Annotated in this window: 50 protein-coding genes and 1 tRNA gene (1 of these 51 running past the window's edge); 36 read left to right on the top strand and 15 right to left on the bottom strand. The window is 41.2% G+C overall.

Annotation, left to right across the window (positions count from 1 at the left end; all coding sequences use genetic code 11):
• The 7 genes from LLF92_03810 to LLF92_03840 form a co-directional block, all read left to right on the top strand.
• Positions 1-2,537, top strand: a 2,537-nt coding sequence (locus tag LLF92_03810; GenBank protein MCE5340238.1) for a beta-galactosidase trimerization domain-containing protein, incomplete at its 5' end; no start/stop codon positions are given.
• 142 nt (positions 2,538-2,679) lie between these two features.
• The gene (locus LLF92_03815) at positions 2,680-3,462 is read left to right on the top strand and encodes a glycoside hydrolase family 16 protein (protein MCE5340239.1); all 783 of its coding nucleotides are present in this window, start codon (positions 2,680-2,682) and stop codon (positions 3,460-3,462) included.
• A 76-nt stretch (positions 3,463-3,538) separates the two neighbouring features.
• Positions 3,539-4,537, top strand: a complete 999-nt coding sequence (locus tag LLF92_03820; GenBank protein MCE5340240.1) for a hypothetical protein — start codon at positions 3,539-3,541, stop codon at positions 4,535-4,537.
• A 10-nt stretch (positions 4,538-4,547) separates the two neighbouring features.
• Entirely contained in the window at positions 4,548-5,909 is a 1,362-nt protein-coding gene (locus LLF92_03825; protein ID MCE5340241.1) for a hypothetical protein, read from the top strand.
• Between the two features lie 354 nt (positions 5,910-6,263).
• A complete protein-coding gene (locus LLF92_03830) occupies positions 6,264-7,739 on the top strand; it encodes a PEP-CTERM sorting domain-containing protein (protein ID MCE5340242.1) in 1,476 nt (491 codons plus the stop codon).
• A gap of 118 nt (positions 7,740-7,857) precedes the next feature.
• A complete protein-coding gene (locus LLF92_03835; GenBank protein ID MCE5340243.1) occupies positions 7,858-9,513 on the top strand; it encodes a hypothetical protein in 1,656 nt (551 codons plus the stop codon).
• A 189-nt stretch (positions 9,514-9,702) separates the two neighbouring features.
• Positions 9,703-11,034, top strand: a complete 1,332-nt coding sequence (locus tag LLF92_03840) for a hypothetical protein (protein ID MCE5340244.1) — start codon at positions 9,703-9,705, stop codon at positions 11,032-11,034.
• A 41-nt stretch (positions 11,035-11,075) separates the two neighbouring features.
• On the opposite strand, the gene LLF92_03845 is transcribed toward LLF92_03840, so the two are convergent.
• Positions 11,076-12,143, bottom strand: a complete 1,068-nt coding sequence (locus tag LLF92_03845; protein MCE5340245.1) for a substrate-binding domain-containing protein — start codon at positions 12,141-12,143, stop codon at positions 11,076-11,078.
• Positions 12,144-12,678: 535 nt separating this feature from the next.
• Between LLF92_03845 and LLF92_03850 the strand changes: the two genes are divergently transcribed.
• The 7 genes from LLF92_03850 to dacB all read left to right on the top strand — a co-directional run bounded on the left by LLF92_03850 (position 12,679) and on the right by dacB (position 25,187).
• Positions 12,679-13,485: a type II secretion system GspH family protein gene (locus LLF92_03850; protein MCE5340246.1), complete on the top strand. Its 807-nt coding sequence runs from the start codon at positions 12,679-12,681 to the stop codon at positions 13,483-13,485.
• 238 nt (positions 13,486-13,723) lie between these two features.
• Positions 13,724-16,984 (top strand): hypothetical protein, encoded by a 3,261-nt coding sequence (locus LLF92_03855; GenBank protein ID MCE5340247.1) that lies wholly within the window; start codon positions 13,724-13,726, stop codon positions 16,982-16,984.
• A gap of 158 nt (positions 16,985-17,142) precedes the next feature.
• The gene (locus LLF92_03860) at positions 17,143-19,146 is read left to right on the top strand and encodes a hypothetical protein (protein MCE5340248.1); all 2,004 of its coding nucleotides are present in this window, start codon (positions 17,143-17,145) and stop codon (positions 19,144-19,146) included.
• The gene (locus tag LLF92_03865; GenBank protein ID MCE5340249.1) at positions 19,139-20,608 is read left to right on the top strand and encodes a phosphodiester glycosidase family protein; all 1,470 of its coding nucleotides are present in this window, start codon (positions 19,139-19,141) and stop codon (positions 20,606-20,608) included. Before LLF92_03860 ends, LLF92_03865 begins: the two co-directional genes overlap by 8 nt.
• 202 nt (positions 20,609-20,810) lie before the next feature.
• Positions 20,811-22,739, top strand: a complete 1,929-nt coding sequence (locus LLF92_03870) for a phosphodiester glycosidase family protein (GenBank protein MCE5340250.1) — start codon at positions 20,811-20,813, stop codon at positions 22,737-22,739.
• A gap of 80 nt (positions 22,740-22,819) precedes the next feature.
• Positions 22,820-23,728 (top strand): DUF4434 domain-containing protein, encoded by a 909-nt coding sequence (locus LLF92_03875; protein MCE5340251.1) that lies wholly within the window; start codon positions 22,820-22,822, stop codon positions 23,726-23,728.
• 58 nt (positions 23,729-23,786) lie between these two features.
• Entirely contained in the window at positions 23,787-25,187 is a 1,401-nt protein-coding gene (gene dacB, locus LLF92_03880; protein MCE5340252.1) for a D-alanyl-D-alanine carboxypeptidase/D-alanyl-D-alanine-endopeptidase, read from the top strand.
• 26 nt (positions 25,188-25,213) lie between these two features.
• Here dacB and LLF92_03885 read toward each other — a convergent pair whose 3' ends face one another.
• On the bottom strand, positions 25,214-26,059 hold the full coding sequence (locus tag LLF92_03885; GenBank protein MCE5340253.1) for an AraC family transcriptional regulator: 846 nt from the start codon (positions 26,057-26,059) through the stop codon (positions 25,214-25,216).
• A gap of 121 nt (positions 26,060-26,180) precedes the next feature.
• Between LLF92_03885 and LLF92_03890 the strand changes: the two genes are divergently transcribed.
• The 5 genes from LLF92_03890 to LLF92_03910 all read left to right on the top strand — a co-directional run bounded on the left by LLF92_03890 (position 26,181) and on the right by LLF92_03910 (position 31,291).
• The gene (locus tag LLF92_03890; protein ID MCE5340254.1) at positions 26,181-27,017 is read left to right on the top strand and encodes a sugar phosphate isomerase/epimerase; all 837 of its coding nucleotides are present in this window, start codon (positions 26,181-26,183) and stop codon (positions 27,015-27,017) included.
• A gap of 70 nt (positions 27,018-27,087) precedes the next feature.
• A complete protein-coding gene (locus tag LLF92_03895; protein ID MCE5340255.1) occupies positions 27,088-28,434 on the top strand; it encodes a DegT/DnrJ/EryC1/StrS family aminotransferase in 1,347 nt (448 codons plus the stop codon).
• Between the two features lie 39 nt (positions 28,435-28,473).
• Entirely contained in the window at positions 28,474-29,370 is an 897-nt protein-coding gene (locus LLF92_03900; GenBank protein MCE5340256.1) for an amidohydrolase family protein, read from the top strand.
• Between the two features lie 19 nt (positions 29,371-29,389).
• Positions 29,390-30,226 (top strand): sugar phosphate isomerase/epimerase, encoded by an 837-nt coding sequence (locus LLF92_03905; GenBank protein MCE5340257.1) that lies wholly within the window; start codon positions 29,390-29,392, stop codon positions 30,224-30,226.
• A gap of 18 nt (positions 30,227-30,244) precedes the next feature.
• Entirely contained in the window at positions 30,245-31,291 is a 1,047-nt protein-coding gene (locus tag LLF92_03910; GenBank protein MCE5340258.1) for a Gfo/Idh/MocA family oxidoreductase, read from the top strand.
• A 91-nt stretch (positions 31,292-31,382) separates the two neighbouring features.
• On the opposite strand, the gene LLF92_03915 is transcribed toward LLF92_03910, so the two are convergent.
• The 3 genes from LLF92_03915 to LLF92_03925 form a co-directional block, all read right to left on the bottom strand.
• Complete coding sequence (locus LLF92_03915) at positions 31,383-32,366, bottom strand: 2-oxo acid dehydrogenase subunit E2 (protein ID MCE5340259.1); 984 nt, start codon at positions 32,364-32,366, stop codon at positions 31,383-31,385.
• Between the two features lie 30 nt (positions 32,367-32,396).
• The gene (locus tag LLF92_03920) at positions 32,397-33,239 is read right to left on the bottom strand and encodes a class I SAM-dependent methyltransferase (protein ID MCE5340260.1); all 843 of its coding nucleotides are present in this window, start codon (positions 33,237-33,239) and stop codon (positions 32,397-32,399) included.
• Positions 33,240-33,602: 363 nt separating this feature from the next.
• Entirely contained in the window at positions 33,603-34,379 is a 777-nt protein-coding gene (locus LLF92_03925) for an XRE family transcriptional regulator (protein ID MCE5340261.1), read from the bottom strand.
• Between the two features lie 297 nt (positions 34,380-34,676).
• Here LLF92_03925 and LLF92_03930 point away from each other — a divergent pair.
• Positions 34,677-34,750: transfer RNA gene (locus LLF92_03930), tRNA-Val, on the top strand.
• 106 nt (positions 34,751-34,856) lie between these two features.
• On the opposite strand, the gene LLF92_03935 is transcribed toward LLF92_03930, so the two are convergent.
• Genes LLF92_03935 through LLF92_03950 form a run of 4 tightly spaced genes read right to left on the bottom strand, consistent with a single transcriptional unit; the run spans position 34,857 to position 38,393 of the window.
• On the bottom strand, positions 34,857-35,093 hold the full coding sequence (locus tag LLF92_03935) for a hypothetical protein (GenBank protein MCE5340262.1): 237 nt from the start codon (positions 35,091-35,093) through the stop codon (positions 34,857-34,859).
• A gap of 22 nt (positions 35,094-35,115) precedes the next feature.
• Positions 35,116-36,375: a DNA (cytosine-5-)-methyltransferase gene (dcm, locus tag LLF92_03940; GenBank protein ID MCE5340263.1), complete on the bottom strand. Its 1,260-nt coding sequence runs from the start codon at positions 36,373-36,375 to the stop codon at positions 35,116-35,118.
• A gap of 3 nt (positions 36,376-36,378) precedes the next feature.
• A complete protein-coding gene (locus LLF92_03945; GenBank protein MCE5340264.1) occupies positions 36,379-37,203 on the bottom strand; it encodes a hypothetical protein in 825 nt (274 codons plus the stop codon).
• Positions 37,200-38,393, bottom strand: coding sequence for a hypothetical protein (locus tag LLF92_03950; GenBank protein MCE5340265.1), 1,194 nt, complete (start codon positions 38,391-38,393; stop codon positions 37,200-37,202). Before LLF92_03950 ends, LLF92_03945 begins: the two co-directional genes overlap by 4 nt.
• Before the next feature lie 922 nt (positions 38,394-39,315).
• Here LLF92_03950 and pheA point away from each other — a divergent pair.
• The 8 genes from pheA to LLF92_03990 are packed head-to-tail and all read left to right on the top strand — an operon-like array spanning position 39,316 to position 44,573.
• Positions 39,316-40,386, top strand: coding sequence for a prephenate dehydratase (gene pheA, locus LLF92_03955; protein ID MCE5340266.1), 1,071 nt, complete (start codon positions 39,316-39,318; stop codon positions 40,384-40,386).
• Between the two features lie 12 nt (positions 40,387-40,398).
• On the top strand, positions 40,399-41,169 hold the full coding sequence (gene tpiA / locus LLF92_03960) for a triose-phosphate isomerase (protein ID MCE5340267.1): 771 nt from the start codon (positions 40,399-40,401) through the stop codon (positions 41,167-41,169).
• 56 nt (positions 41,170-41,225) lie between these two features.
• A complete protein-coding gene (gene secG / locus LLF92_03965; GenBank protein MCE5340268.1) occupies positions 41,226-41,642 on the top strand; it encodes a preprotein translocase subunit SecG in 417 nt (138 codons plus the stop codon).
• Between the two features lie 9 nt (positions 41,643-41,651).
• Positions 41,652-42,536, top strand: a complete 885-nt coding sequence (locus tag LLF92_03970) for a YicC family protein (protein MCE5340269.1) — start codon at positions 41,652-41,654, stop codon at positions 42,534-42,536.
• Positions 42,529-43,131 carry a guanylate kinase gene (gene gmk / locus LLF92_03975; GenBank protein MCE5340270.1) on the top strand — a complete coding sequence of 201 codons (603 nt, stop codon included), beginning with the start codon at positions 42,529-42,531 and terminating at the stop codon, positions 43,129-43,131. The genes LLF92_03970 and gmk overlap by 8 nt, the downstream gene beginning before the upstream one ends.
• Positions 43,124-43,351, top strand: a complete 228-nt coding sequence (locus LLF92_03980) for a DNA-directed RNA polymerase subunit omega (protein ID MCE5340271.1) — start codon at positions 43,124-43,126, stop codon at positions 43,349-43,351. Before gmk ends, LLF92_03980 begins: the two co-directional genes overlap by 8 nt.
• A 7-nt stretch (positions 43,352-43,358) precedes the next feature.
• Positions 43,359-43,919 (top strand): phosphopantothenoylcysteine decarboxylase, encoded by a 561-nt coding sequence (locus tag LLF92_03985; protein ID MCE5340272.1) that lies wholly within the window; start codon positions 43,359-43,361, stop codon positions 43,917-43,919.
• The gene (locus LLF92_03990) at positions 43,920-44,573 is read left to right on the top strand and encodes a phosphopantothenoylcysteine decarboxylase (protein MCE5340273.1); all 654 of its coding nucleotides are present in this window, start codon (positions 43,920-43,922) and stop codon (positions 44,571-44,573) included. It begins immediately after the preceding gene.
• A gap of 60 nt (positions 44,574-44,633) precedes the next feature.
• Here LLF92_03990 and LLF92_03995 read toward each other — a convergent pair whose 3' ends face one another.
• The 6 genes from LLF92_03995 to LLF92_04020 form a co-directional block, all read right to left on the bottom strand.
• Positions 44,634-45,725, bottom strand: a complete 1,092-nt coding sequence (locus LLF92_03995) for a hypothetical protein (GenBank protein ID MCE5340274.1) — start codon at positions 45,723-45,725, stop codon at positions 44,634-44,636.
• A gap of 196 nt (positions 45,726-45,921) precedes the next feature.
• Positions 45,922-46,377 carry a DUF3795 domain-containing protein gene (locus tag LLF92_04000; protein MCE5340275.1) on the bottom strand — a complete coding sequence of 152 codons (456 nt, stop codon included), beginning with the start codon at positions 46,375-46,377 and terminating at the stop codon, positions 45,922-45,924.
• A gap of 23 nt (positions 46,378-46,400) precedes the next feature.
• Entirely contained in the window at positions 46,401-46,925 is a 525-nt protein-coding gene (pyrE, locus tag LLF92_04005; GenBank protein MCE5340276.1) for an orotate phosphoribosyltransferase, read from the bottom strand.
• Between the two features lie 4 nt (positions 46,926-46,929).
• A complete protein-coding gene (purB, locus tag LLF92_04010; GenBank protein MCE5340277.1) occupies positions 46,930-48,363 on the bottom strand; it encodes an adenylosuccinate lyase in 1,434 nt (477 codons plus the stop codon).
• Between the two features lie 129 nt (positions 48,364-48,492).
• The gene (locus tag LLF92_04015; protein MCE5340278.1) at positions 48,493-50,121 is read right to left on the bottom strand and encodes a putative DNA binding domain-containing protein; all 1,629 of its coding nucleotides are present in this window, start codon (positions 50,119-50,121) and stop codon (positions 48,493-48,495) included.
• Positions 50,122-51,087 (bottom strand): aldo/keto reductase, encoded by a 966-nt coding sequence (locus tag LLF92_04020; protein ID MCE5340279.1) that lies wholly within the window; start codon positions 51,085-51,087, stop codon positions 50,122-50,124.
• Positions 51,088-51,165: 78 nt separating this feature from the next.
• Between LLF92_04020 and LLF92_04025 the strand changes: the two genes are divergently transcribed.
• The 8 genes from LLF92_04025 to folE all read left to right on the top strand — a co-directional run.
• Complete coding sequence (locus LLF92_04025; protein ID MCE5340280.1) at positions 51,166-51,906, top strand: DUF1638 domain-containing protein; 741 nt, start codon at positions 51,166-51,168, stop codon at positions 51,904-51,906.
• A gap of 89 nt (positions 51,907-51,995) precedes the next feature.
• Positions 51,996-53,057 (top strand): peptide chain release factor 2, encoded by a 1,062-nt coding sequence (gene prfB, locus LLF92_04030; protein MCE5340281.1) that lies wholly within the window; start codon positions 51,996-51,998, stop codon positions 53,055-53,057.
• Positions 53,058-53,143: 86 nt separating this feature from the next.
• Positions 53,144-53,683 carry a DUF502 domain-containing protein gene (locus tag LLF92_04035; GenBank protein MCE5340282.1) on the top strand — a complete coding sequence of 180 codons (540 nt, stop codon included), beginning with the start codon at positions 53,144-53,146 and terminating at the stop codon, positions 53,681-53,683.
• A 214-nt stretch (positions 53,684-53,897) separates the two neighbouring features.
• On the top strand, positions 53,898-54,662 hold the full coding sequence (locus LLF92_04040; GenBank protein MCE5340283.1) for a TIGR04255 family protein: 765 nt from the start codon (positions 53,898-53,900) through the stop codon (positions 54,660-54,662).
• On the top strand, positions 54,662-55,138 hold the full coding sequence (locus tag LLF92_04045; GenBank protein ID MCE5340284.1) for a hypothetical protein: 477 nt from the start codon (positions 54,662-54,664) through the stop codon (positions 55,136-55,138). The genes LLF92_04040 and LLF92_04045 overlap by 1 nt, the downstream gene beginning before the upstream one ends.
• Positions 55,139-55,141: 3 nt before the next feature.
• Entirely contained in the window at positions 55,142-55,528 is a 387-nt protein-coding gene (locus LLF92_04050; protein ID MCE5340285.1) for a hypothetical protein, read from the top strand.
• Between the two features lie 221 nt (positions 55,529-55,749).
• Positions 55,750-57,270, top strand: coding sequence for a leucyl aminopeptidase (locus LLF92_04055; GenBank protein MCE5340286.1), 1,521 nt, complete (start codon positions 55,750-55,752; stop codon positions 57,268-57,270).
• 14 nt (positions 57,271-57,284) lie between these two features.
• Positions 57,285-57,671, top strand: partial view of a GTP cyclohydrolase I FolE gene (gene folE, locus LLF92_04060; GenBank protein ID MCE5340287.1) — the 5' portion only. It continues 186 nt past the right edge of the window; only the first 387 of its 573 coding nucleotides appear in the window; it begins with the start codon at positions 57,285-57,287; its stop codon lies off the right edge, out of view.

Genomic DNA, 57,671 nt, shown 5'->3' on the forward strand with positions numbered 1-57,671 from the left:
TCGATAACTGCAGCGAAAGTTATACAGGCGATTTAAACAATGACTGTACAGTTAATTTTGACGATTTGGCTATTTTCTCTGGTGAGTGGCTGACGTCTGATTTAATTACCCCAATAATTTCCGATTTAAATGGCGATAAAATAGTTAATCTGAAAGACTTCGTACTATTTGCCGAACAATGGCTGCAAATTAGTGAGCCATATATTTTCTTTCCTGTAAGCGATATTGTCTGGCGTGTAGATGACCCTCTTTATAAAGAGCTTTTATCTATAAATCCTGTGGGCATGGCACAGGAAGGCGCGTTCACGTGGGCGCATCTTATGGTGTATGACAACTGCCGTAAAATAGCTAATCAGTTCGGTCTGAAATATGTCTATGAAGATTCCCAGAAAATGAATGCAGAAAATAATCTTATGTACATAGCTAATCAGTATGTCTTTGAGTCTTCGGCGTATAATCTCGCTTATTATGATGATTTATATGGATTACAAAATGTTGTAACCATCGGCGACCTTACTGCTGTTATACCAGATCATGATTATGGCGGTAAAACAAGTCTATTTCCTGACCCTGTAATTAATCAGGCTGTTATGGACAAAGCCGAACATCTGGTTCAAACATCTCCGCAGTGGATATGGGCATTATATACCGGCGATGAAACACATGAAATAACAGATAAGGGTGGAGTAACGACTTTTGCCAGTTCGACAAAGCCGGCTTATATGACTATTGCAGATGCCGAGGTTAAAACACAATATGGCAATGGCGTGTATGGTATTCCTTTGTCGTTAACCGATACCAATCCCTATCGCTGGATAGCTTATCGCAGATGGTTGAATGAAAAGCTTATCAATCGAATGGGTGACGTATATAATATGGTCAAAGCCGAAGAACCTGATATTAAGCTTATTTCCTACGACCCTATAGCGGGGCATCATCCTTATGATTTTAGTACGTGGTATGGTAAATGCGATATTCTGACACATCAACTTTACCCTATACAGGATAAGCATTCTGTGAAATTCGGATTTACCACGAAACTTATAAAAGATATTTCAGGAATCGAAGAAGTATGGCCATGCTTCCATGTTGAAAACTACGCTACGTCTTTTACGCCTGAAGAGGTGCTGGAACTGGTTAGTCAGGCTTTCCGCAATGGCGCAACAGGATTTCACATTTATCCCGCGGATACAATAGGCCTGCGCAGCGGTATAAACTACCTCGCCCATGAATACTACGGTGCGCCGGAACGATGGCAGCTTTTGATGAAGCTGGTTGATGAAGCAAGCAAGATGAATAAACTGCAATTTCCAGAACCAGATTTTGCGGTTATGTATTCCGGCGACACATACGCAAGTCAGGGTTATTATATTAACTCAAGCGGTGTACATTCCGGTGAGGTTGAATACGCATATACATTGCTTGGCCCGAATGCAAAGAGCTGGTTTAAGTTTATCGATGACAATCAGATTGAGAGGCAGTCTGCAAACATCGCTGATTTTAACGCAATTTATATTCCATTCGCCAAGTATGAAAGAGAATCTACGATACAGAAGCTCCAGCAGTATGTGTCTAATGGCGGAACTTTAATTTCAACTGACCCTGAAATATTCAGCTATAATGCATGGGGTAATTCGATGGCCAGTTATCGTTCCACTATTTTCGGTGTAACATTAAACGGAACACAATCCGTTTCGACGATCAATTATCAAGGCCTTTCAATGCCGGTATATGGCACCGCGTATAATATCAACACAAGCGGTTGTACAGTCCTGGCCACTTTTAACAATGGCAAGCCGGCTATTGTTTCGCATCCGTACGGCTCTGGCAAAGCAATATTCTTTGCGGCCAATCCCTTTGCCTCAAGTTCCGTAATAAGCAGCGAAAGCTGGATTAGTTTTTTCAAGAGCTTCCAAACATATTTAGACCTGCGAACCGACCAGGATATCTGGCGATTCAGATTTCCATATTCTTTGGTTAAGCCGGTGGCAAAACCTAATGGCCAGTGTCTTACGAACAACTACATTTTCTGGCAGGGATTTGCGCCGATTAACATATTAAATCTGAATACGGGCGGTACCTATAAATACAGTCTGGCTCCAGATACGTATGCGGATATTAGCGGAGCCGACATAGAAATTCCGTTTAGTTCCGGCAAACTTACCAATAGACGGTCAGCCACGGGTTCGGCCAATAGTCTGGCCCTTGGTAAAAGCCTTTACTCGGACTGGATAGTGCGATATTCAGCTTCATCGCTGTCTGCATTTACAATCACATTTGATTTGAAGCAATCCTATCCGATAGGTAAAGTAAAACTGTTCACTGCGGGACAGTTACCTAAATTAGACCTTTACGGCTCTAATAATGGCACGGACTGGCAGAAACTGAATGAGACCGGAGGCCCGGTTGCAAATTCATCTGACGTCCTTGATACAACTTTAGACGGCAATGGTCAGTCCTGCAGATATTTGAGAGTTGATTTCTCGGTGAGGGATAATTTGCTCGGCATATCTGAAGTTGAGATATGGACAAACTGAAAGTGAGGCATTGCTATGCGGGCAGTCGTCAAAGGTTTCTTGACATTACCCTGTACTTCCAATGATATATCTGTGATTATGTCGATGTCTGATGCCTAACGCAGAAATTAATATTTATACTTTTCGTTGAATTGGAGTGAAAATGAAATTATCGACATTGTCTGGCATTGCAATTAGCATCGCATCATTATTTCTGTTAACGTCGTGCAGCAACTCACAAATTCGCAGCAGTTCAGATGCGCAAACCATTACTGTCAATGGGAAAATATATAATCTGGAATGGAATGACGAATTTAACGGTACTAAACTTGATACTTCAAAATGGGGCTATCGACTTGGAAATCGCAGAACCGGTTTCTGGGTTGAAGACGCAGTTCGACTTGATGGCAAGGGTAATTTAAACCTGGTTACTTATGAAAAAGATGGACAACATTACTCTGGTGCCATCGAAACCTTTAAAACCTATATGACGCGTTATGGATATTTTGAAATTAGGTGCAAGTTAAACAATAAGGAAGGACACTGGCCTTCATTCTGGATTCAAACACCAACCTTCCGCAAATTCCAGAACGATCCAGGTAAAGGCGGTGCAGAAATCGACATCATGGAATATTGGGTGCAATCGCCGGAAAAAATCCATAATTCGGTACACTGGAATGGTTTGGATGACGAACTAAATACGCGTACAAAAGCTTCGGACATACCAAATCTAAACAAAGGATTCCACACCATCGGCCTTGAATGGACGCCAAATGAATATATTTTCTATGTTGACGGTAAAGAAATTTTTAGAGTTGAAGAAGGAATTTCACACATAGAAGAATTTATGATACTAAGCGATGAATGGCCTGGCGAGATAACAAAAACAAAGTTGCCCGACAAATTTATCGTAGATTATGTCAGGGTCTATAAAGCAGAAAAATAAAGTATCTGTTCATCTGCAAGCATTCAACGCGTATGTTGAAAAGCTAAAATGCGGGTTAAATTGGAATTTTATAAATATGAATAATTTTAGAAAAGTTGTTTTTTTGCTTATGGTTTCGAGTGTTGTTTTCCCCAGTTTTGCCTTGGGCGCCTTGAAAAAAAAGAGTGTGAATTCCTATAATTTTATAAACATTGGTCATCTTGATTACGGTTCCAATGACAATCAAATCGGGCTTCTTCTGGAGCCCGGTGTTCCTCCCACAGGCCCAGAATCATTCTGGATTGACGATAATGGCCGGATTTATGTCTGTGATACCGCAAATAAAAAGATCAAATTTTTTTCTGCCAAAGGCGAATTTATAGACCAGGTGTCCGTTAATTTTAAGTGCAATGATGTGGCTGTTGATGACCAAAACAATATCTTTGTTATGGACCGTGCCAGAAAGCTAATCCACTGTTTTTCTATGAAACAATTGCTTTCTGTCATAGCTGTTGATAAATCCCTGATATCTAACACTAACCTTCTGAATATCTCCGACGGCAAGCTTGAAATAATCACCAATGACCAGGAAAGATATCTTATGTGCGAGCCCGAGGGGTTCAGCCTTCTCGATGCCGAAAAAAATAATGGCAATTCGAAGGATAAAGTGATTTTAAGAAAACCTATAGTAAGAAAAAATAATTCAAGGTTAAGTCTTAAAAGAACTAATGACCGAAAGTTAGAAATAACCTTTTTGGATGACGATTCCAATTCTCATAAAGCCCTTCGTAAAAAAACTCCCGGCAAAACTGTCCTTCCGGCAAGCGATGTGGTTTCTTCGACCCTTTTAGGCAGCGACCAGACAGGTAACTGCTATATTCAGGTAGAACAGATTGCAGGTTCTGGTTTTGGCATAAATCTTTGTGTATATATTCTCGATTCCGAAGGGAAAACTAATTGCGTAATAGACAAAATACCTAATAACTATTGGACTTATACCGCCAAGCTCCTTCAAGTTAATGGAAAAGGTGACATTTATCAACTTTTGCCGACCGAGCAGGGCATAGAGATCAATTGCTGGAAGCGAAGCAAGTAGGATGTACGATATGATTATACTGCCAAATAAGACCATTTGCCGTTTATTATTTATTGCTATTGTAATGTTGGGGCTTTCTGCCGGTGATGTGCCGGCCTGGAGCGGCGATGCTTTCACATATATAACACGAGAACAGATAGTCAGTAAAGCACAGGAAATGATTAATTACACCTGGAGTCCATTGCGCGGCATTCGGAACAGGCGTTCTACGGACAATAATTATTGGTATAATTTTTATTCGTATCAGACATATACTGGTATAGCTTATTCATGGAACGCTCCCCAGGAAAATCTGGAGGAGTTTGCAAATCTTATTGAAAACGGAACGGAGTTTCAGGTTGGTGACAACTTATATGTTAATACGCAGTTAAGCCTTAGATCAGGTCCGGGTGTCTCTTTTGATATTCTTGCGAGTGTATCTGCGACTAATACCGTTGAGGTACTCGCCAATGCTGACAATGGAATATGGGTTGATGGTTATCATTGGTGGAATGTGAAATATAATGGCCAAAGCTACTGGTGTGCCGGCGGTTCTGCAAGTACTGATTACCTCTTGAGATATACCGGCTATGGGAACGACTGCTCTGGTTTTGTAAGCATTTGCTGGAAGCTTCCCTCGCGTTACGTTACATGGACATTTGAAGATGATGCTATTGCTGCCGGCGGTTGCGTTGATAGTCTTGGTGATGTTGGCTCATGTGCTTCGGCTAATTTGAAAATCGGCGATGCCTGTAATGATGCTGCCGAACACATTATTCTTTATAAGGAGACTCTGTCTGACGGCAGGATGATGTCAATGGAACAAACACCCACTGTCGCCAGAGAAAGGGTTTGGTACTGGAGTTCGCTTTCGGATTATCGTCCTGTTAGAAGAAGGTTGATAACAGAGCCTACTTTGCCTATGGTTGAAACTCGGGACTGCACTAACCTTACCGCGACTTCGATAACACTAAATGCTGTGATTACTGATTCAGGCAGTTCTACTATCACCAACCGACTTTTTACATGGGCTGCTAATGAGAACGGTACTGACAATGTTGTGACAGATGTACAGGTAAATGGTACAAGCTTTAGTTGCAATATTGCGGGGTTTCAGCCAGATACTGATTACTACTTTAAGGCATGGGTGCGAAACGCTTCCGGCTGGATTAGTACGCCGCCGATTAATTTTAAAACTAAGTGTATGGGCGATTTAAATTCAGATAATAAAGTCAATTTTATTGATTACACCCTGTTAACTATCGATTGGAACAATACTTGCTCTTGTCCTGTTTGGTGTAATGGCGGTGATTTTAATCAGGATGGGCATATTAACATAAACGATTTTCATCTACTAATTCAAAATTGGCTTTCTGGAACAGATAATTTTTAATTAAAACGTATCTGTTCGGTCGTACCTACGGCTAATATCTTCTTGGCTCGGCAATCCTGTAAAACCGTTATTTTAAACCATTTAAGCCTGGTTTTTAAAAATTAAGCCTGGTTTTTAAAAAAAAGACCCAAAATTATCTTATATGAGAGTTGTATGAAAAATTATCCAAACTACGTAATTTTTAAATTTTAGCTTGACAAGACATGGCATAGCATGTACTATAGTGGATGTTTACTGTATTACATATAGCCCTAAATAGAATTCTAAGGGAGGTTAAATGGATTTGGGTTTAGTTCGTTTGGTTGTATCGTTCAATAAAATATTTTATTTTATTTAATTTGGAGGAATTGGAAAATGAAGAAGTCAAATTTTTTACTCGCGGTTTTAATCATTTCTTGCATGGCATCCATGTCTTTTGGTGTGTCGGCCTTTTTTAGAGATGACCTTTCAGAAGCTACTGATGACTATCACTGGTCGGACACAACAGCCTGGTACCTTATTAACGATGTTGGATCTCCTGCCCTTGGTCGCGTACCGCTTATAACTGATACTGTTTTCCTGTATTTTCAAAGAGAAACAGTTGTCAACAGTGATGCTTTCTGTAACTCCTTATTCGTTGGATACTGGAATGAAGGTGCAAAGCTGACCCTGGCGCCGGGCGATTACACTTTAAAAGTGAACAGCCAATTGTTAGGCGGCCGCAGCGGAACTGGCAACGTAATCACTCAAAATGGCGGCACCTTTAGAGCTGATGTCGGTGTTCGCCTTGGTTATGATACCGCAGAGACAGTTTACAATATGAACGCTGGTACACTTACCACTGCCGGTGCTGGTGTTGTGACAAGAGGTATTGTAGTTGGAACCGGTGGTGATAGCTTGAAAGATGGCTCATCCACAACATTCAATCAGACCGGCGGCACAGTAACAACCGGCGAGCTTGCTGTTGGTAAAGCCGGCACGACTGGTATTTACAATCTCACAGGCGGAACGATTAATGGGATTTATTGGAGCACTAACTTTAAGATTGGTGCAATTGGTTCTGCTAAAGCGTCAATAAAATCCGAATTTAATTTGGGCAATGCCGTCAGTACTGGAACAATTACCGGTTCTGCAGATGCAAGTCTGTATATCGATTGCCGCAACTCGTCCCTGAATGGTTGGGGTGTTATACAGGCAGGCAGCAAGACGAGCACCGCAAGCAGGCTGTTCAATGATGGCACGATTAAGGCTGATGGTTTTGGCATTGACCGTACTTTAGATGTTTCAAACTACAACAGAGTTGTTTCAAATTCCGGCGTTTCCGGAGCTGTCAATACAGGCACAAATGGATACTATGCCGTTAATCATGGCAAACTTCTTTTACCCAGCGTTACAGTGGCTGCCGGCAACGGCGCTTACAATTGGGGTGAAGATGCCGCACGCAGCGTAACCAGTCTTGTAAACAGTGTACGCGTAACTTTCACAAATGCTTCAGAAGGTTCTTTGGATATAGCGTTGTTGGCGAATGACCGCACAGATGTTGTCGCTTATGATGGCAAAACTTTCATAGGCATTTGGAGTTTTGCACAAATGACATTTGATAATGCGAATATTGCTTTCAGATATGATGAAGCATTGGCAGCCGGACTTGGAATTGATGAAGAATCACTCAATATTTTCAAACTTGAAGGTACTAACTGGGTTGCTCTTGCGAGTACAGTTGATTCAATTAACAATCGTATAACCGCAAATGTTGACGAGTTTTCAGTTTTTGCAGTAGGTGTTCCAGAGCCTGCAACCGTTATTCTTTTGGGACTTGGTCTTTCACTTCTTGGAAGAAAGCGTAAATAATAATTTAATAGATTGTAATTTTGGGAGGACATTATGTCCTCCCAAAAATTTTGCTCTCAAAATCGTAATTTGGTAGTTCCTGTTTCAAAGAATAGGTTTTAATATAGGAGATTCAGTAATGAAAAACATGTTTTTTCAAAAAAATGTAATAATTGCAATAATGGCGATTATGGCAGTTACAACTGTGGTTTCCCTCGCAGGGGATACTATGTTCTTTGAGGATTGGCGATCAGAGGGAGACGACTGGTATTGGGACTGCACAACAGCATGGTATGATATATATACTACTCCGTGGTTTAGAATTCCTATTCCAGGTAACGACGATAATATTTATATAGATGATAACAGGACATGTATTTTTCGAACAAACGATGACTTAGGCAATCCAGTTGCAAGCCCTCTCGTGAGGATTACATATCTTGGCGACTATGAGAGTGGCGGTCATTTATCACTCCAGGCAGGCGAATATACCTATACCTCAACGCTTGGAATTTATGAAACGGAAATGGAGACCAGCATTACTCAATACGGCGGTGGGGTCATCGGTAGAATTTCCGTTGGTATGAAGCATGACAGATCCTCTCCGAATCATCATGACGCAAACAGTACCTATAACCTTTATGCTGGTCAAGTTACCGCAAATCCAATCGTTATAGCTGCTTCTTCTCCAGGTACAGGCCTGAAATGCAAAGGCACTTTCAATATTTATGACGGCTATGTAAAAACCAAAGAGCTGTCCCTGGCGAAGGCTGATTGTAACGCAGTTGTTAATATGACAGGCGGAACTCTTGAGATTTATGATGTTACCGGCGGAACTCTTCAGGTTGACATAAAAGTTGGATGGGCTGGCGCTAAAGAGGCGACGTTCAATTTTGGAAATGAAGAATCAACAGGACTTATAACTTCTCTTGCCGGCCAGAACGCCAATATATGGCTATTGAAAGATATTGGTATATTCAATGGCTGGGGACAAGTTACACTTGCAAATCGAATCTTTAACGATGGTATCATACAAGCAAATGGTTATGGCACCGAAAGAGATTTGGATATGTCCGCTATGGCTCTTGTGAGAAATGTTAATGACAATCTTGTCGGCAAGACTAATGGATGGTATGCGATGAACAAAGGCAGGCTTATTCTTCCTCCCGTTGCGGTCGCAGTAGGGACAAATAGTTACAACTGGGGCGAAGATGCCGCAGATACTGATATTGATTTGATTAACAGTGCAAGACTAACACTAAACGCTGCAGCGGCAGGGACTCTGTCAGGAAGTTTGCTTGACAATGACCGTTCTGACATCCCAGGCGCACTTAGAGCAACTGGTGTATGGGATTTTGCAGGACCTGCTCTAACAGGTAGTGTCGGCATTGTAATCAGATATGACGAATTTTTGGCAGCAGATCTTGGCATAACAGAAGCAAACCTGAAGCTCTACCACTATGAAAATAATCAGTGGGTTAACGTTACAGGCTCTGTTGATACCGCTAAAAAACAAATTTCCGGTACAGCCGGTTCATTGGGATTATTCAGTGTTGGTATCCCGATTGATACGCCAATTAACTGTAGTGAAGTTCACAAAATCGGACAGGGTTATCCCGGCGATTTGGACGAGAACTGTGTAGTTAATCTCGACGATCTGGCTATTTTCACTGATCAGTGGTTGATGTCAGATCCGTTTGATCCGATAGCTTCTGATTTGAACAGTGATAAGACGGTTAATATGAAGGATCTCGGTATAATTGCTAATGATTGGCTTAAGGACAACAATCCATAATGGGTGCAATAAGTGATGTGACAAAGTTCAGGGGGCTGTTTGATACAGTCCCCTGACTTTTTTTGAAATCTTAGTAATAATTTAGAGAATAAAGTTTTTGGCAAAGGTGATAATTTTATAAAGGCTGTACGATTGAATTGTTGCATAACATTACACTATTAAAGCAACTTCTTTGAAACGAGATATATAATGAAATTTGACTGGATAAAAGAGGCTAAATTCGCATCTTGGTGGATGACATGGGAAGACCTTGAATGGCCTGACTATGCGATTGAAAAAAAATGGGAAAAGCGCGCAAAGATATTTGCCGAAAATGGCGTTAATGCCGTTGTTATATTCGGATTCCATTTCAGGTGGGATTACCTGCCCATATTGGACCGTGTTATTGAAATACTTGCGAGAATTACAGAAATTTGCCATAACGCAGGCCTTAGAGTAGTTGACCATCACTCCGCGACATTCGTACACCGAGTACGTAACGTAAATGACCGTTGGGAGATTAGAAAGAGAAACAGGCATCATGTTCCATTCTACCCGGATAATTGGCAGGATCTAAACTTTAACGGCTCAAAGCTTTCTGATTGGCAGCAGATATCAGCAAGAGATAATCAACCTGTATATTATGAAGGTTATAATAACGCATGTTTCTGCCCTAACAACCCTGATTACCAAAAGGCATATTTGGAGTTTATCGCAAGGCATCTTGAAAAGATTAAATATGACGCTTTAATGTCAGATGATTTGCAGTTTATGCCGGATATTTATACGTGCAGTTGTGCGCATTGCAGGGAAAAGTTTTATAGTGCTACAAAAATGGAATTGCCGGATCAATCAGAAAAAGATTTTTGGGAAAATCATAAAAACACATACTTTCAACAATGGATTCAACTTCGCTACCAATGGACGGCGGAACATTACAAAAGGCTTCGTGCCTTCTTGCCGGAAAATATTGCGTTGTGGGGATGCGCTTCAAATTGTATAGGGGCAAATTTATCAAGTATGGGGTTTTCACCACCACACTATGCGTTTTACTGGGATGCTATTTTTCATGAAATAAATCACAGCTATCATCCCGTTAAGGATAAAGATATGATCAGGGCCGGCATTTCGGCGTTTGCATCAATTGCCAGGCAGCATAATAAACCATTGATTGCAGTGTTCTATGTTAAAAGGCTGGAGGATATTAAACTATGGACAGGTCTTATAGAACAAAACAATGCGAGGCCTTGGCTGTCCAGGCAAGTCCGAACAGAAGATGCTATCCCGGAAGAAGAGCTTCTTCTTAATGGGCTTTATTTGAATAACGGCGGTTCTCCTTGTAAGATAGCCCCTCTTGTATCGCTTAGATTTTCACAGAAATATCGCGACAGTTTACCTATGCCTTTAGCGGAGCGATATGTCGATGGTTATATGAAAAAATGCAACTCTCTTATTAAGAAGAACTATACTGTAGATGTGATTTTTGATGGATACAAGAAACGTACAAAGACGGAAGAAGAGCTGCGCTCTATAAATTCTTAGTTTACCCCTTGCGTTTCTGTTGTTATTGTTTTGAAAACGTTTTATTTTGTAACTATTTTCAGTTGCAGCAGTATCTGAACCGGAGACGGCATTTTGTCTGCGGTAATTTTTTTAAATAGTATTTCCATCGCCTTAACAGTTCTTTCCATTGATGGGAGTATAATTTTCCCATAAAAGAATGGTGTATCGTCAAGCGAGCTGTCATTTTGTGATAATGTAATAACGGAAAAGTCTTTAGGCAAGTTTAGCTTTTTCAGGCTTATAAGTGTCTCGCAGAAGCTTTCCGCAACGGACTCTGACAGGATTATTGCAGCTGTTGGTGGTTGCTTTTGATGCATTAATGTTTCGCAACTTTGATATCCGTACACTTTGCAGTAGTTTTCGCCGTGCATATACCAGAATTCTGTATTAGTTGCGGTTTCGTACCATAGTGTTTTTGGATTAGTCCCTTTTTCATGGCAAAATTTATTGTAGACATCTCTAAGTTCATCCAATAATCCGGTGAATGTTTGCTTGAAACCTACTAATGCTATGTGCTTATGTCCCTGTGAAGATAGCAGCATAAGAGCTTCTTTTAAAGCTCTCGGCATGTCATAGTCCACCCAGTCGACACCTCCAGTTTCAAATATGCGGTTGGTTGAAACAAAAGGTATGCCTATTTCACGTAATACTGCAATTATTGGTTTTCGCAGTATTGAGTTTGTGAAAATTAATCCGTCCACGGGTAATTGAGCGTAGAAATTTGGTGATGCATCGGCCAATTCAAGGGATGTGCCAATCGTTAATATTCCAAATTTTTGGTTGGCAGCTTCGCTCTCGATTTTTTGGAGCTCCATATCTTCCCCGCGACGGTGCATGAGGCCTACTTCGCCAATGACCCCATATCTGGGACGGTTATGCATGGTGTTAGATATAAAAGCGCCTTTTGTGCCTTGAACTGTAACTCGGCCTTTTTGCGACAAGACTTTTACTGCTCTGGATACCGTAGCGGGTGCAACATTATAATGCTTTCCAAGGGCATGAACGCCAGGAAGTTGTCTTTGCCACTTTTTGGCCTCTATGTCTGATTCAATCAGCTCTGCCAAATCTATGTATTTTCTATTTATCATTGATGTTCCATTAATTTTTGAGAAAATTGTTGTAACTACTGTAAGAATAACATGTTGTGACAAAAAACATAGACTTGCTTCCTTTTAAGAAAACGGCGTTTATATTCTTGTGGCAACAACCGAGAAAGAGCCGATCAGGCCAGGTATGGGCGAAATCCCACAATTTCCTGGTATTGTATTTTTTTTCGATAACGTCTTTATTAAACAAGTACTTACAAAAAATATTTTGCAAACTAAAATTCTTAATTGCATAGCCATCTGTTATTATTCAAGCTATGATTGGACGACAGCAACACCAGTTAGCTAAAATATTCAAAATATCATAAAACAACTTGACATCTGCTATAATACATGCTATACTAAACCAGTCAATAGAAAACAGTTCTTTGTCAAGGAATATACACGTAACATGACTGTTTGCGTTATGATACTGTTGCACATCGCGAACGTCAATCTTTTTGCTTCTTTGGGCTTTATTTTTTGAAAGTAGTTTAAATTATTATATTATTTTGCATTTTATGCAAGGAGCTTGGGAATGATAAATGAAAAACGTTTTAGATTGCCTGGTTTTACACTGGTTGAGCTTCTAGTTGTTATATCTATAATAGCTATGCTCCTGGCGGTTCTAATGCCTGCACTCGGTAAAGCTAAGGCTAGTGCTGTAAGAGTTGTTTGTGCATCAAATATGAAGCAGACGGGGCTTTGTATGTCTATGTATATCAGTGATAATGAATATTTCCCAACTGATTATATGCCGCCAAGAGCGACTGATGCAGGTGATTTGACCCAGGACTACTGGCAGCAGAAGCTTATTAAATACGCTAAAAATGGGAAAGTTTTGAGCGATCCGTATTTTGAGAAGATGGTAAGCTCTGGTAAGACATCTGTAGAAAACATAACCATGGAAAAGCTTTATGGCGCGACGAATGAAAAAGTAAACTGGTATTACTGGTTTTGCTCAGGTTACGCACAGTCATTTGGTTATAACCATCGTGCGTTCGGTTGCGGTGGTTATGCATCCAGTGGTTTTAGGTGTTATTCGAGAACCGGTATGGGTGCTGCGGATATAAAGAAGCCAGTGTTGAAAGTTAAACAGTCTTCGGTACGTAATCCTGCCGGGTTATTTCTTGCTCTTACCAATGTTAGTTCATTTGCTAATTCGCCCTACGTTGGTGATTATAAAGAGCGATACCATCCGAAGGATTTTCGCCATTCCGGCGGTGTAGTTATTCTATATGCAGATGGGCATAGTGGTTGGAAAAAGATTGATTCAAAAGAATTCGAACTTGACAGCAACGGTAATCCAGATTCTTGTTGGGGCGATATAAATCAAATACGATAATACGATGTTTATTTCCAATTAAGTTTGCAACGGCACAAGCGGTAGGGCTATTAAGTGGTGCATTTTTGTGATATGAAATAATCTTACCATACTGTATAATTTCCCAAGAAGTCGGATTGCGCCATTATATGATTGTGGTGATAAAATGTACAGCGCAATCCATAAACTGGTTACTCAAATCTATAGATGGTCAGTTTAAACTGTTTAGTAAATCGCAATAAACATGGAAGGAGTGTTTATGAAAGTTATCTTTAGCTTTGTTTTTTGTTTAGCAGTGGTCTCGGTTTCATTTGCTTCTGTGCGGGTATTGCCAAGAACTTCTCTCAAGCCGGTTATCGATGGCAATCTGAATGATACAATGTGGCTTGATGCCGGGAAACTTCAGCTTTGTAATATCAATTCCAATCACTTAGTAAATAATACAGAGGCGGCTATCGCATTTGATAATGAGAATCTTTATATTTCATTCAAATGTTATGAAAGCCGGATGGATATGATGAAAAAGGCCTGGGATCACGTTGAGGAGCGTGATAATAGTATATGGGCTGATGATTGTGTTGAGATTTTTATTGATCCTTTGGCGAGCAATACGAGGCATTTCTTTCATATTATTATAAATTCATCTTCGGTTATATATGATGCACGGGCCGGCAACATAAGCTGGAATGGCGATATTAATGTGGCGACCAAATACTACAAAGATTATTGGATTGTTGAGTTTTCTATTCCTTTGATAAATTTCGGATATGCGCCTCAAGGCGGAGAGGTATGGACAATAAATCTTTGCAGAGATGAAAAGCCATCAGGCGAGTTTAGTGCTTTAAAGCCTGTTGCTTCTTATACTGACTATACAAAGTTTGAGGAATTTGAGTTTGGGACAGCTTCAAAAGCGGTTGATTTTTCTGTGCAAAGCATAGCGGAGAATGGCAAAAGCAACCTTAAGCTGAAAATTAAAAACAATCAGGCTGAAGACTGCAATATTGGTGTTTTACTAAATATCTTCTGTAAAGGCGATAATGTCTTCAGTGAGAAAAAGCCGCTGGCTATCAAGGCCAATTCAGAGCAAACTTTTGTGATACCCTACAAAAGCGTTGCGGATTTTCAGACTCTCGAATTAAAAGCGTTTGACGGCAATAATGTGATTTACTCTAATCAGTTCAATTTTTATCCGCCTGTGGAAGTTTTAACTACCACCGGCAAAAGTGACAGGGTCTGGAATGTACAGAACCCGCTCTATGAGGAACTGCTTACGGATGAGCCTCCAAAACTTGCCAAACAAGGCGCGATTTACTGGTATGTCGAGCGTGATTACGTTGGTATGCGGAAATTTGCGATGCAGTACGGCTTTAGATATTCTTATGAGGAATCGTATAAGATGCTTGCCGCCAATAATCTTCATCCAGTAACAACCTTAGGCTCACTTGAAAGCAAGGTGTATAATTCAGCGGAATATGACCGCAAATATGGTGTTAAGGAGATATTTACTCCCGACTGGCGTGATGCTCCTGTTCCTAAAGTCGGAGATTCGGCGTTTCTGCTGGATCCGGTTTGTAAAAAAGTTTTTATTGATGATATTAAAAACGCTTTGGGTAAGTATCCTGATGTTATATGGGCGGTGCTTGCCGGTGATGAGATATTTCCGCGTGTTTCCGTTGAGGGTATAAATGTTTTTGAAAAGAAGAAAGATGAATATCCATATATTGTTGAAGTAGACAAGCTGGTTAAGGAACAGTTTGGCAACGGCATTTATGGGATTCCGACTTCAATGAATGATAAGAATCCTTTGCGCTGGCTGGCATACAGGAAATGGCTCAACAGAGAGTTGGCTGATTTTCTTGCAGAGATTCATACAACAGTTAAAAAGGATTGGCCTGATGTGTTGGTGATTTCTTATGATCCACTTGCTATGGGATCTCCGTTTGATTTCAGCAGGTGGAGCAATTCGTGCGATATAATAACGCATCAGCTTTATCCGAGAAGAACTTCAGACAGAGCATCGTTTGGCTATATTACAAAACTGGTTCGAGATATTTCCGGTAAAGAGGAGATCTGGCCTTGTATGCATGTGGAGGAATATTCAGCTTCTTTCACTCCGCAGGAAGCATTGGAATTGATAAGTCAGGCTTTCCGTAACGGGGCGACCGGCATTCACTATTACCTTAAAGATACAGTTGGTTCGCGAAAGAAGAGCAAATACCTCTGGACTGAATATTATGGTGCACCGGACAGATGGCAACTGGAAATGGCAGCGGTAGAACAAGCCGCCAAACTCAAGAAGCTTAAATTTCCCGAGCCTGATTTTGCGATTTTGTTTTCCTGTGACAGCTATAATGCGTTACCTGTGAACAGTGATACTGAAAATTTAGAATGTGCATATACTCTCTTGGGTCCCAGAGCGGGCAGTTGGTTCAGGTTTATAAATGATTATCAGATAGAGAGAGATGAGATAGACCTGAGTAAATTTAAGGTGATTTATGTGCCTTATGCCCAGTATGAGGGACAGTCAGTGATATTGAAACTTCAAAATTATGTAGCTGGCGGCGGTGTTCTGGTTGCGGGCGATCCGAAAATTTTTGATTTCGACACCAAAGGTAAAGACGCTTCGGTTGCAAGAAATAAACTTTTTGGCGTTAAAGACTTTAATGATTGCAGAGTGAAAAGTATCAATTATGGACAGAATGTTTTACCTGTTGCAGGCAAGGCTTATGATATCGAGGTGGTTCCGAGAGCGAACGTACTGGCAGTTTTCGATAATCAAAAGCCTGCTCTTGTATCAAATAAATTCGGTAAGGGTAAAACGTATTACTTTGCGACCAATCCATTTACTTATCAATCTTTGAAAAGCAGTGAATGGATTAGCTTTTTCAGAGATTTCCAAAAAACATTGGATTTAAAACTTGATAATGATATTTGGCGGTTCAAATTGCCGGAGGGTTTAATCAAGCCTTTGCCTCAACAAGCAGGTAAGTGTCTGACGAATAATTATATTGCCTGGCGGCAATTTAACATTTTAAAGGATTCTTGTCTTAATACCGATGGGAGCTATTGGTATAGTGTTGCTCCTGATGAAGTTGGCGAGCAAAAACAAAGCGAAAAGATTAGCTTTGCTGATGGTGATCTTACTGACAGGCATCAAGCGTCTGCAGCAGGAAATGTAGATAAAGGGCAATCAAATCTTAACGATTGGATAATTAAATATTCGAAAGTCAAGATTGAGCCGTTTGACATTACTTTTGATTTCAACCAGCAGTTTGAAATCTCAAAATTGGTGATTTATTATTCCGGCCAGTTGCCGCGTGTTGTGGTTGCTGCATCTAATGACGGCCAGAATTGGCAAAGCTGTGATAAGGTTATCGATAAAACAGTATTTACTGAAGATGTTTTTGATGTTGAAATCGATGGAATTTCCAGCAAAGCAAGATATCTTAAGGTAAGTTTTGGTTCAAGAGAGATTGGTAATAGTTTAACTCTTGCTGAGATCGAAGTGTGGGCAAGGTAACAAAGTTGAATTGTAATTAGAGTCTATGATTGTGTAAAAGGAGTGGTTTTTGTGTTAAAAAAAGAGCGATTATGGTCTTACCCGCAAAAAATAGAAGCTGATTGAAATTTGTATTTGGCGGATAAGAGTTTTTTCTATGGTATAACGAAAGGTATTGCATGAATATGCATTTGGTTGATTGGATTATTGTTGGATTTTTTGTTTCGGCGCTCTTTAGCGTAGCGGTATTTACCAAGCAATATACCAAAAGTGTTGCGGATTTTCTCGCGGCCAATAGATGTGCCGGCCGTTATCTGCTAAGTATTTCCCAGGGCGTATCAAGTGTTGGCGCGATATCATTTGTTGCGCTGTTTACGATGTATTATAAGGCCGGTTTTACTCCTAACTGGTGGATGATGATGACCTGGCCTGTAAGTCTTTTTGTTATGTTATCCGGCTGGATTGCTTATCGATATCGTGAAACTCGTGCAATGACTATGGCACAGTTGTTTGAGATGCGATACAGCAGACGATTTCGTATTTTTTGCGGCATTTTAGCATGGTTATCCGGCATAATAAATATGGGTGTTTTTCCGGCGGTAACAGCCCGTTTTTTTTTATATTTTTGTGGCTTGCCCAATACAATAAGTATTTTTGGGCTGGGCATATCAACCTTTGTTTTAATTATGATTCTGGAGTTGTTGACGGCTCTTCTTTTTACGTTCCTCGGAGGAATGGTTGTTGTTGTGATAACTGACTTTTTGCAGGGTATTTTCTGCAATATTGCTTTTCTTGTGATACTTGTTGTACTGTACTTCAGCTTTGACTGGTCACAGATTATAACCACTGTTAAAACCGCACCGGCAGATGCTTCTATGTTGAACCCATTCCATACAAAGAATGCAGAAGGATTTAATCTCGCTTATTTTATGATGAACCTCTTTACAGTAATCTATGGAATAAGGGCATGGCAGGGCGCACAGGGGTATAATGCTGCCGCCAAGAATGCGCATGAAGCGAAAATGGCTGGTATTATTAGTACATGGCGAGGTCTGGTTCAAACAACACTGATTATGATGCTGCCGATTTGTGCTTTCACATTTATGCACCACAGTGACTTTGCTGTCAAAGCTGCGGCAGTTCAGGAAGCTGTCAATAAAATACCCTCTAAGGAAATACAGGACCAGATGCTTGTACCTTTGGCTTTGGTGGAGATTTTGCCTGTTGGGATTATGGGGCTGTTTGTTTCCATAATGCTTGCTGCCGCGATAGCCACAGACGATACATACCTGCATTCCTGGGGATCTATATTTGTTCAGGATGTCATATTGCCGTTTCGTAAGAAAGCATTGTCCCCCCGACAGCATATACGTTTATTGAGGCTTTCAATTGTAGGTGTTACGGTTTTTATATTTTTTTTCAGCCTGCTTTTCAGACAAAATGACTACATTCTTATGTATTTTACTTTGACTGGAGCAATATATATCGGCGGAGCCGGTGCGGTTATTGTGGGAGGGCTTTATTGGAAAAGAGGCTCAACTAATGGCGCATGGCTTGCAATGATAATTGGTGGTGGAATAGCATTGTCTGGCTTAGTGCTGCAGGCTGTTTGGCCTTCGTTGACGCCGCAACTTTTAAAATGGTTCCCGGATAGCCATTTCATAAGCGATAATATTGAGAAATTTCCTTATAATGGTATGCAGATTAACTTTTTAGCAATAATTTGTGCTGTTACCGGATATGTTAGCGGTTCTTTGTGGGATTGGCTGGTATTGAAAAAGCCTGAATTCAATTTGGAACGTATGCTGAATCGCGGTAAATACGCAATACAAGGCGAGCATAAAGGTGGTGTAACTCTGCCGGTAACAGGCTGGCGTACCTTGTTGCCTGACAGGGAATTTACCAGAAAAGACAGGTTCATTCATGCTTGTTTTGTAACGTGGATACTTAGCTGGTTCGTATTTTTTGTTGTAGTTACATCGTACCATCTCATTAAAGGTACAACGGATGGCTGGTGGGTTAATTTCTGGTTGTTCTATGTGGTTTTTATTGCGGTGTTAGGCGTAATTACCGTAGTTTGGTTTCTTATTGGCGGTATTGGCGATTTGCGATATATGCTTAAGTCATTGCGTACAGTCATAGCCAATAGTAAAGATGATGGAAGGGTCATTAAAGATGAATAGAAAGCCAGTTTTAAAACACATTATTGTTTTTGTTCTTTTGAGTTATATGGCAGGCCGGACGTACGCTGCGGATGAGATATGTCATCCTTTTAAAGGAGTAACATACATTCATCAGACGAGGTCATTACCGCGTTTGCTTTCTATGCATATCCTCATTATAAATTTACAGGAACAGGGAATCAGCTTTTATGTGACACCTCCTAAAGGTTCAGTCGCCCGTGAAACAAATGCCCAGACTACCAGCAGTTTTTTAAGAAGCTGCAATGCGCAAATGGCTGTCAATGGAGATTTCTTTGATCATGACCCGGCAGTAGAGCAATATGTAACCGCAAGTGTGATTGGCTTTGCCGCTTCGAAGGGCAATATATATTCCGGATTTAGTCACGATGGATGGTCGGTAGAGGCGATGAATATTTCGAAGGATAATGATGTAAATCTTATTGTGCCTCTTTATAGCGGCAGTATTTATGCCTATTCACCTGCGAATGTTTCAATTTACAATGCTATTGGCGGCGTACCGATAATGCTTCGCAATGGCCGGAAAGTAGAGACTAATGATACGATAGCTACTGCATTGCATCCAAGAACTGCAATAGGTGTTACCAATGACAATAAATTAATTTTAATTGTTGTTGATGGAAGGCAAAGTTTTAGTCTTGGTATGACTACTCCTGAAGTAGCTGATGTCTTATTGGAGTTTGGCGTTGTTGATGCGATAAATTTGGATGGCGGCGGCTCATCTACTATGGTTCTGGCAGACCCTAATGTTAGAATTGTTAATAGCCCGTCAGATACGGAAGGAGAACGCAAAGTCGCAAATCATCTTGCGGTATTTGCGAATGTTCTGCCTTCAAAGCCGTCAGTCTTTCTTTATAGTAATTTTGATAACAGCGAGGAAGACGCCTTTAGTTATTTGCCTGCATACGGTGGAAGTACCCAGGGGGTCCTTAGTACTTCTACGGCAGACCCTGTAAATATAGGTGGTGATGGGTGGTGTGAAAAGATTGTCATTAAGGATGACCCGTCTGTTTCTACTGTATCTGAATATCCTGAAGGTGGATGGTTTGTCAGATTTGTTTCCGGTTCTTCGGCAAGTCCGTCTCAAAATGTTGCCAGAACTACGACGGGATATGTTGGTTTCTGGGCAAAGACCATTAATGCCGGCATGAAAGTATCATTGGCAATTGACAACGCAGGACAGACCGAGAGAGGTCTCCGTAAGGATTTGGTGAGTGATGGTAATTGGCGATATTACGAGTGGAATCTTAGCGATAATAATGAGTGGCAAGGATGGTCTAATGGTAATGGCCAAATTGTGTCTGGTGAATTTACCATTGACTCAATTCAGATTTTTGGTAATAATTCTGACGGCACAATATACATTGACAATGTTATGCATAATCCTAATGGCAGAATTGGGGATGAGCTTAAAATTCCGGTTTCTGTTGCTCCGCAGAGATAAAAATATTATCTGCCGTAAATATTGCAGCCGCATCTGCAACTTTGAATGCTGAAATAGTCGGCACGGGTAATGATGGAAAGCAGAATTTGCGTAATTACAACAATTTGGTTTGTTATAGGTGGTATAGACGATTTGCGTTATATGTTTAAGTCATTGCGTACAGCCATAGCCAATAATAAAGATGATGGAAGAGTCATTAAAGATGAATAGAAAGCCAATTTTAAAACACATTATTGTTTTTATTCTTTTGAGTTATATGGCAGGCCGGACGTACGCTGCGGATGAGATAGGGCATCCTTTTGAAGGGGTAACGTATATTCATCGAACCAGAACCGTACCGCGTTTGCTTTCTATGCATATCCTCATTATAGATTTGCAGGAACAGGGAATCAGTTTTCGTGCAACACCATCTAACGGTCCTTCTTTGCCGGGAGAGACGAATTGTCAGACGACCAGCGGTTTTTTGGAAAGTTGCAATGCGCAAATGGCAATTAATGCCAACTTTTTTTATTATGCCCCCGCTGACCAATGGGCGACCACTGATGTTCTTGGATACGCCGCTTCAAATGGTACGGTTTATTCCATATTCAGTACCGGTTGGGAGCAGGCAATAAATATTTCCCAGGATAACATAGCCAGCTTTATAGAACCTCTTTATCCTGGTGGTACTGGTAGTGGCTTATTTCATAAGCCCACAAATGTTTCAATATATAATGCTGTTGGGGGAATGCCGACAATACTTCGCAATTCTCAAATATTTCAAAGCAGCGATTCAATTGCTACTGCACTGCATCCGAGAACAGCGATTGGTATTACCAATGAGGGTAAATTAGTTCTATTTGTTGTAGATGGCAGACAGAGCGGTCTTAGCCTTGGTATGACGACTATGGAGGTAGGGGAAGTATTGCTGGGGTTTGGTGTTGTCGATGCTGTAAATCTCGATGGCGGCGGTTCATCTACGATGGTTCTGGCTGACCCGGAGGTTAGGATTGTTAATAGTCCGTCAGATGGTACAGAACGCATAGTAGGCAACCATCTTGCGGTATTTGCAGACATTGCGCCTTCAAAGCCATCTGTTTTTGTTTACAATGATTTCGAAAATGGCGAAGAAAATACTTTTAGTTATTCCCCCACGCATAGCGGAAGTACGCAAGGTATCCTTGGTACTTCTACTGCTGATTCTGTTGATATTGGCAGTAATCAATGGTGTGAAAGGATAGTTATTTATGATGATCCATCTGTTTCTACAGTTTCTGAATATCCGCAGGGAGGGTGGTTTGTCAGGTTTGTTTCGGGTTCTTCAGCAAGTCCGGAACAGAATACTGCCAGAGTTGCGACTGGATACGTTGGTTTCTGGGCAAAAACTACTAATACGGGAATGAAGATATCTCTTGCGATTGATAACGCCGGCCAAACTGAAAGAGGGAATCTTCTTGACTTGGTTAATGACGGGAACTGGCGGTATTATGAGTGGAATCTTGACGATAACAGCCAATGGCAAGGATGGTCTAATGGTGATGGGCAGATTTCACCAGGTGAATTTACTATCGATTCAATCCAAATTTTTGGCAGTAACTCTAATGGCACAATATACATTGACAATGTTATGTATAATCCTAATGGCAAAATTGGGGATGAGATTCAAATTCCGGTTTCTGTCGCTCCGCCAGAGATAAGAACATTGCCCGCCGCCAATATTACAGCCGCATCTGCGACGTTGAATGCTGAAATAATCGGTACGGGCGGGGGTTCGGTGCAGAGCAGGGTATTCACATGGGGACTGACCGAGCAATGTAATAATACCGGCATTACAAATGTTACAGTTAGCGATAATCATTTTTTTTATACTTTGTCAAATTTGCAACCAGCTACAGATTACTTTTTTGAAGGCTGGTTTAAAGTTGGTGGTAGTTGGAGACGTGGTGGGGTTTTGCAATTCAGAACTAATTTTTTGGGAGATATAAATAATGATGGAAAGCAGAATTTGTGTGATTATGCAATTTTAAGTCAAAACTGGTTGGATATATGCACGACTCCGCTGTGGTGTAATGGCAGCGACCTGAACTGCGATGGACAGGTAAATATTAAGGATTTATATGAATTAGTGAATGTATGGTTGTTAGAGCAGTAGGCTTTTAAACCCTTAAGGGATTAGCTGAACACGTGAAATTATGAAAATAAACAAGTTTTAAAGATTAGGAGCTGAAATAAATGCAAATTACAGGTACATTTCTTGACGAGATAAGTCATGATATCCCATCTGCAAATTGGGGGCCGGAGCAGTGGGAAAAAGATTTTGATGCAATGAAACATATCGGTATTGACACTGTAATAGTAATTCGAGCCGGCTACAGGAATAAGGCAACCTTTAATTCCAAAGTAATTGCTAAAGAAACAAATGGCATTTTGCCTGTTCCGTTTGATTTGATTGATATATTTTTGGATCAGGCAGAACGCTGTGGCATGGATCTTTTCTTTGGTACTTATGACAGCGGTAATTACTGGATGAATGGTAATTATCAAAAGGAAATTGATATTAATAAAGCTTTTGCCGATGAAGTAATCGCAAAGTATGGCCATAGAAAAGCGTTAAAGGGCTGGTATCTTTGCCATGAAATTGATGCATATAATGAATCGGCGATTAATGTCTACAAGCAGTTGGCATACCATCTCAAACAATTAAAGAAGATGCCTACGCTAATTTCGCCTTATATTCACGGCAGTAAGCAGTTTTCAGATGATGCGGTTACGCTTGATGAACATGTTTGCGAGTGGGAGAACGTATTTCAAATGCTGGATGGTTTGATAGATATAGTGGCTTTTCAGGATGGCAATGTTGATTTTAATGAGTTGCCGAGTTACATAGCAGAAAATCTTAGGCTTGCACAAAAATATACTCTCGCCTGCTGGAGTAATATAGAGACTTTCAGCAGAGATATGCCGATAAAGTTCCCGCCCATAGGTTGGCCTGAACTTCTTTCAAAAATGTCAGCCGCTAACATACCTGGAATTGAAAAGCTCATTACTTTCGAGTTTTCGCACTTTATGAGTCCCAATTCTATTTATCGTTCTGCCGGCAATCTGTACGATAGATATGTTAATTGGCTTATGCACGGTTGAGATGCATTAGGCTTGGATAGACAGACAATTTATTTGTGTTTTTAAAGGATAAATTCAAATGAATAAAGACGCAGCAAAACTACTAACAGTTTTCCTTTTTTGTCTTGCGGTATCTTTTTGCAAAGCCGATGAATTGGCTCAAATCATCAGCCGGCAAAAACAAGAGAAAGTAACAATCACAATTCTGGTCATAGATGCCGAAAGTGGGAAAATCCTGTATAGTAAAGATGCCGACAAACTTATGACTCCGGCCTCTAATATGAAAATTATCACTTCATCAGCAGCAATACATTATCTTGGATTAGATTACAAATTCAAAACCAAAGTCGGTATTTCGGATGCGAACCTTATTGTCATAGGAGGAGGCGACCCGCTTTTGGGGGAGATGAAAGTTGATGGCGCAAATTCACATTGTCCCATGGAAATGTTCAGCCAAATAGCAGATATACTAAAACATAAAAAAATTAACAATATCAAAGATATCATCGTAGATGTTTCTTTTTTTGACCAGGTTATTATGCATCCTGCATGGCCGAAAGATGATTTCAACGAAACATATTCCCCGGAAATAAACGCTCTGAATTTTTGCGAAAACTGTATCGGAATCTTTATAAGGCGTAACGACAACAATATTTCTCTTTCGGTTGAACCGGAAAATTCTCTCACTACTTTGATAAATCAGGTACAAATCATTGAAACAGGAGATAATGATGTAAAAGCTGTCAGAACAGAAATTCCCAATAAATTGATAATTGAGGGGAAAATCTGCAAGCCTGCTGATTTTATTATGACCACCATTCAAAATCCTGCGGCTCTCTTTGCAGATGTACTTAAAAATCATCTCTCAAAAGAAGGCATTTCCGTCAACGGCAAAATTATCATCAAAGAAACGCCTGACAAAATCCCAAATGTAAAAATGGTAAAGGTTTTTAAAACGCCATTTAAATCAGCTTTACACAGATGCAACAAGTACAGTATTAATCTTACGGCGGAATGCTTTGTCAAGACTATATCAGCGGAGAATGCTGTCGACAGAAGCGGGGGCAACTGGCCGCACGGACTTATGCTTGTGTCTGAATATCTGCGATCCATAAACATTGACAAAACACAATACATACTCGAAGACGGAAGCGGACTTAGCAGAAAAAATAAACTTTCCGCCGCCGCACTTGTTGCTGTATTACGAACAATGTATAAAAGCCGGAACAGAAACGCTTTTTTCGATTCTCTGTCCACAAGCGGTGTTGACGGAACAATCGCCAAACGCTTTGTACAGCCGCCATATAAGAATAATATTATTGGCAAAACAGGTTATCTTACAGGCATTATTTCGCTTTGCGGCTTATGCAAAGAAGAGCAGGGAGATATAATTTTTTGCATCCTGACAGAAAACGCCAATGAATTTACGTACCAATACATTGACGAACTTACGGAAGCAATTTATGACAGAAAATTTTAAGACTCTTGATGCGGCTGCATGATGTGTTAGTTTTTAAGTTTTTTCTTCCGTGCGCATGATTCAGCGAATTGGGTTGGAGATGTGCCTGTTTTTTTATGAAAAATCCGACTAAAGTAGTGTATTGATTCAAATCCTGTTTTGTATGCAGTTTCGCCTACTGAAGTATTTTGTGCTAAAAGCAATTTTGCGTTATTTAGCTGTTGATTGATTTTGTATGATATTGGCGAGCAATTAAAGTATTTTTTAAATATCGCCATCAAATAACTGCTGCTTATATCTACCTGTTCGGCAATTTTATCAATGGTTAGCTTTTCGGCGAAATGTTGTTCAATGAAATCACGAGCCTGCAGTGTTTTAGCATAAGCAGCAGTGTTGTTGTGGGCAGGGTTGTACCTTATATGATTGAATATAATCTCTATGATATTGAGCATAGTATATTTAAGTCTAAGGGGTGCATCTTCAAGGCTTATTGAGGATATTTCAAACAAATTTTCAAAAAGTTGGGGCAAAGATTGATTTTTAATATTGATTTTCTGGGGACAGGATTGTGTAAAAAGTTTTTCTGCAATTTTATCGGCTCTTTCAAAAATATAGCAATGCACAAAATATTCGCGATACGGAATTTCAGCATCGGAAGATTCTGATTTAAGGATTTGGCCTGGTCTGATAATAATTATGTCGCCTGGGAAGTGTTGCAGGTTATTATCATCAATTTTGATTTTACCTTTACCGTCTAATACATAGATTATGTCAAAATAATCGCAACTTTCCCTGGTGTAAGTCGCTTCATAGCAGGGGTTGGCAAAATCTATTCCCACAGTTTTAACTTGGGGATTAACGGCTTTATAAAATTCTTTACTCCAAAGTTCCATAATTGACTCTAATAAAAAAAGTATTATTGTGCAAATGATTGTAATATAAGCTAAAGACAAGTCAATAGTTTTATTGTTATAATACAAGAAAATGAATTATTCATATTATGAGGGTTTTGCTATGAAACTTGGTGTATTTACAGTATCTGCTCCGGAGTATTATCCGCTGGAATTAATGGATAAGCTTTCAGGAATTGGTTATGAGGGAGTGGAGTGGCGTGTTACGAATGATAATGGTGATCGTTCCAAGCCTACTTTTTGGGCGGGTAATCGTGCTGGAATGACTGCCGATGAATTATTAGAAACTGCGGATTCCCTGATGCAAAAGGCAAAGGAGCTCAATTTTGAAATGCCGTCAATAGCCGCTTACATTAATTGTTTTGATTTGGAAGATGTAGAGAAGCATTTTAAGGCTGCTAAAGCTATAGGCGCAAAAAATGTCAGGATTTGTCCTGCAATGTATGATCCAGAAAAAAGTTTCAACCTTCAGGTTGCCAAAACCAGATATTACTATGCTATGGTTGCACAGCTTGCCGCCAAATATAAAGTGCGTGCCTGTATTGAAACACATATGAATTACATTACTCCTTCAATGTCTAAAACAATGGCTATACTTGAGGGCTTAGACCCAAAGTATGTAGGAATTATGTGGGATCCTGCAAACCAGATATGTGAGGGTCTTGAAAAAATAGAGATGGCAATGGATATTGCCGGCGATTATCTTGCTGAAATTCACGCAAAAAATCTTATTATGAATAAAATAGAAGTGGACGGCAAAGTAGAATGGCAGCTCAAATCTGTAGCCCTCGATCAGGGACAGGTGAACTGGAAAGCTCTTTTAGAGTTTCTTGAAAAGAAACAATATGATGGCTGGATATTCTGTGAAGATTTTTCAACGGACAAATCTACAGATGAAAAGCTGATTTATAATTATAAATATTTGAAAAATATTAAATAGGCTTCGCTATAGTCTAATGCGAAAGTTTGGATAAAAACAATATAATTGGTTTGATAAAAGGGTGGCAGATATGAAACAAAAAACAAAATTAGCTTTATTGGGCGGAGAAAAAGCGGTACAGTTGCCGGATGAGAATATGTTCACTTGGCCGATTGTAACGAAAGAACACGAAGAAGCTGTTCTCGATGTGATTCGTAATCGTAATATGTCAGGTATAGATATTACAAAAAAGTTTGAGCAGGAATATGCAAAAAAAATTGGCGTAAAATATGCTCTTGGTTGTAACAATGGAACAGCCGCGATTCACAGCGCTCTTTTTGGAATGGGTATAGGAGTTGGTGATGAGGTTATTGCACCGAGTATAACATATTGGGCATCCTGCATTCAGGTTTTTAGTCTTGGAGCAACAGTCCGATTTGCTGATGTATGTCCTGATACTCTTTGTATTGACCCGGATGATATTGAGCGTAGGATAACTCCCAAAACCAAGGCAATTGTGGTGGTGCATTATCTTGCGATGCCTGCCGATATGGATAGAATTATGGCCATTGCAAATAAGCACGGCATTATGGTTTTTGAAGATATTTCACATTCTCACGGCGCTAAATATAAAGGTAAAGAGGTCGGTACGTTTGGCGTCGCTTCAGCCGCTTCGCTTATGACCGGCAAATCTTTGGCAATTGGTGAAGCTGGAATGATGTTCACAAATGACCAGAAAATTTATGAAAGAGCTGTTCTTTTCGGTCATTATGAAAGACATGGCGATATCGAAATCGAAGAACTAAAGAAATTTGCTGGTTTGCCTTATGGTGGTTATAAGTACCGTATGCATCAGGCCAGCGCCGCATTTGGCCTTGTGCAGTTAAAACTTTACGACCGGCAGATGGCAGAGATAGATAAGGCGATGAATTATTATTGCGACCTTCTTGAAAAGGTGCCGGGCTTATATCCGATAAGGCCCGAACCAAACAGCGGGACGACAAAGGGTGGCTGGTATATCCCGGGCGCAAAATACCGCGCAGAAGAGCTTGGGGGGCTTTCGCTAAAAAGATTTACTGATGCTGTTAACGCCGAGGGCAGCGCCTGTTTCGCCGGCATAAATAAGCCGCTGCATACTCACCCTGTTTTTACTGCTGTTGACGTTTATGGTCATGGAATGCCGACTCGTGTTGCAAATATGAGCGAGCAGGATAGACGGAATTTCACTACTGAAAGCCTGCCGGTTACCGAGCGAATAAACAATGAAGCTCTTATGACTCCATGGTTTAAACACTATAGACCTGAATTTATTGAACAGCACGTAAATGCTGTTAAAAAGGTAGTAGAAAACTATCGTGAGCTTTTAGACGGAGATACCAAAGAGCAAATTAAAGGTGAATTAAGTAATAAAAAAGCTCGTAAAGTTGCCCAGAAGTAAATTAAGATTACAAAAGGGATTAAACCGGAGTTTTAAGTTATGATTATAGATATTCATTCCCACGTATATGTTGGTACTAGGGTCAATTTTTATCCTTACAGTCCTTTTATGTCAGCGAAGCAATGTATTGAGATTATGGATAAGTTGGGCATTGACAAGTCCGTCATTCTGCCGCTGAACAATGCAGAAACTCCTTGTGAGCCTCAAAGTTTTGGCGAAATTATGGAAATTATGCAACGCTATCCCGGCAGATTTATTCCATTTTGCTGTCCGGATCCCAGACTGCCGATTAATCCTGAAAAGGGTGATGTGGATTGTTATGTTAATCTGCTTGGTAAATATAAAGCCTTGGGATGTAAGGGCGTTGGTGAGTTGACCGCAAGAATTCCCTGGGACAATCCTTTGATGCAGTTTTATCTTGCAGCGTGCCAGCTGCTCGAACTTCCAGTTATTTTTCATACGACAACAGTTGATTCCAATTCCTATGGCCTTATCGATGAAATCGGTTTGCCTAAGCTCGAAGCCGTTTTAAAAAAATTTCCAAAACTTAAGATGATAGGCCATTCTGCCGCTTTCTGGTCGGAGATTAGCGGAGACATCAAAGGTTTGGCAGAGAAGAACGGATACCCCGCCGGCAAAGTTGTAGATGGTGGCGCTATCCCCCGATTATTGCGGCAATGTTCTAATTTATTTGTGGACATTTCAGCGGGCAGTGGTTTAAATGCTCTAAAGAGAGATGAAGATTTTGCATATAAGTTCATAGAGGAATTTCAGGACAGAATAATGTTTGGTCTCGATATTTGTAATGCTGCGCAAATACCTCCTCATCTGGATTGGCTAAAAAACGCTAAGGCGGGCAGTCATATTTCGGAAATAGCGTATGAAAAAATAATATGGAAAAATGCAAACAGAATTTTGAATCTTGAATTGGAATAGTAATATGGAGGAAAATAATATGGCAAAACTAAGCGCCTTTGCTGATGAAGTTACGTATGAATTTGCAGGCCAGATAGATTTTCTGGTCAAGCAGGGCGTAAATTATATTGAGCCTCGGTTTTTTGACGGTCATGAAAATATAATGAACCTTACTGATTATCAGCTAAGGGAAGCCAAAAAAATACTTGACGACAATAATATTGGGGTTAGTGCAATTGGTTCTCCTATTGGCAAGGTAAAGTTGGATGAGCCGTTTGAGAATCACCTGGAGAAATTTAAACACGCTGTTGAATTGGCTGAGTTTTTTGATACGAAAAATATAAGAATGTTCAGCTATTATGCCCCGGCAGGCAAAAATATTTTTGATTATCATGACGATGTAGTTGAGCGTATGCTCAAGAAGATTGAGTTGCTTAAAAATATTGATATTGTAATGGTTCTTGAAAACGAAGCTGATATTTATGGCCAATTACCGGACAGGGCAGTTGAATTGGTAAAAGCTGTGGATTCTCCCAAGCTGCGTCTCTGCTATGACCCTGCTAATTTTGTTGTTGCTTTTGGCACAACTGACAATGTTCAGTCTTGTTGGCCGATTATGAAACCATATGTCAGCCATATACACATAAAAGACTGGAAAGTTGCTTCACCTTTGGGAAGTATGCCGGGTCAGGGCGATGCGCAGATAAAGTTGTTACTAAAAGAGCTTGCTGGTATGAATTATGTCGGCTTTGTTACAATGGAACCTCACCTGCAAAAAGGCGGCCAGTTTGGAGGAGTTACAGGGCCGGAATTGTTTGCACAGGCTATAAATGAAACTAAAAGAATGGCACAAGACGTCGGCCTTATAATGGAATAGTTCACAAAGGATAAAATAATGAAAAAATGGAGATTTGGTATCGTAGGCGCTGGTTTGATAGCGGAGTTTCATATAAAAGCCATCGCGGATATAGATGCACAGTTGATTGCGGTTTGTGATATAAATAAAGCACGTGCTGATAAAATGGCTTCTAAGCATAACTGCAAATCTTACGGTTCATATCAGGAGCTTTGCCAGGACAAAGAAATAGATATTGTAACGATTGCTACTCCGAGTGGTTTGCATATGGAACCTTCAATTGCTGCTGCCCAGGCCGGCAAACATGTTATTTGCGAAAAGCCAATGGAAGTTACAACCGAAAGAATAGACGAAATACTATGTGCCCATAAAAAGGCGGGTACTCGTATTTGCACAATATTTCCCACACGTTTTCATAAGGCATTTAAGCCAATCAAAGAAGCTGTTGCAAAAGGGCGTTTTGGGCGGATAACATTTGCATCAGTATCTGCTCCATTTTGGCGTACTGATGAATATTACAATGGTACATGGCATGGAACATGGAAACTTGATGGTGGCGGGGCATTGATGAATCAAACCATTCATACGATAGACCTTCTTTGTGCTGTTATGCCGCAAGTTGAGTCAGTTCAGGCTTACATGAATAATCTTGCTCATCCGCAGATTGAAGCCGAGGATACCGCGGTAGCCGTACTGAAGTTTGTAGATGGAACACTCGGTTCTATATACGGCACTACGGGTTCGTATCCCGGCGAACAAAGATGTTTTACAATAACTGGAACAAATGGAACAGTTGTTCTTCGAGATGATATGATTACAACATGGCAGTTTAGAGATGAATTGTCTGAAGATGAACAAATTCGCCAAAGATTTGCTAAAACTGATGGCAAGTCGGGCGTTGCCGATCCTGCTGACATAAGCCATCAAGGCCATACCGATAATTTCAAAGGATTTATCAATTGTCTTGAGTCTGGCGAAAAATTTGAATTGGAAGGCAATGAAGGCCGAAAATCTGTACAGCTTATCCGGGCGATATATCAATCTGCTAAGGATATGAAAATGGTAAAACTATGCATAACTAAATAGTCGGCTCGCTTCTCTTTTCGAATTCGCAAACGCGAAGCCGGCAAATAAATTAGCAAGCCTCGCGATGCGTGAGTAATTATACCAATTGGTATTATTCCGTCAGTTTTTTGGGTTCCTGGAGAATTTCAGCGACATAGTTCAGGAATTGTGCTGCTTCTGCGCCGTTTGCGATTCTATGATCAACCGCAATCGTCATTTTCATAAGTTTGCGAATCACGATATTTCCGTCGTGTGCAACGCAGCTGTCGGCGATTCTGCCAACGCCGAGAATACTGCACTGGCCCGGCACAACAATCGGAATAAATGAATCGATGCCGTATGCGCCGAGATTGCTTACTGTTATGCAGCCGCCTTCGAGGTCAGTCGGCGTAAATTTGCCCGCCTTTGTACGTTCGATGAGTGCTGTGCTATACTGTGCGACTTCGGCAAGAGTTTTCTTGTCAACGTCTTTGACTATCGGAGCGATAAGGCCGCCTTTGACAGAAATCGCAAGGCCCACGCCGATAGACTCGGCAAGTTGAATCGAATCGCCTTCAAATTTGCCGCTCATAATCGGCCACTTCGCCATTCCCAGCGCGAGGGCTTTGATTATCATATCGTTGAAGGATATTTTCACGCCGCCGCTTTTGTTCAGTTCGGAGCGAAGCGCAGCCATCTCTGTTACATCGACAACGACATTCAGATAGAAGCACGGAATTTCACGCTTCGATTGAAGCATTTTTTCCGCGATGATTTTGCCGAATTTGTTCAACGGCACTTTCTGGCCGGGTTTGTATGCCGGAGCGTCTGTTGTTTTCGCAGCGGCCGCAGGTTTTTTCTCCGCGACAGGAGCTTTAACTTCATCTTCGAGCGTGAAAAGCACTTCGCCGACCGGAACAGTCTGGCCTTCTTTAACGAGAATATCTTTTACAATGCCTTCGACCGGCGATTCCATTTCGAGCGTCGCCTTATCGGTTTCCACTTCAAAAAGTACTTCGCCTTTGCTGATTTTCTGTCCTGCATTAATTTTGCAGCTTACAATCGTGCCTTCTTCCATTGTCTGCCCCATCAGCGGCAGTTTTACTTCGCGTGCCATGTCTCAATCCTAATTTAATTTTTAAAGGTGTTATTTTGCTCTTTTACAAACAAACAAACGATAAGTTTTGGTTTCCATAAAATCTTTGCCGGTACGTTTGCCGTAAAGATATTTATTGTGAGCCTTTTCAAGTTTCTTGCGATATTTCCATTTTACAAGTTTCGTAATCCATGGATTCCTGCTCATCAGAAATCTGTCAACAGCGCCTGCGATTGGAATCATTACTTCCTTAGTGGCTCTGTCGAGGATATCCATATTCGGTGCTGTCTCGGCGGTGATGTCGATATCTTCGATAATCTTGAAATTAGAGTTTTTCATTATGCCCATAAATTTTTCGAATCTGTGTCCGCCTTTAAGCCCGTACTCAACCTGCGATTGTTTCTTGAAAAAGTCGCAGATAAGAATATATCCGTTCGGATTCAGCAGTGATTCAGCGATATCGATTACTGTGTCGAGTTCGATGTACTGAAAACTTTCGCAGAACTGAATCATATCGTATTTTTTATTGGTTTGAATTTCTTCGAATTTGCATTTGAAGACTTCGGTGGTTTTTGGCATTCTCTCCTCGACGAGTTTATTCTGATAATCCGTCGGGCAAACGCAATCGACTTTGTAGCCGAGGTCAGAGAGCTTTTTGGAAAAAGCACCAGTTCCGCAGCCGACGTCAAGAATCGATTTCACTTCAGCAGGGATATGCGAGATGATAAATTTGCAGTATTCATCCTGCGCCAGATGCATATTAAGAATCTCCGGCTCAAGTCCCTTTTTCCAGAGTCCGTAGTGCAGATGCTCAAGTTTAAACAGTCCCTTACCGGCTATATGGCCGATTTCAAGGCCTATTTCGCGTGATACGTGTCTTTTTTTTTCTGCCAATTGTCATTCCTTTATGTTTTTTATCATTGTGAGGAAGTTTACCCCCGCGCAGGCAGGGGAAGCAATCTCTTGCTTTCTATTTAGACGAAACCGAAAAATGATAGTCGTTTCCCACCAATCCCGCAAGCAAAAATCGAAATTGGGAAGGGTTTGTTTGTGTTCAATTGCCCCAACCATTCACAATGCAACAAAGCAGGAAAAATTGGGACTGGCCCAAGTTTAGCCGCTTCCGGTATTTTAATCCTCGATCTTTCAGGATTTTTTATTCCTTGAAAAGAAAAATCAGAGAGGACGGAAGCGAGTAGGGTGGGCTTTAGCCCACGCGGTCGTACTTTTATTTTTAAACTTTGATTTTTGATTTATTTACAGTCTTTCGTATTTTATAAACGCGCGGTACAGGCCGTTGATTCGGATGCCTTCGATAACCATCGGCGGATATTTTTCATTTCTCGGCTGAAGTCGGATTTTATTTTCGCTTTCGAAAAAGACGCGTTTAAAAGTCGTCTCGTGCGGCTCGGCCATACGCACAAAGCAGTCGTCGCCGTTTCGCACTTCCAGCCCAGGCGAAAAGATTACGATATCGCCCTCGACAAATTTCGGCTGCATTGAATCGCCGATAACCCGCACAGCGAACGCGTGCGCATCATCGACATCCGGACAGCGGACATAATCATCTGCAAACCCCGCTGGATACTGCAAATCGTCAAAATCGACCGGATAGCCCGCTGCGACGCGGTTTATTATAGGGATAAGATTGCCCGGCTGTTTGTCGGTGATTTGCATATCGAGTTGCAGCTGGCCTTCCGAAAGCAGGTCGTTAAGCTCCCTGTTCTTGACTTTCTTGTCCATCAGGCCGCGTACGAGTTTTCGCCAGCGTTCGTTTTCAGCCTTTGACGCCTCGAACTGCTCCCGCACATCCGCAGGTGCGCGGTCGAGGTTGGCCATTTGACGAAGACTGCCCGGCGTTACACCAAAAGCCTCTTCGAGTTTGCGCAGCAGCTCATCGCTCGGCGGATTCTTGACCTTTTCATTTTCAATTGTCGAAAGATACGGCTTTGAAAATCCCGTCTTTGCGGCGACTTCGTCCAGCGTCAGCCCCAATTCACGGCGTTTATTGCGTATTACCTGACCTAATGACATTTTTGTTTTCCTTAACTATGTAGGTATATTTGTTTGATAAGTATATAACTTTTCTGTGTTTTTGCAAGAAATATATTATGGTATAAGCAAAAATTAAGATAATTTGCAGGGTGGGTTTGGGATGTTATTGGTATAGGTATCGATAATGTCGCGTCAGGCGTTATTGTTTTCGGTTGACGTTGTCAGCACGAAGCACATTACACCAGAACCGACACCGAGACGTTACCGTTACCGATACCCATAACTCAATTAAATTCTTTGTGTCTTAGTGCCCTGGTGGCTATAATATTGCGGAAAGGGCGTTTAGCTCAGTTGGTTAGAGCGCACGGATCACACCCGTGAGGTCACAGGTTCGAGTCCTGTACCGCCCAGTTTGGTGCGTTTCAAAACTGTTTTTATTCTCGCCTCAACCTTTCCAGCATCCTTCTTTAGTTCGCATTCCCAGATAACATTCCCCGCAGACGCCGAATCTTAATTTTATTTATTAATGATAAAGTATTTTCTACCTTTTCTTTCAATTATATTTTCGTTTAGCAATAAACCAATTATAGACCAGGATAAGTAATCTTTGTTAGCTCCTAAAAAATCAGAACGAATATCTAAAATATTGGCTATATCTACGTTACGTAACCCTTCAGGGTGTATCTTTAATGTTTCAATGATCGCTTGCTTTAGTAAGTTTACTCCTTCTTGAGCTTTGTCATTTGGCGTCATAAAAAACATGCCTCAATACAAATTATATTTTTAAAAGGTTTTTAAGAACAAGATTTGCAACTTTTACATTAACAGCATTTCCAAGTGCAGTCATTGCTGCAGAGCCCGCAGGAAAATATTTCAATTTATCCATAGACTGTAATCGAGCACATTCTTTTACAGTCATATAACGTCGTTCCCATCCAATAATTGGAACCTGAGTGGTAGTCATAGCGACTAATGAAGGTGAGGTTGTCGGTCGTTTAACCCTTACACCAGATGCTCTGAATTGAATTACGTAATCCCAAATATTGCGTTCCCCACCTTTGCAATTCCACTCTAGCTTTTGCAAACTTGGAGGAAATTTCATAATCTTCTCAAGCCAGCAATCAATATTTTTCTTATGATTTTTGTAAAGTTCTCTATTATGTTTTATAAATATTTGTTTCCAGCCAGGGAATGAATTCTCTTCATATCTTGCATAGCTAGGTACATGTGTGATCAAATCTTCTCTGGAATGATAATTAAGTGATTTACCAAAACTCCCTTTTTTATTACGAAGCTTTGCCAACTCAATCTCAAATAAAGAATCATATTCATATGGATAGGTAGCTTTAAATTCCATGCTCCATATAGGGGATGGCAACTCTTCAGTTTTAGGGAATTTTGTAATAAAATCTTGCCAAGTTTCTAAACAAGTTGTTACCTGCGTACTTAACCCGATCGCATCCTTGGGATTTTTGTCAAGTATGTTATGAATAGATATATCTTCGTCTGTTGTCTGCGGTTCGGGCCATTCAAATTTCTCCAGTCCTCCTAATTGACCTACCATATACATTCTTTCTCGAATTTGTGGAACGCCGAATCTATGGGGTGAGAGTTGAGCATGTTTCACTTCATAACCAAGTTTTTCTAATGCAAGTTTTACTTTTGTATAAGTATTGCCTTTATCGTGTCTAACAAAATGCGCAACGTTTTCTAGAAGAATGTATTTAGGCTGACAATGTTTTAATATTTCTACAATATTAAAAAAAACTGTTCCCCTTACGGCATCTTTCCATCCCATCTGATCTCCTGCCTTTGAAAATGGTTGACAAGGAAAGCCGGCACATAATAAATCGTGACGAGGAATTTCATAAGGATTAATTTTTTTTACATCGCCTGCTGGCGTGATTCCAAAGTTTGCTTCGTAAGTTTTACGAAGTTTTTCATCTATCTCACATGCAAATACACATTTAGCCCCTAACTTTTTAGCTGCTAAATGAAATCCGCCTAATCCTGCAAATAAATCAATAAATTTCATATACTAAATTTTCTTCTTACACCAATTTAAAATTTCTTTTCGTAAAGTAGGATCAGATAAGTTTTTATTATATACAGCCTTAAAGATTCTTACTCTATCAAAGACTAAACTATAATCATCTACTAAATCACTTAAAGTTTCATTCGGAGGAATTGAAGGTATCATAATTCCTTGTAGCGGATCTACGGACCAATGAATAAAATTACGCCAAGCTTTGATTGAAATAGGCTTTTTGTCTGGGAAATTAATACCAGCACCACATTGTAACAGAAGAATTATTTGATTAGGTCTTGAATCTTCATGCGATTTCCATGCAATAATATCCACTCCTTTGTCTTTATCCTTTGGTTTTGGAGTTTTATGACCTATACTTTCTGATGTTTTTAATGATATAGATTTTATCTGTTCTTTTAAACTTCTTGCGTTGGGAAAACCTATGACTTCTGATTCGCCTCCTAAATATACTTTAGCAGCTTCATTTGATAATCTCTCAAATAATTTAGTACCATCATTAATTCCCTTCTTTTTCTTAACGCCTTCAAGAGAAAAAATTAAACACATTAAGAGTTCAGGAATATTCTCTAATTTTTTTATTGGTTCTATGATTTTACCATTTACAACAAATGGAGATGCTTTTCCATATAATCGGTTCCGAAGGGTTAACTCACTAAAAATGCTATCTATGGTTTCTTCTTTCAAATCTTGAACGTATGCTTGTAATAAATCTGTAATAGTAGACTTAGAAAGCGATTTATTTTTGGAAATAATATAATATTCAATCCAATCAGCCATGATGTAAATGGACGTTGTGTCTTGCAAATCAATCATTTTAATATCGCTTTTTTTAATTCACCGATAGCTTCATCTAATTCTCTCCATAAGGGGACAATTTCTTTATCTCCCTTATACTTATAAGCAGTTTGTAAAGCGTTTTTTATTGCCCTAGTAGCAACTTTTATTTTCTTTTTAAGAAATTCTTTGTCGCCCCCACTTCTTTCATAAGCTTCTTCTAAGCTGTTATAATCTAGTAAATATTTAGTTGCCTCTTTATCTGCCAATATAGGTGCAAGGTGACTCGTAATTTTTCTCGAATCTGTAAGTATGGGGGTTTTATCTTTACCATTACCAAAAATCCATGTTAAAAGAATTTCTAAATTCTGTAATTTATTTTTAGGAATCAATGGTTTTTGAAGATTTGCTTCTTTATATGAAGGCACTCCTATATATTCTCTAATAGATGGTGAATTAATTGCAACCGTAATTAGCGAAAATCGATTTATAATTTCTTTAGCATCGATCGAATCTAATTCATTTTTAGCTTGGTCGAAAATTTTATAATACATATATTGTTTTTTTATGGTATCAGACCTATCCCCAATTTTTTTTTGAACATTTTGAATACTCTGTTCAATATTTTTATTCTTTTTGCTTTCCTCTTCAATTCTCGCAGCTATATATTTTGCCTTTGCATATGCCTCCCATTTTAACACGCCTGTAATATGCCTTACGCCTAAATAAGGGGATACATCTTTTAAATTCTTATAGATTATCGAAGGTATTATTTTTAGGTCTGATTCGATAGTTGAATTTTTGGGACTTGGAAAATCTGCAGTTCTAATTTGGACTTTGTCTCTCAGCACTTGATCCGTCAGTAGTTTGGCCGTGGCAATTCTTCGATTGCCTTCAATTACAATGAATCTAATATTTTGATTATTTTTAATTAATTTTTCAAATTCATCCTGTAGTTTGTCAATATCAAGATCCCAATTAAATGAACTTGGAATATTTTTGGGGACGGCAACAATGGGTTCCTCCTCAAAGTACCCATTTTCAGCCATAGAAAATGCAATTTCTTCCAAATCAAATTCATTATAAAGAACTTTTAAAATATCTAATTGGGTACCACTCTGATGTTCTTCTGCAAGACGTGGATTTTGGCTGTCTAGTTCAATTCTATCTAAAGGAATGTTTATTTGCGGCTTTTTTCTGCCAATTTCATAATCTGTTTTTTTAGGCATTGGTAGCCTCCCAAGTTAACAGTACTACTCTTTTATCACACAGAAAAGTGAATTACTATATTTGTAACTATATATTTTCAGCTTATTCTAACCTGCGGCTACAGAAAATGGAAAGAAATTTTCTTTTAAATGAGTAAGCCGATTCATTATGTTTCACAATTTGGATAGGAAATGAATCTCAATAGACTATAAAGAAAACAATTTGCTTATAGGCAATTTAGTGTTGGAATTCAGAGTAAGTCGCTCCTTTAAAAAGATTTTTTGTGTGCTGTACTTTTGCCGTGTTAATCCGTGTCTGAAAAAAACTTGATTTACCGACAAAAATATGTTATAATACCCCCATAAAATTAAAGATTAAATTCAACTTCTAAGTTCTATTTCTGTACGCTTCACACTTCACGAGATGCGTTTACGATTTTTGGCTTTTTTTTACATTTTTCTGTCGTTTTCAGTGCATTTCACTGTCATTTACTGTCTTTTAGTTGCGTTTAGTTGTTGAAAATTGCTAAAAACGCAGGCTTTTGGGCCATTTTAGCGCGTGAAAAAGCGCAATTCGAGTGTTTTTGCGTGTAAATATGCGCAATTTGATGTTTTTTTCATGTAATATCGCGCAAGTTGACTGTAAATTTATGCAGGTTTGTTATAAAAGAGCGCAGGTTTGACATATTTGCGCACGCGAATACTGGCGCGGATTTTTGAGAACTTGCATTCCCAAGCTCTTCACTCTTAACTTTTCACTATTAACTCTTAACTTTTAGTTTACTTTCATCGCTGTTTATGGTAACTACTACAGGTTTATAATGCGGAAATACTCTATACAAGAGACGCTTTTGGTTAAATCTCTGTGAACTCTGTGGTCTTGAGCCGTAGCGAAACCCCTTTGGGGTCGGTGGCTAAATTAAAATATATCTCTGTGGCAATAATGAATTTAGAAGACTTACGCAACCAAATAGACCAGATTGATGCAAAGCTCGTTGAGCTGTTAAATCAGCGTGCGCAGGTAGTTATAGGAATCGGCAAGCTCAAGGGCGATGGCCCTGTTTACGCTCCCGACCGTGAGAAAAAGGTACTCGAACGGATAGCGAAGTTGAACAAAGGCCCGTTGCCGGACAAGACGTTATTCGCTGTCTGGCGGGAACTTATGAGCGGTTCGTTCTTTCTTGAAAGGCCGTTGCGGATTTCATATTTGGGCCCTGAAGGCAGTTTTACGCATACAGCCGCCGTTCGCAAATTCGGCCAAAGCGTTGACTACGAACCAGTTACGGACATTCGCGGAATCTTCGACGAAGTTACCCGCGGGCATTGCGATTTGGGTGTTGTACCGGTTGAGAATTCCGCCGGCGGAGGCGTTATCGAAACGCTGGATGCTTTCGCGGATACAAGCGCGATGATTTGCGCCGAAGTTTATATGCCGATTCATCATAACTTATTGGCTAACTGTACTTTAGAGCAGGTGAAAAAGATTTACTCCAAGCCGGAGATCTTCTCCCAGTGTCGTCAGTGGCTAAGCAAGACGTTCAAGGAAGCCAATACGATAGCGGCCGCATCGTCAGCAAAGGCTTCGCAGATGGCTGCCGAGGAAAAATTTTCCGCCGCGATAGGTTCGGACATTGCCGCCGAGTTGTACGGCTTGAAGATTATCTGTGAGAACATTGAAGACATTGGAAACAACGTAACACGTTTCCTTATAATAAGTAAAGAAGATGCTCGCCCGACCGGCGAAGACAAGACCTCGATATTGTTTAGTACTGCTCATAAGGCCGGTGCTTTGGCGGATGTGCTGAATGTGTTTAAGCAGCGTGAAGTCAACCTGACGAATATTGAATCGCGGCCGAGTAAGAAGCGTCAGCGTGAGTATTATTTCTTTGTCGATTGTCAGGGGCATCGCAAAGATGAAAAATTGATTGAGTGTCTAAAGGAAATTAAACAGCACTGCCTGCAGCTTTCGGTGCTCGGCAGTTATCCGAAAAACGATTTAATTTTAGAAGCATAGGAGCTTATCAAAATGAGAAAACCATTTATTGGTGGTAATTGGAAAATGAATACCGACAGCAAGTCGGCGGCGGAACTGGCAAAAGGCGTTGCTGAAAAGTGCGCGAATTTTCTTGGTAAAGTGGATGTTGCCGTATGTCCGCCATTTGTTTATTTACTCGCTGCGAAGGCTGCTTTGGGCAGTTCAGCGGTTGGTTTGGGCGCACAGGACGTTTATTTTGAAGCCAAAGGCGCATTCACCGGCGAAGTAAGCTGTGGAATGTTAAAAGACGTTGGCTGCAAATATGTTCTCGTCGGCCATTCTGAACGCAGGCACGTGATAAAGGAAACCGATGCCCTTATCAATAAGAAACTTACAGCCGCTATTGACGCGGGATTGCTTCCGATTTTCTGTGTCGGCGAACTTCTTGAGGAACGCAACGCAGGCAAAACAGAGGCTGTTGTAACGGAACAAATCCAAAAAGGCATGGCCGGTATATCCGCTGAAAAGGCGAAATTAGTTGTTATCGCTTATGAGCCGGTTTGGGCGATTGGAACGGGCGTTAATGCTTCGCCGGAACAGGCACAGGACGTTCATTTTATGATTCGACAGTTGATTGCGAAAATGTATAATAAAGGTTTGGCTGATGGTATGATAATTCAGTACGGCGGCTCGGCCAAACCGGACAACGCAGCGGTGCTGATGGCAAAGCCGGATATTGACGGCTTGCTCGTAGGCGGCGCAAGTTTGAAGGCTGACGATTTCGCGGCGATGATTAAAGCCGCAGCCGAAGTAAAAAAATAGTCATAAACATTTTGTTTTTAAAGAGATAAAGAAAAACTTTTTTCAGGGATTTTAAAATGATGCAATTGACATTAGCGGCTGTGCCGTTCGTAATGAAGATGGTAGTCGGGCTTTGGGCGATGATTGCTGTGGTTCTGATTCTTGTAGTATTAATTCAGAAGGGCAAAGGCGGTGGACTGGCGAGCGCTTTTGGCGGCTTGGGCGGTTCACTGCTCGGCACAAAGACAGGCGATTTCCTTACATGGGTTACGATTTGTCTTGTCGCGGTATGGCTTCTTTTGAGTGTTGTCGCGGTAAAGTATTTCAAGCCGGCCACGAGCGAATATTTGCAGCCGACGCCGGTACAGAGTTCTGTTCCAGCGACGACTCCGACAGCTCCTGTTCCGCCTGCGCAGACACCGGAAAACACACAGCAGCCGGCTGCCGAAACACCTGCGCAAGTTCCGCAGGCCAATACACCCGCAAATCAATAAAGGAATTTTATGTTAAATAGTATGACAGGCTTTGCGCGTGTTTGCCGGGAGATTGACGGCGTAAGTTACGCTGTTGAAATTCGTTCGGTCAACAATCGCTATTTTAAACCTTCGCTGCGCGTTCCTGAAGCGGTATCGTTTCTTGAGCAGGAAATAGAAAAGATGCTTCGCCAGAACGTTTATCGCGGCGCGGTGAGCTATATGTTGCGTTTCAAAAATGTCAGCGGCGAGCCGATGTACGAAGTCGATTCCGGCGCGATGAAGAGTTACATCGATAAACTGAACAGCATTCAGTGCGGTTCGGGTGTGCAGTGCAGAATAAATCTTGCGGATTTGCTTGTGCTGCCTGGCGTTATCAGGCCGCAGGAGCCGGATGTTGAGAAAGCGGAATATCTAAAGAAAGCTGTCTTTGCGGTAACAAGCGAAGCGATTGAGCAGTTCAAAAAGATGCGAGCTGTTGAAGGGCAGTCTTTGGCTGACGATTTGAAACAGCAGTGCAGCCGGATTAGCGATTTGCTCGAAGAAATCAAGACGCGCTCGAAAGTTGTTGTAACTGAATATCAGGTCAGACTTGCGTCACGTGTAAAAGATTTGATGGCGGCAGTCAGACTTGAGCTTGATAAGGATTTACTGGCGCGTGAAGTTGCGCTTTTTGCTGATAGAAGCGACATAAGCGAAGAAACGATTCGATTAAGTTCGCACATCGAGCAGTTTTTGTCTAACTGCGATACGGGCGAGTTCGCCGGCAGGAAACTGGATTTCATTTCGCAGGAAATGCTGCGAGAAGCCAATACAATAGCAAGCAAAGCGTCTGATTCGCAAATTTGTCTTAATGTGGTTGAGATAAAAACTTGTATTGAACGTATTAAAGAACAGGTGCAAAACATTGAATAACACAAGCCAACAGTCGAATGCAACCGGGAAGATTATAGTGATAAGCGGCCCCAGCGGAGTCGGTAAAAGTACGATTTGTCAGCGTATTATAAAAGAGTTCGGCGAGGGACTTTACTCAAGCGTCTCGGCGACCACTCGCGCCAGAAAAAATGGTGAGACCGAAGGTGCTGATTACTTTTTTATAAGTCAGGACGAATTTAAGAAGCAGGTCAAAGCCGGCAACTTTCTGGAATGGGCCGAGGTGTTCGGGAATTTTTACGGAACGCCGAAGGACAGAGTGCATCAGGCACTGGAGCAGGGCAAAATTGTTCTGCTTGAGATTGATGTTAAAGGCGCCAAGGCTGTGAAGAAACTTTATCCTGATGCGGCGCTGATTTTTATAATGCCTCCGCGTCATCAGGAGCTTCAGCAGCGAATCATCAGCCGCGGAAGAGACGAGCAGGCAGATGTCGAAACACGACTTGCCGGCGCAAACGATGAAATCGAAGCAGGCTGGCTTATTTATGATTTTGTGATAATAAACGATGAACTTGAATCTGCGGTCGCAGAGACAATACAAACAATTAAAAAAGCAATTGGAGTAAAAAATGATTGACGAATTAAAGAATAAAGCGATTTTTGAAAAAGTCGGCGGCGCATTTAAGGTTTCAGCGCTTATCCAGAAAAGAATGGTTGAACTTATGGAAGGTTCACGCCCGCTTATCGAAAATACCGAAGGTATGACGATGATGGAAATAGTCGTTGAAGAGATTATGCAGGATAAAATAGCGGCAGATTTCTCACCTCCTGAAAAGGCTGAAATGCCAAAACTGTAGGTATTGAATGGCAAACGAATCGACGATTAATGGATTGAAAATTTTGCTCGGCGTAAGCGGCGGGGTCGCTGTGTATAAAGCAGTTGACCTGGCCAGCAAACTGACCGCAGCCGGCGCTGTTGTCGATACCGTTATGACCGACAGCGCGTGCAAATTCGTTTTGCCAAAAAGTTTTGAGGCTGTAACGGGCAGACCGGTTTATACCAGTATGTGGGAAAACCCGCAGGAATTGGAAATCAGTCATATCAGCCTTGCTGACAGTTGTCAGTTTGTTATCGTTGCGCCAGCCACGGCGAACATCATCGGCAAAATGGCAAACGGCATTTGCGATGATTTGTTGAGTACGACGCTTTGCGCCTGCTGGCAGAAGAAAATTCTGTTTGCGCCGGCGATGAACGAAAAAATGTGGACGAATCCTGCTGTGCAGAAAAATGTCGAAACGCTGAAAAAAATGGGCGCTGAAATAATCGGGCCGGAAAAAGGAAGATTAGCCTGCAAAACCGTCGGCATCGGAAGAATGACAGAGCCGGCGGATATAATAAAACATCTCGAACAAATTGCGAAATAAATGAAATCAAAGCGATTGCATTTCTTAATTACAGCAGGGGGGACGAGAGAATATATCGACCCTGTTCGCTTCATCACTAACGCAAGCAGCGGTAAAATGGGCTGTGCTTTAGCGAGTGCTGCGTTAAAGGTCGGGCATCGAGTAACACTCATAACGACTGTAAAAGATTTAAAATTTAAAATTGAAAATTTAAAATTGTACGAAGTTGAAACGGCCGAGGATATGTTTAAGGCTGTAAAAAAGCATTTCCTAAAATGTGATTGTCTGATTATGGCCGCGGCGGTTTCGGATTACACGCCGGCGAAAAAATCCAAAATAAAAATCAAAAAATCCAAACAAGATTTAATAATAAAGTTAAAACCAACCACCGACATTTTAAAATGGGCGGGAAAGAACAAGAAGAAAAATCAGTGCGTTGTCGGCTTTGCGCTTGAGGATAGAAATTTACGCAAAAACGCAGAGAAGAAACTGCAAAGCAAAAACCTCGATATGATTATCGCCAATGAACCTTCGGCAATCGGCAGCGAGAAATCAACTGTTCAAATCAAACGCAAAAACAGCGATTGGCAAATATTACCAAAGGCGGATAAATCTTTTCTGGCTAAAAGGATTATTAATCTTCTAAACAAACAAAACAAAATTGCTAATCGATGATGTTTTGAATAATGATGAAAGAAAAAGCTATCTTCACGGTAGTACAATAAAGAATTTCTTTTAATATCTTTTCCTTATAGCCATTGCACCGAATGTTAAAAGAAAAATCGTCGCAGGTTCTGGTATTATTGCAATCCATGCTTCCGGACTGCTGCCGTTATATCCATAACCCACAATAGTTTTACCATCAGCGGATATTCCTGTTGCCGCCGTTAAAGTCCATTGTTGTATTCCGTTCCAAGCGGTCAGGTCTGCTCCCAAACTTATAAGTAAATCTTTCAAATTCTGCATACCGCCAGACTCTGTCCAATAAAAAGCACCTGCTGAATTGGTACCAACCACGACTGAACCATCTGCGGAAACCGCAGTGGCATAGCCTCCGCCTATATTTATCATGCCGTCTCCAGCGGTGTAGATGAATGCTTCCTGTCCCAAAGCAGAATAGCCATATCCTACTATAACAGAATTATCTGCAGAAACCGCGTTGGCACGGCTTTCGAATTTTCCACCTTCAAAATCACCCAAACCAACCATACCTGTAGCTGATGTCCAGCGAAACGCCTCGTTACCGGAAGCTGATGTACTTTCGCCGACCACTATCGTTCCATCCGCTGAAACTCCACGTGCCCAACTCGAATCAGTGCCTCCGGGCAAATAGCCGAGTCCGACCATTCCACCTGTTGATGTCCAGTGGAAGGCTTCTGTGAAAAGCGGGCTATAGCCATAGCTCACGCCAACCACAACTGAACCATCGGCTGAAACTCCCCAGGCACTGCTTTTAGTTGCCTCTGGCAAGAGGCCAATATCTGTGTTGCTGCTTGATGTCCAGCGATATGCTTGTACTTGTCCTGACCATGTACGTAATTCACCAACAACTACAGAGCCGTCACCTGAAATTGCCTTGCCAAAGCTATATGAATTTGCAGTAGTGTTGAGATTTTGTATTCCTCCTTCGGCTGTCCACTGAAAGGCGTCATAATAATTAGTGGAACCACTCTCTCCGGCAACTTTTGAACCACCGGCTGAAACTCCATATGCTTTGCTTTCATATGTGCCACCCGGTAAATCGCCTAATCCATGTAAGCTTGCTGCAGAAAACGCCAAATGCGTAAATGCCAATAGGAAAACTATAATAATTGACTTGTGTTTCATCTCTTTCTCTCTTTCCTTTAATTAGGCGGTATTATATCAAACAAATCAAAATTGTCAATAGAAAAAAAGACAGTTACAAATTGGTGATATAATTTAATCTTTTAGCTAAAGATAACCGCGTGGGCTTCCATCTTCGCTAAAGCTACGACGGACAAGAAAGCCCACCCTACAGATCTGCAAAAAAATTATCAAGTGCCTAATCTGCAGGAATACAAAAATCCATATAACATGCTCCTGCTTCGCATCGTTTTTCCTGTTCTTCTATCCATTTCAGCAACCCTATTTCCTTTTGCCTTTTTACGTCCGCAATAAGATTTGGATATTTTTTGGTAAGTCTGTCAAAATGTTCACATGGAAACTGCTCGCAATCAGCACAGACTTTTAACTTTTTTTCTTCTATACATTTTCTTATTGGGCACTTGGGGTTGCCGCAACCGCCTCTACAGCCAGGGCAAGTCTCGTTAAGTTTGCTGAAAAAATTCAATGCTTTGCAAAAAACTTTAAACTCAGGCACTTCTTCATGGCCAAAAATCTCCCATCCGCTTTTTTTGAGGGTCTGCTGTAATGCCGAGGCTTGTGCAGGTATTCGAGCTATCTCTGCACAAAGTTTGCAATACAGCCCGCAATATGTAACATATTTCAAATTATCCATTGCACACCTTTAACAAAAAATTTTTAGTCTTTAATTCCTAAATCTTCTTTGGTTAAGATGCTCTCGAATTTATAGCCGGCAGTTGTAATGTTTTCGGATGCGCCTTGTTTGCGATCAATCACGGCGACAATCTTCTTAACTTTTGCTCCCGCTTCTGTGATTATTTTTGCCGCTTCAAGAACCTGGCCGCCGGTGGTTGCGATATCCTCAACGAGCAAAACGACATCGTCAGCTTTCAAAACGCCTTCGACCATTTTGCTTGTGCCGTAATCTTTTTTGCTGTTGCGGACGATAATCCATTTTTTGCCGGTCTGCATTGCTGTCGCTGCGGCAAGTGCAACTCCGCCGAGTTCTGCGCCTGCGATTAGCGTAACATCGCTCGTTGCGTGTTTTGCGAATTCTTCGCCGAGAGCTTTCAAAATATCCGGCTGCGTCTCGAATAGATATTTATCCATATAATATTTGCTTTTTTTACCACTTCTTAATGTAAAATCGCCTTCGAGATACGATGTTTCTTTTACGCGCTTTGTCAGTTCCTGTTTTGTCATTGTTTTAAACTTTCAATTCTGTTTTTTTGTTAATTTTGCCGCGATATTTTCTTATCGCAGGTTTGACTGCTTCATTTATAAAATCAACTACCTGTTCTGGCGCTCTTCCGACATAATCTTTCGCGTTCAGCACTTTATTGAAATCGACTTTCGCAAAAGCGGTGTCGCCTTTGAGTCTTTCAATCAAATCGTTTGCTTTTCCAAATTCTTTAACCTGCTGTGCGGCTGCCTGTGAATGCACTCTGATTTTTTCGTGGAGCATTTGGCGATTTCCGCCTGCTTTTACCGCTGCCATCAAAATATTTTCCGTCGCCATAAAGGGCAGTTCGGAATTGATTCTTGCCGCGATGACTTTCGGATAAACCACAAGGCCGCTGGTAACGTTAATCAAAATCTCAAGTATTCCATCTGCCGCGAGGAACGCTTCCGGCAATACAACTCTTCTGTTTGCAGAATCGTCAAGCGTTCTTTCGAGCCATTGCTCGGCTGCGGTCATTTGCGGACTGCTCGACAGACTAATCAATAATCGTGAAAGTGCCGTTACACGTTCACAACGCATTGGATTGCGTTTATACGCCATTGCGCTGGAGCCGATTTGCGATTTTTCAAACGGCTCTTCGATTTCCTTTAAATTTGCCAGCAGGCGGATATCATTGCACATTTTGTGTGCGGATTGTGCGATGCCTGCGATTGTATTGATAATAAGCGAATCAATTTTTCGTGAATATGTCTGGCCGGTAACGGGGCAGAGTTTGTCAAAATCAAATGCCTTTGCGACCATTTTGTCTAACTGTTTTACTTTTTTGTGATTGCCTGCGAACAGTTCGAGGAACGATGCCTGTGTTCCGGTTGTTCCTTTAACGCCTCTGAAAGGAATATTCACGATTCTATATTCTATTTCCGCCAGGTCGCTGACGAAATCGTTGCACCAAAGTGTCGCGCGTTTGCCGACAGTTGTTAATTGTGCTGGCTGAAAATGCGTGAAGCCAAGTGTTGGCATTTTGCGGTATTGCTTTGCGAATCCGCTTAATGCGTCAATCAGGCTTGCGAGTTTGGCAGCGATAATCTGCATTGCGTTTCGCATAATAATCAAATCAGCATTGTCGCCGACGTAACAGCTTGTCGCGCCGAGGTGAATAATCGGAGCGGCTTTGGGTGCAGCTTCGCCGAATGTGTGGATGTGTGCCATTACATCGTGGCGGAATTTCTTTTCGAATTCTGCGGCCTTGTCGAAATTAATATCGTCAAGGTGCTGCGACATCTGGCTGATTTGAGCGGAGGAGATTTTCAAGCCGAGTTTTTTTTCAGCCTTTGCCAGTTCCAGCCAGAGTTTTCGCCAGGTCGAAAATTTTGTTTGATTCCCAAACAATTCCGCCATTTCCTTTGAGGCGTTGCGTTCCACTAACGGCGAGTTGTAAATGTTTTGATTTTTAACCATATCTTATCCTGAATATAATATTTATATTACATACTACAAGTAGTAATAGTCTAATTGTAAACTTCTTGTTGTCAAGCAGTTATAAAATACAATAATGCGCAAATAATAACGATATGCGATATAAGTACATTATATTTTGGCTCCATAAACCCATTTTCCTGAATTTGTAGCTCCTTGAGGATGAATGCGGTTATCGTTTTTTAATTCCTGAAGCATTCGTTGTATTTGGTACTTGGAACACGATGGTAACACGTCCTGCAGTTCCTGAAGTTTGCAGCCGTCAGTGCCGTTGCTTTTAATATGTTTTACAAGTAATTCTTTCTTTTCATTTCGGTCAAGTCCTCGTTTGCGTGTGTATATTCCTTCTTTGCCGAGGAAAGTGTAGAAACGACGAGACAATAAATACTTTGTGCCCCGACCTCTGCCTACGACTTCAACTATACCATGCTCAACAAGAGAATGTAATATTGGCAGCATAGTTGGAGTAATTTCTTTATTGCCATTAATGGCATTAAGTGTCAGCAGTTCATTTGTGCCGAAAGATATGGATTTTTCCTGTCCGACTTTTTCAAGGAATTTTAAAAAGTTGACGTCCTGTATTTCTCCGTTTAGCACCAGCGAAACCTGATATTCATCGGTATCTGAAAAGTCAGGGAGCGGTTTGCTTTGTTTGATACTTTCTACGAACATTCGGTCTGCGCCTTGACCTGCACGTTCGATGAAGCCGCATTTGGCAAGTGTTTCTGCGATTCTGCGATTGCGGGGGAACTGACGATTCAAAATGTTTTCTGCTGTAATGCCCGTAGGGAAGCCGCCCGAACTTACTATTTCAATCTTTCTTGGAAACTGGCGAATAAAAATAGACCCCGCATTCCTATAGTCTCTATGGCTGACAGCGTTTAATATTGCTTCTCGAACAGAACCCTCACTGAAAGTGGGAATGTCCTGCATAAACAAACCATCCTGATAGTGTTGAATGTCATTGCGAAGATTTATTAACTCCCAAAGCCTGTTATAGCAAAGCAGAAATCCTTCTCTGAATTCTTCTCTTTGATTAGCTGGGCCGGCGATATTGTTGGAACGATATTCAAATACTATTTCACTTTGTGCGAGATATTTACCAAGTGCCTGCCGAGTTCCCATAAGAATTAAAGCTGCGTAAGTAATACCGTTGTTGACGCGAAGCTCTGCATCATCAAGAATTTGTTCGTGTGTCCAATCTGACAACGCCTGGTTCCTGGATTTTTTTTGCCACCTTTTGCGAAATTCCTCAATGGCGTCAGGCGAGAGGTCGTTAATGGTTGTGTTTGGACAAATTTCTGCTGAAAAGTCATTGCCGCTTTCATCAAAAATTCGTTTCAGCATATCAGGAGTCATTGCCACAAGAGCATCATTGCGACGCATCCAGTATGCTCCTTTGTACTGTATTGGTGTACCTATCGGTCTTGATGGAATATCAAAAATAACAACGCGGCAGTTATTGTATGTGATTTCTTCAGCATATATTCTGATTGGAAGACGTTCCATTAAGCCAGCTTTCGTTCTTCCTAAATCACCGAAAGCATTACTGCCAACAACGTGTCGCGGTTTTTTGTCAGTAACACCAAGTATTATTTTGCCGCCGTGTTCATTGGCCAGAGCGACACAATAATTTACAAGTTCCTCAAAATGAAAATTTTCTTTTGCCTCCTTGAATTCAAGATGCTCATCTTCTTTGGAATTCAACAAGACTTCAAATTGTTCAGTAGAAATAGTCATTTATTTCAAAGTACTTTGTCTTATTTTTATAATTTCTTCGATTTCTTCTATTTCATCTTTTGTCAGTATTATATCAGCCGCGGGGGCGGTATCGGTAATTTGGCCTTTGCGTCTTGCGCCGGCAATCGCGGCGGTAACTTCCGAATTCCTTATTACCCACGCTGTCGCTAACTGTGCCATTGTAATCTTCTTGTGCTTTGCGATTTGTGTTAAAGCATCAATCGCTTTCAAATTTATTTCAAGCTGCGGCGATTTATAATTCTGGTCTTTATGCCGAACGTCATCAGCGGGCAGGGCGGAGATTTTTTCAGCGGTGAATTTGCCGCTTAACATTCCCTTTTGCAGCGGACTATAAACTATCACGCCAATATTATGTTTTTTGCAGAACGGCAGAATATCCGTTTCAATATCCCGGCGAAACATACTATATGGCGGCTGGAGCGAGACAAGCGGATGAATTTTCATTACCTTTTCCATCTGTTCGATGGTGAAATTCGACACGCCGAGGAAGCGTACTTTGCCGGCCTTGACACATCTTGCCATCGCGTCATAACCTTCTTCTATATCTTTCTCCGGCTGATTCCAGTGCATCTGGTAAAGGTCGATAACGTCAACGTTCAATCTTTTCAATGACGCATCGCATTCGGCCAGAATACTTTTTGCCTTGAGGCATGGAATTCTTTCATTTTTTTCATCCCACGTCAAACCGCACTTTGTGGCGATAATCGGCTTAATGGAAGTTTTTTTGAGTGCCTTGGCTATAACTTCCTCGCTGTGTCCGTGGCCGTAAATTGCTGCCGTGTCGAGCCAATTCACCCCCGCTTCCAGCGACTCAAGAATCGCTTCTATCGAATCGTTGTCATCCTGTTTGCCCCAGCCGTAAAGCCACGGGCCTCCGATTGCCCATGTGCCCAGGCCGACCTTTGTGATTTCCAGGTCTGAATTGCCAAGTTTCGATTTTCTCATTTTTTTGTTACCCTTTAAAGAACATTAGTTTATCATATCTGTATTAAGTAGAAAAGCGTTTTTTAAAGGTGTGATTAAGTGGAAAATAACAAGAAAGTTTGTGTAATCGCGTGCAAGATTATAAAGCCGGATTTAGAACGGGCAGCGAAAAAACTCGGCCTTGATGTCGATTTTGAGTTTCTGCATTTCGGGCTGCATAATACTCCGACTAAACTCGGCAGCGAAGTTCAGGTTGTAATAAATAAAATTTCCGCAAGCGGCAAGTACAGCCGAATTGTTCTGGGTTACGGTATTTGCGGCAAGGGAACAAATGATATCAAAGCTGTTGAGGTGCCGATGGCAATTCCGCAGGCTCACGATTGCATTACGTTTTTCCTCGGTTCAAGGGAGGCATACAAAGAGCAGTTTGAAAAATGTCCCGGCACATACTATTTTACCAAAGGCTGGTTCGACGAGAATCCTAATTATGAAACGACTCTGCGAATCGGGCTGAATGTCGAAACGCCGGGCAAAACGTACACCGAAGATGAATTGAAAATCTTGGAAGAGTTTCTCGCGGGCTGGCAGAAAAATTATAGCAGGGCGGTTTTTGTAAGAGATTCGCTCGATGCTGACGATGATAGTTACAGGCAAATCGCTAAAAGAATGGCGGTGGGTTACGGCTGGAATTATGAGGAAATGGTCGGCAGCGGTGAATTGTTCGAGAAAATGCTGGTCGCGGAAAAAAGCGATGATGATATTCTCGTGATTGAGCCGGGGCAGAGTATTGTTTTCAGTGAAATCAATGGGAAACTTGAAATAATAAAAGGTAATTGCTAAAAATGCCAATTTTGGTATAAATAATATTATGGAAACAATAGAAATTAAAACATCGGTAGCAAACCTAAGGGCTCGGATAACAAAAATCCGTGACTGGCTTTGACATCCCTACAAAATTAGCGGAACGGCAAAAACTCGAACAGCAAATGTCTCAACCCGGCTTTTGGGATAATCAGGACACCGCAAAATCAGTCGTCTCAAAGGTAAGCGTCTTAAAGCCATTTATAGACCCTGTTCTTGATGCGGAGAAAAAAATCACCGATGTTTCTGAATTGCTTGAGATTGCTCTTGAGGAAAACGACCAGCAGATTTTGGCCGATATTGAAAAAGACCTCGGCCCGCTTGAAAGAAAATGTGCGCAAATCGAGCTTACCGGTCTGTTAAGCGGCCCCGATGATACGAAGAATTGCTTTTTCAGTATTCACGCAGGTGCAGGCGGAACTGAAAGCTGCGATTGGGTAAGTATGCTTCTGCGAATGTACACGAGATATTTTCAGTTGAGTGGATTGAATTACGAAGAGCTTGATATATTGCCAGGCGAAGAAGCGGGACTGCGTTCAATAACTCTCAAAGTGAATGGTCCGTTCGCGTTCGGAAAACTTTCCTGCGAATCGGGCGTTCATCGATTGGTACGTATCAGCCCGTTTGATTCAAACAAACGCAGACATACGAGTTTTGCCGCTGTTGACGTTTTGCCGGAATACGATGACGATATTGATATCGAAATCGACGAAAAGGATTTACGACTGGATTTTTATCGCGCAGGTGGCGCAGGCGGCCAGCACGTTAATAAAACAAGCTCGGCTGTTCGCATTACGCATTTCCCAAGCGGAATTGTAACGCAATGTCAGAATGACCGCAGTCAGCATCGCAACAAGGCCGAAGCGATGAAAATGCTCAAGGGCAAATTATATATGCTCGAGCAGCAGAAACGCGATGCCGAACTTGCCAAACTCTACGGCAACAAAGGCGAAATCGCATGGGGCAACCAGATTCGCAGCTATGTGCTTCAACCCTATCAGTTGATTAAAGACCACCGCACGGATTTTCAGACCGGAAATATTCAACCGGTGCTTGATGGCGAAATCGAAGGCTTTATAGATAGTTACCTGCAATATCGTGCAGAGAAAAAACATAAACAAAGTAAATAAATTGTGAAGTGTATCTCGTGAAGCGTATCTCGGTTTTTTTCGCTTCACGCTTCACGAAATACGAGATACAAAATTAGGGAGCGAATATGAAACGATTAATAGGATATTTTCTTAAAGGGCTTTTGGTTTTTGTGCCGGCGGCCATAACGGTTTTGATTGTTGTTTTTGTAATAAAAAAAATCGACAGCTTTTTGAATATTCCAATTCCGGGGCTTGGCTTGGTTGCCGCGATAGCGTTAATTACGCTGATTGGTTTTCTGGCGTCTAATTATCTGGGCGGCAAATTGTTTGTTCTGATAGATAAACTTTTCGCTAAGCTGCCGGTCGTTAAAATGCTCTATTCGTCGATTCGCGATTTAATCAGCGCGTTTGCCGGCGAACGGAAAAGTTTCGATAAGCCGGTAATTGTCGAGATTACAGTCGGCGGGCCGAAAGCGGTCGGCTTTATTACGCAGCAGGATTTGGAATTTCTGGCTCTGCCGGGCAATGTCGCGGTTTATTTTCCGCAGTCGTACAATTTTGCCGGCTCGGTTTTGATTTTTCCAGCCGAAAGAGTTACACCTCTGAATATCGACAGCTCAAAAGCGATGGCGTTTGTCGTTTCCGGCGGCGTTTCAGGAAAATAAAAGCAAAGCAATCTCGTTTGTCATTCCTGTAAGACTTATAAATTGCGAAACTGCTTTAAAGCGAACAATTTGAGGTATATTACGTATTGTACAGCGGAATGGTTGTTATTTTGTTTGTTGACAATGTATAATTTTCCATATAAACTGTGCGCATGGATGAGTCGGTCTCTGGTGGTTAAAATTATGGAATTTTTTAATTGAGAATAATATAGTAATGGCATCTATAAATTTTAATGAAGCGTTCCCGCATTTGTCCAAAGCTCCCATTGTTGAAGCTGTTATTGCTATTAGCTTTGCTCCCGATGTAGCTTGGAACGAAGCCAATTTACAGAGAGAATTAAAACAGCGTCTCCCAGATTTCCCCAAAGTTGAGTCTTTACATGCTGCCAGATATCAGTTGGATGTAGGTAAGCAAACTAATTCCAAAGTGGAAAATTTTGGATGTGTCGGTTTCAAAGTATGTTCGATTGACGGATTGCATATTGCTCAATTTAATAAAGACGCTTTCGTTTTTAGTCGTTTGAATCCTTACCAAGATTGGGAACAGCTTAGTGGTGAAGCATTTCGGCTGTTGAGTGTTTACAATGAATTGATAAAACCTAAGAAAGTTATGAGAATTGGTTTACGTTTCATAAATCGCATAACCATAAAGCAAGAAAAGGTTGAACTCGCGGATTATTACAAATATCCACCAGAATCATTAAAAGAATTGGATTGGGCACTCACCGGATATCTTCATCACGATTTGATGCAAGTTTCTGGAACAGCATATAGCGTGAATTTAATTAAAACCGTTCAGAATAATGTTCCTGGGGAAATAGGTTTGATATTGGATATAGATGTTTTTATGCAGAATATGCAGGATTCATTTGTATATAATGAACGAAATGTAAAAGAGTGTTTGGAAGAAATGCGATGGGTAAAAAACAAGATTTTTTTCGGTAGTCTAACAGACAAAACCATACAGGAGCTTAAATAATGACCTCTATTACGATGCCATTGTCTATTTCTGGCTATGCGGCGAGTCCAACCGGCGATTTTATTGATAAGGGAATAAAAAAGATTCGAGATATGTTGCAGAAATCGAACGCATTGGGAATTCCTGCAAGAGTTTTTCAGCAATTAGGGAATGTTTTTGAAGAATGTTCTTCTGATGGTTGGGATGGCGAGCAAGCAAAACCAATTTCTGGAGAGGTTGTGCGTTATGCTGAAAGATTTCTGAATTCATTACCTTTTGGTATGGAAGCTCCAGAAGTTGGTGCTGAACCAGATGGTGCCATAACTTTGGAATGGTATCGATCTCCGAGTAAAGTTGTATCTATTAGTATTGATGATAGCGGTTGGCTGTATTTTGCTGCTATAATAGGCAATCGAAAAAGACATGGGGCAGATTTTGCGTTGTTAGGAATTTCAGACGATTTGCTTGGTTTGATTTCACAAGTTGCCAAGGGATAAGAAGTGGACTTTGTTGCTAACGATGAGCTTTTGGCAAGATATATTCTTCATTCGAATCGTGTTAGAGCCGATCGAACCGTTAAGCCGGATGCTTTTATACCGCCAGATAATTTAGAACTTTCAGTGACTCGTCATATAAATTTTACCGAAGATGACATCTGGAATGCAGGAAAAGAAGTTGCCAGGTGTAGCAGTCGCCGATTATATGGTCGGGCTGATGTAAAAACAGAACATTTAAAGAATAACAATCTTGATGTGAAACCTCATCCAATCGAAAACAATCCCAATCATGCTAATATCATTGGTTGGCCACTTGAGAAAAATGCTAGAAAAATGATTGCTTTGGAAATAGCAAATGCTGCCCGTTTCATTGCTACCCCTGAAGTATAAATTTAGTAAGTAATAAAGTTCTAATGTTGTCCAGCTAATGACCACAATTTTTCGGTTTTATATTTGGTTTTTGCTGTTATTTCCCCACTTGCCAAAACCTCTTTTTCCGCTTATAGTTATGTTAAATTTAATCCGTGAAATTTGCGGAATCTGTGATTAAAATATAGTTATAAATGTTTTCTTTGTGACTTAATGCCTTTGTGGCTAATTTAGGAGTAAAAATGGCAAAGCAAATTATAAAGATTGATGTCAAGGCCGCCAAAGCGGATGTAACGAAAATTAAAGTCGATTGTCTGGCTCTCGGCGTTTACAGCGATGATAAGAACAGCGATATTCTCAATACGCTCGACAAGAAACTTGGCGGGGCGATTGCGAATGTAAAAAAAATAGGCGATTTCAAAGCCAAGGCAAACAGCAGTATATTCATCTATACACAGGGCAAAATCGCGGCTGAAAGAATCCTGCTGGTCGGGTTTGGCGAAAAGAAAAAAGCGACGATGGATATTTTCCGCAGAGCATCAGCCAAAGCCGCTTACGAGGCGGTCGGCATAAGCGCGAAGTCTCTTGCGATTGCGATGCATTATGATGAGCCGAAAACAGATTATGAAAAATTAGGGCAGATTGTCGCCGAGGGTGTTCACTTCGGCGCATACAGATATGATGAATTTCTGACGAACGGCGAAAACGGCAGAGCGGAAAAATTTTCAGCCCGTGTAATTTCTGATAATCAAGTTGTTGTGAAAAAATTACAGGCCGGTATCGAAGTCGGCCAGTTAATCGGCGGCGCGCAGAATTATTCGAGGACATTGTGCAATCGTCCTGCGAATTATGTTTATCCGCAGCAGCTTGCCAGTGAGGCAAAGAAAATGGCTTCTTCGGTTGGTTTGGGCTGTACGATTATCGACGACAAAAAAATGGCGAAAATCGGAATGAACGCTATTTTAGCGGTCGGCAAAGGCTCTATCAATAAGCCGAGAATGATAATTCTCAAACACACTGCCAAAGGCAGAGCCAGAAATTCTGCTCCGATTGCTATTGTCGGCAAGGCGATTACTTTCGACACCGGCGGTATTAGTTTGAAGCCGGGCGCCGATATGCACGAGATGAAAATGGATATGACCGGCGGCGCAGCGGTGCTGATGACAATGCAAATTATCGCGAAACTGAAACTGCCGCTCAACGTTTATGGAATTATCTGTGCAGCGGAAAACAGGCCGGATGCTGCCAGCTATTTGCCAGGCGATATTATCACGACATACAGCGGAAAGACAATCGAAGTGCTGAACACCGACGCAGAAGGCAGGGTTGTTTTGAGCGACGGTCTTGAACAGGCACGCAGATTAGGATGCAAAACCGCGGTGGATTTGGCGACATTAACCGGCGCCTGCGTTGTAGCGCTTGGCAAATCCAGAGCGGGCCTTTTCAGCAATGACGACAAACTTACCGAAAGACTCAAAGCCGCCGCTGCCGATACGGACGAGCCGTTGTGGCAGATGCCTTATGGTCAGGAATACATCGACGAGATTAAAGGCAAAATCGCAGACTTGAAAAATATCGGAAGCAGATGGGGCGGCGCTTGCAATGGCGCAGCCTTCATCGGCGAATTCGCGAAAGACATTGCATGGGCGCATTTGGACATTGCGGGCAAGACGGATATTTGCGATTCTATGAAAAGTTATACGCAGCCCGGCTCAATCGGATTCGGCGTAAGACTGCTGACCAGTTTCCTTATGAATTATTAAAGGTATTAAAAAAAATGGCAAAGAAAAAAATAAATACCGCGCGAATTGAAAAAGCTGTTAAGGATATTCTTCTTGCTGTCGGTGAAAATGTGAATCGCGAAGGTATAAAGCAGACACCAAAACGTGTCGCCGCGATGTACACGGAATTGCTTGCGGGAGAATCTGAAAATCCAAAGCAATTTATAAAGAGCGTCTTCAATGAAAAATGCGATGAGATAGTTTTGCTGCGTGATATTCCATTTTACAGTATTTGCGAACATCATTTAATGCCGTTCATCGGCAAGGCTCACGTCGCGTATCTGCCGAGCGATTGTGTTCTGGGCGTTAGCAAACTGGCGAGGATCGTGGATTGTTTCGCACGCAGGCTTCAGGTTCAGGAAAGACTGACGGCGCAGATTGCC

It is taken from the genome of Planctomycetaceae bacterium (assembly GCA_021371795.1).
Classification (GTDB): domain Bacteria; phylum Planctomycetota; class Phycisphaerae; order Sedimentisphaerales; family UBA12454; genus UBA12454.

Excerpts from the sequence above, each read along its gene's own strand:
- LLF92_03815 (MCE5340239.1), top strand. The coding sequence starts at position 2,680 with ATGAAATTATCGACATTGTCTGGCATTGCAATTAGCATCGCATCATTA.
- LLF92_03820 (MCE5340240.1), top strand. The coding sequence starts at position 3,539 with ATGAATAATTTTAGAAAAGTTGTTTTTTTGCTTATGGTTTCGAGTGTT.
- LLF92_03825 (MCE5340241.1), top strand. The coding sequence starts at position 4,548 with ATGATTATACTGCCAAATAAGACCATTTGCCGTTTATTATTTATTGCT.
- LLF92_03830 (MCE5340242.1), top strand. The coding sequence starts at position 6,264 with ATGAAGAAGTCAAATTTTTTACTCGCGGTTTTAATCATTTCTTGCATG.
- LLF92_03835 (MCE5340243.1), top strand. The coding sequence starts at position 7,858 with ATGAAAAACATGTTTTTTCAAAAAAATGTAATAATTGCAATAATGGCG.
- LLF92_03840 (MCE5340244.1), top strand. The coding sequence starts at position 9,703 with ATGAAATTTGACTGGATAAAAGAGGCTAAATTCGCATCTTGGTGGATG.
- LLF92_03845 (MCE5340245.1), bottom strand. The coding sequence starts at position 12,143 with ATGATAAATAGAAAATACATAGATTTGGCAGAGCTGATTGAATCAGAC.
- LLF92_03850 (MCE5340246.1), top strand. The coding sequence starts at position 12,679 with ATGATAAATGAAAAACGTTTTAGATTGCCTGGTTTTACACTGGTTGAG.
- LLF92_03855 (MCE5340247.1), top strand. The coding sequence starts at position 13,724 with ATGAAAGTTATCTTTAGCTTTGTTTTTTGTTTAGCAGTGGTCTCGGTT.
- LLF92_03860 (MCE5340248.1), top strand. The coding sequence starts at position 17,143 with ATGAATATGCATTTGGTTGATTGGATTATTGTTGGATTTTTTGTTTCG.
- LLF92_03865 (MCE5340249.1), top strand. The coding sequence starts at position 19,139 with ATGAATAGAAAGCCAGTTTTAAAACACATTATTGTTTTTGTTCTTTTG.
- LLF92_03870 (MCE5340250.1), top strand. The coding sequence starts at position 20,811 with ATGAATAGAAAGCCAATTTTAAAACACATTATTGTTTTTATTCTTTTG.
- LLF92_03875 (MCE5340251.1), top strand. The coding sequence starts at position 22,820 with ATGCAAATTACAGGTACATTTCTTGACGAGATAAGTCATGATATCCCA.
- dacB (MCE5340252.1), top strand. The coding sequence starts at position 23,787 with ATGAATAAAGACGCAGCAAAACTACTAACAGTTTTCCTTTTTTGTCTT.
- LLF92_03885 (MCE5340253.1), bottom strand. The coding sequence starts at position 26,059 with ATGGAACTTTGGAGTAAAGAATTTTATAAAGCCGTTAATCCCCAAGTT.
- LLF92_03890 (MCE5340254.1), top strand. The coding sequence starts at position 26,181 with ATGAAACTTGGTGTATTTACAGTATCTGCTCCGGAGTATTATCCGCTG.
- LLF92_03895 (MCE5340255.1), top strand. The coding sequence starts at position 27,088 with ATGAAACAAAAAACAAAATTAGCTTTATTGGGCGGAGAAAAAGCGGTA.
- LLF92_03900 (MCE5340256.1), top strand. The coding sequence starts at position 28,474 with ATGATTATAGATATTCATTCCCACGTATATGTTGGTACTAGGGTCAAT.
- LLF92_03905 (MCE5340257.1), top strand. The coding sequence starts at position 29,390 with ATGGCAAAACTAAGCGCCTTTGCTGATGAAGTTACGTATGAATTTGCA.
- LLF92_03910 (MCE5340258.1), top strand. The coding sequence starts at position 30,245 with ATGAAAAAATGGAGATTTGGTATCGTAGGCGCTGGTTTGATAGCGGAG.
- LLF92_03915 (MCE5340259.1), bottom strand. The coding sequence starts at position 32,366 with ATGGCACGCGAAGTAAAACTGCCGCTGATGGGGCAGACAATGGAAGAA.
- LLF92_03925 (MCE5340261.1), bottom strand. The coding sequence starts at position 34,379 with ATGTCATTAGGTCAGGTAATACGCAATAAACGCCGTGAATTGGGGCTG.
- LLF92_03935 (MCE5340262.1), bottom strand. The coding sequence starts at position 35,093 with ATGACGCCAAATGACAAAGCTCAAGAAGGAGTAAACTTACTAAAGCAA.
- dcm (MCE5340263.1), bottom strand. The coding sequence starts at position 36,375 with ATGAAATTTATTGATTTATTTGCAGGATTAGGCGGATTTCATTTAGCA.
- LLF92_03945 (MCE5340264.1), bottom strand. The coding sequence starts at position 37,203 with ATGATTGATTTGCAAGACACAACGTCCATTTACATCATGGCTGATTGG.
- LLF92_03950 (MCE5340265.1), bottom strand. The coding sequence starts at position 38,393 with ATGCCTAAAAAAACAGATTATGAAATTGGCAGAAAAAAGCCGCAAATA.
- pheA (MCE5340266.1), top strand. The coding sequence starts at position 39,316 with ATGAATTTAGAAGACTTACGCAACCAAATAGACCAGATTGATGCAAAG.
- tpiA (MCE5340267.1), top strand. The coding sequence starts at position 40,399 with ATGAGAAAACCATTTATTGGTGGTAATTGGAAAATGAATACCGACAGC.
- secG (MCE5340268.1), top strand. The coding sequence starts at position 41,226 with ATGATGCAATTGACATTAGCGGCTGTGCCGTTCGTAATGAAGATGGTA.
- LLF92_03970 (MCE5340269.1), top strand. The coding sequence starts at position 41,652 with ATGTTAAATAGTATGACAGGCTTTGCGCGTGTTTGCCGGGAGATTGAC.
- LLF92_03980 (MCE5340271.1), top strand. The coding sequence starts at position 43,124 with ATGATTGACGAATTAAAGAATAAAGCGATTTTTGAAAAAGTCGGCGGC.
- LLF92_03985 (MCE5340272.1), top strand. The coding sequence starts at position 43,359 with ATGGCAAACGAATCGACGATTAATGGATTGAAAATTTTGCTCGGCGTA.
- LLF92_03990 (MCE5340273.1), top strand. The coding sequence starts at position 43,920 with ATGAAATCAAAGCGATTGCATTTCTTAATTACAGCAGGGGGGACGAGA.
- LLF92_03995 (MCE5340274.1), bottom strand. The coding sequence starts at position 45,725 with ATGAAACACAAGTCAATTATTATAGTTTTCCTATTGGCATTTACGCAT.
- LLF92_04000 (MCE5340275.1), bottom strand. The coding sequence starts at position 46,377 with ATGGATAATTTGAAATATGTTACATATTGCGGGCTGTATTGCAAACTT.
- pyrE (MCE5340276.1), bottom strand. The coding sequence starts at position 46,925 with ATGACAAAACAGGAACTGACAAAGCGCGTAAAAGAAACATCGTATCTC.
- purB (MCE5340277.1), bottom strand. The coding sequence starts at position 48,363 with ATGGTTAAAAATCAAAACATTTACAACTCGCCGTTAGTGGAACGCAAC.
- LLF92_04015 (MCE5340278.1), bottom strand. The coding sequence starts at position 50,121 with ATGACTATTTCTACTGAACAATTTGAAGTCTTGTTGAATTCCAAAGAA.
- LLF92_04020 (MCE5340279.1), bottom strand. The coding sequence starts at position 51,087 with ATGAGAAAATCGAAACTTGGCAATTCAGACCTGGAAATCACAAAGGTC.
- LLF92_04035 (MCE5340282.1), top strand. The coding sequence starts at position 53,144 with ATGAAACGATTAATAGGATATTTTCTTAAAGGGCTTTTGGTTTTTGTG.
- LLF92_04040 (MCE5340283.1), top strand. The coding sequence starts at position 53,898 with ATGGCATCTATAAATTTTAATGAAGCGTTCCCGCATTTGTCCAAAGCT.
- LLF92_04045 (MCE5340284.1), top strand. The coding sequence starts at position 54,662 with ATGACCTCTATTACGATGCCATTGTCTATTTCTGGCTATGCGGCGAGT.
- LLF92_04055 (MCE5340286.1), top strand. The coding sequence starts at position 55,750 with ATGGCAAAGCAAATTATAAAGATTGATGTCAAGGCCGCCAAAGCGGAT.